38 protein-coding genes and 4 pseudogenes are annotated in these 44732 nt (G+C 59.5%); 32 read left to right on the top strand and 10 right to left on the bottom strand.

Features of this window, described 5'->3' with window-relative positions; all coding sequences use genetic code 11:
* Positions 1–508: 508 nt before the first annotated feature.
* The 3 genes and pseudogenes from NKI32_RS30065 (at position 509) to NKI32_RS30055 (ending at position 5527) form a co-directional block, all read left to right on the top strand.
* Positions 509–4252: an anti-phage protein Upx-like protein gene (locus NKI32_RS30065; RefSeq protein ID WP_353004964.1), complete on the top strand. Its 3744-nt coding sequence runs from the start codon at positions 509–511 to the stop codon at positions 4250–4252.
* A 293-nt stretch (positions 4253–4545) separates the two neighbouring features.
* A pseudogene (locus tag NKI32_RS30060) lies at positions 4546–4989 on the top strand (transposase); the annotation flags it as partial.
* Between the two features lie 70 nt (positions 4990–5059).
* Positions 5060–5527 carry a transposase gene (locus NKI32_RS30055; protein ID WP_353004969.1) on the top strand — a complete coding sequence of 156 codons (468 nt, stop codon included), beginning with the start codon at positions 5060–5062 and terminating at the stop codon, positions 5525–5527.
* Positions 5528–5838: 311 nt separating this feature from the next.
* Here the strand turns inward: NKI32_RS30055 and NKI32_RS30050 are convergent, their stop codons facing one another.
* The 6 genes from NKI32_RS30050 to hemP form a co-directional block, all read right to left on the bottom strand.
* Positions 5839–6336 (bottom strand): hypothetical protein, encoded by a 498-nt coding sequence (locus NKI32_RS30050; RefSeq protein ID WP_352797961.1) that lies wholly within the window; start codon positions 6334–6336, stop codon positions 5839–5841.
* Positions 6337–7110: 774 nt separating this feature from the next.
* Positions 7111–7722, bottom strand: a complete 612-nt coding sequence (locus NKI32_RS30045) for a nitrogen fixation protein NifQ (RefSeq protein WP_353004967.1) — start codon at positions 7720–7722, stop codon at positions 7111–7113.
* A 332-nt stretch (positions 7723–8054) separates the two neighbouring features.
* Positions 8055–8246: a ferredoxin gene (locus tag NKI32_RS30040; protein ID WP_081725572.1), complete on the bottom strand. Its 192-nt coding sequence runs from the start codon at positions 8244–8246 to the stop codon at positions 8055–8057.
* Positions 8247–8286: 40 nt separating this feature from the next.
* The gene (locus NKI32_RS30035) at positions 8287–9504 is read right to left on the bottom strand and encodes a cytochrome P450 (protein ID WP_023727121.1); all 1218 of its coding nucleotides are present in this window, start codon (positions 9502–9504) and stop codon (positions 8287–8289) included.
* Between the two features lie 843 nt (positions 9505–10347).
* Positions 10348–11439 (bottom strand): hemin-degrading factor, encoded by a 1092-nt coding sequence (locus tag NKI32_RS30030; protein WP_023672205.1) that lies wholly within the window; start codon positions 11437–11439, stop codon positions 10348–10350.
* A 30-nt stretch (positions 11440–11469) separates the two neighbouring features.
* Positions 11470–11574 carry a hemin uptake protein HemP gene (gene hemP, locus NKI32_RS30025; protein WP_023685012.1) on the bottom strand — a complete coding sequence of 35 codons (105 nt, stop codon included), beginning with the start codon at positions 11572–11574 and terminating at the stop codon, positions 11470–11472.
* 541 nt (positions 11575–12115) lie between these two features.
* On the opposite strand from hemP, the gene NKI32_RS30020 reads away from it, so the two are divergent.
* From NKI32_RS30020 to NKI32_RS29940, 17 genes are all read left to right on the top strand, one after another.
* A complete protein-coding gene (locus NKI32_RS30020; protein ID WP_023672207.1) occupies positions 12116–12436 on the top strand; it encodes a HesB/IscA family protein in 321 nt (106 codons plus the stop codon).
* Between the two features lie 55 nt (positions 12437–12491).
* Positions 12492–12842, top strand: a complete 351-nt coding sequence (locus NKI32_RS30015) for a hypothetical protein (protein WP_352797965.1) — start codon at positions 12492–12494, stop codon at positions 12840–12842.
* A 36-nt stretch (positions 12843–12878) separates the two neighbouring features.
* Positions 12879–14045 (top strand): cysteine desulfurase NifS, encoded by a 1167-nt coding sequence (nifS, locus tag NKI32_RS30010; protein WP_023685015.1) that lies wholly within the window; start codon positions 12879–12881, stop codon positions 14043–14045.
* Between the two features lie 25 nt (positions 14046–14070).
* Positions 14071–15279 (top strand): homocitrate synthase, encoded by a 1209-nt coding sequence (gene nifV / locus NKI32_RS30005; RefSeq protein WP_353004959.1) that lies wholly within the window; start codon positions 14071–14073, stop codon positions 15277–15279.
* Complete coding sequence (nifW, locus tag NKI32_RS30000) at positions 15276–15656, top strand: nitrogenase stabilizing/protective protein NifW (protein ID WP_023806338.1); 381 nt, start codon at positions 15276–15278, stop codon at positions 15654–15656. The genes nifV and nifW overlap by 4 nt, the downstream gene beginning before the upstream one ends.
* Positions 15657–15841: 185 nt before the next feature.
* A complete protein-coding gene (locus NKI32_RS29995) occupies positions 15842–16693 on the top strand; it encodes an electron transfer flavoprotein subunit beta/FixA family protein (RefSeq protein ID WP_352520149.1) in 852 nt (283 codons plus the stop codon).
* A gap of 17 nt (positions 16694–16710) precedes the next feature.
* Positions 16711–17820, top strand: a complete 1110-nt coding sequence (locus NKI32_RS29990) for an electron transfer flavoprotein subunit alpha/FixB family protein (RefSeq protein WP_023685019.1) — start codon at positions 16711–16713, stop codon at positions 17818–17820.
* Between the two features lie 10 nt (positions 17821–17830).
* Positions 17831–19138, top strand: a complete 1308-nt coding sequence (locus tag NKI32_RS29985) for an FAD-binding protein (RefSeq protein WP_353004955.1) — start codon at positions 17831–17833, stop codon at positions 19136–19138.
* Positions 19139–19149: 11 nt separating this feature from the next.
* Entirely contained in the window at positions 19150–19449 is a 300-nt protein-coding gene (locus NKI32_RS29980; RefSeq protein ID WP_023806340.1) for a ferredoxin family protein, read from the top strand.
* Between the two features lie 51 nt (positions 19450–19500).
* Positions 19501–19815, top strand: a complete 315-nt coding sequence (locus NKI32_RS29975) for a hypothetical protein (RefSeq protein ID WP_353004952.1) — start codon at positions 19501–19503, stop codon at positions 19813–19815.
* Positions 19816–20188: 373 nt separating this feature from the next.
* The gene (gene nifB, locus NKI32_RS29970) at positions 20189–21667 is read left to right on the top strand and encodes a nitrogenase cofactor biosynthesis protein NifB (protein WP_023708818.1); all 1479 of its coding nucleotides are present in this window, start codon (positions 20189–20191) and stop codon (positions 21665–21667) included.
* A gap of 31 nt (positions 21668–21698) precedes the next feature.
* Positions 21699–21893: a 4Fe-4S dicluster domain-containing protein gene (locus NKI32_RS29965; RefSeq protein ID WP_023672218.1), complete on the top strand. Its 195-nt coding sequence runs from the start codon at positions 21699–21701 to the stop codon at positions 21891–21893.
* A 98-nt stretch (positions 21894–21991) separates the two neighbouring features.
* Positions 21992–22312, top strand: a complete 321-nt coding sequence (locus NKI32_RS29960; RefSeq protein WP_023687354.1) for a nitrogen fixation protein NifZ — start codon at positions 21992–21994, stop codon at positions 22310–22312.
* Positions 22309–22521, top strand: coding sequence for a putative nitrogen fixation protein NifT (nifT, locus tag NKI32_RS29955; protein ID WP_023672220.1), 213 nt, complete (start codon positions 22309–22311; stop codon positions 22519–22521). The genes NKI32_RS29960 and nifT overlap by 4 nt, the downstream gene beginning before the upstream one ends.
* A 32-nt stretch (positions 22522–22553) precedes the next feature.
* Positions 22554–23447 carry an SIR2 family NAD-dependent protein deacylase gene (locus NKI32_RS29950; protein ID WP_353004948.1) on the top strand — a complete coding sequence of 298 codons (894 nt, stop codon included), beginning with the start codon at positions 22554–22556 and terminating at the stop codon, positions 23445–23447.
* Between the two features lie 85 nt (positions 23448–23532).
* Positions 23533–25401 carry an ABC transporter ATP-binding protein gene (locus NKI32_RS29945; RefSeq protein ID WP_353004945.1) on the top strand — a complete coding sequence of 623 codons (1869 nt, stop codon included), beginning with the start codon at positions 23533–23535 and terminating at the stop codon, positions 25399–25401.
* Positions 25401–27293, top strand: a complete 1893-nt coding sequence (locus NKI32_RS29940; RefSeq protein ID WP_353004944.1) for an ABC transporter ATP-binding protein — start codon at positions 25401–25403, stop codon at positions 27291–27293. The genes NKI32_RS29945 and NKI32_RS29940 overlap by 1 nt, the downstream gene beginning before the upstream one ends.
* 551 nt (positions 27294–27844) lie before the next feature.
* Here NKI32_RS29940 and NKI32_RS29935 read toward each other — a convergent pair.
* The 3 genes from NKI32_RS29935 to nifA all read right to left on the bottom strand — a co-directional run bounded on the left by NKI32_RS29935 (position 27845) and on the right by nifA (position 32112).
* Positions 27845–28885: an LLM class flavin-dependent oxidoreductase gene (locus NKI32_RS29935; protein WP_353004941.1), complete on the bottom strand. Its 1041-nt coding sequence runs from the start codon at positions 28883–28885 to the stop codon at positions 27845–27847.
* An 88-nt stretch (positions 28886–28973) separates the two neighbouring features.
* Positions 28974–30113 (bottom strand): histidinol-phosphate transaminase, encoded by a 1140-nt coding sequence (gene hisC, locus NKI32_RS29930; protein ID WP_353004938.1) that lies wholly within the window; start codon positions 30111–30113, stop codon positions 28974–28976.
* Positions 30114–30345: 232 nt separating this feature from the next.
* Complete coding sequence (gene nifA, locus NKI32_RS29925) at positions 30346–32112, bottom strand: nif-specific transcriptional activator NifA (RefSeq protein ID WP_353004936.1); 1767 nt, start codon at positions 32110–32112, stop codon at positions 30346–30348.
* A 1159-nt stretch (positions 32113–33271) separates the two neighbouring features.
* On the opposite strand from nifA, the gene NKI32_RS29920 reads away from it, so the two are divergent.
* The 3 genes and pseudogenes from NKI32_RS29920 to NKI32_RS31650 all read left to right on the top strand — a co-directional run.
* Positions 33272–34600 (top strand): dicarboxylate/amino acid:cation symporter, encoded by a 1329-nt coding sequence (locus NKI32_RS29920; RefSeq protein ID WP_023687360.1) that lies wholly within the window; start codon positions 33272–33274, stop codon positions 34598–34600.
* 303 nt (positions 34601–34903) lie between these two features.
* Complete coding sequence (locus NKI32_RS29915) at positions 34904–35935, top strand: LacI family DNA-binding transcriptional regulator (protein WP_353004935.1); 1032 nt, start codon at positions 34904–34906, stop codon at positions 35933–35935.
* Positions 35936–36227: 292 nt separating this feature from the next.
* Positions 36228–36455, top strand: a pseudogene (locus tag NKI32_RS31650) (IS1634 family transposase); the annotation flags it as partial.
* An 80-nt stretch (positions 36456–36535) separates the two neighbouring features.
* On the opposite strand, the gene NKI32_RS29910 reads toward NKI32_RS31650, so the two are convergent.
* A complete protein-coding gene (locus NKI32_RS29910) occupies positions 36536–37561 on the bottom strand; it encodes a LysR family transcriptional regulator (protein WP_353004934.1) in 1026 nt (341 codons plus the stop codon).
* 237 nt (positions 37562–37798) lie between these two features.
* On the opposite strand from NKI32_RS29910, the gene NKI32_RS29905 reads away from it, so the two are divergent.
* From NKI32_RS29905 to NKI32_RS29865, 9 genes and pseudogenes are all read left to right on the top strand, one after another.
* Positions 37799–38392 (top strand): NodA family N-acyltransferase, encoded by a 594-nt coding sequence (locus NKI32_RS29905; RefSeq protein ID WP_023685029.1) that lies wholly within the window; start codon positions 37799–37801, stop codon positions 38390–38392.
* On the top strand, positions 38389–39048 hold the full coding sequence (gene nodB / locus NKI32_RS29900) for a chitooligosaccharide deacetylase NodB (protein ID WP_023672235.1): 660 nt from the start codon (positions 38389–38391) through the stop codon (positions 39046–39048). The genes NKI32_RS29905 and nodB overlap by 4 nt, the downstream gene beginning before the upstream one ends.
* 13 nt (positions 39049–39061) lie before the next feature.
* Entirely contained in the window at positions 39062–40420 is a 1359-nt protein-coding gene (gene nodC, locus NKI32_RS29895; protein ID WP_023687361.1) for a chitooligosaccharide synthase NodC, read from the top strand.
* Positions 40421–40433: 13 nt separating this feature from the next.
* Positions 40434–41063, top strand: a complete 630-nt coding sequence (gene nodS, locus NKI32_RS29890; RefSeq protein WP_023713711.1) for a nodulation methyltransferase NodS — start codon at positions 40434–40436, stop codon at positions 41061–41063.
* A 37-nt stretch (positions 41064–41100) separates the two neighbouring features.
* Positions 41101–41331 (top strand): annotated as a pseudogene (locus NKI32_RS29885) (carbamoyltransferase N-terminal domain-containing protein); the annotation flags it as partial.
* 57 nt (positions 41332–41388) lie between these two features.
* Positions 41389–42300 (top strand): nodulation factor ABC transporter ATP-binding protein NodI, encoded by a 912-nt coding sequence (nodI, locus tag NKI32_RS29880; RefSeq protein WP_023685034.1) that lies wholly within the window; start codon positions 41389–41391, stop codon positions 42298–42300.
* 3 nt (positions 42301–42303) lie between these two features.
* Complete coding sequence (locus tag NKI32_RS29875; RefSeq protein ID WP_023687364.1) at positions 42304–43092, top strand: ABC transporter permease; 789 nt, start codon at positions 42304–42306, stop codon at positions 43090–43092.
* A 64-nt stretch (positions 43093–43156) separates the two neighbouring features.
* Complete coding sequence (locus NKI32_RS29870) at positions 43157–44131, top strand: LysR family transcriptional regulator (protein WP_023703124.1); 975 nt, start codon at positions 43157–43159, stop codon at positions 44129–44131.
* Positions 44132–44529: 398 nt separating this feature from the next.
* A pseudogene (locus tag NKI32_RS29865) lies at positions 44530–44732 on the top strand (type I secretion system permease/ATPase); the annotation flags it as partial.

Raw genomic sequence — 44732 nt, 5'->3', positions numbered from 1 at the left:
ATCAGCGCCCCCGAAAAACCCTGGACTTCGAAACACCCGCCGATAGGCTACACAAGGTGTTGCAGTGACCGGTTGAACCCACCCGCCAAAAGCGGACGTTATAGAGGTCGAACTGCAATCAGTCGGTGTGAGGCGTAGCAGTTGGCCTGGCGAAGCGTCCTCCTGCAAATAGACCCGTCCGGTTGTAGAAGTCGGGCGATAGTTCACTCACCTTCGCTATCAAACCAAGATCGGGACCGTGCCGGGTCTGGATCGCAGAAGCGAGTTTTCGCCGGGCTTCGGCGGTAGTGTAGGCAAGATCCCTCGGAGTCTGGCCCGCACAAGTCACCCTTCCGATCTGGCACCAGAGGGGAGGCGAGACATCTTGATCGGATTCGTGAAAGCCCCCTTGGGATGCGAAGGAATTCAACGATCCTACCGCGGCGTCAAAGCACTGCCCGCAAGGTCTAAAAGGCCTCGTCCATCGCGCAGGGCGATTCAGCCGGCCGAGGTATTGAAGGATTAGAACATGGCCGCCAACGGTTCCACGATCGACGCACTGTCATCCCTGTTCGCCGCTGCGCGAGCGGGCGACATGTTTAGCTTGGACGCACTAGCGAAGCGTCAGGCGAAACTGTGCGCTCGGCTGGCAAAGTTCAGCCAGCGCCATGTCGTTGAAATCCTTGCCGGGCTTCTTACCCAGCCAGCAAACCATGCAGCCACTTTGCGCATCGAGGCGCTCATCCACCTCGCTGTCCTCAACTGCAAAGGCACTGTGAAGCCCACGCTCTTGCAGATTAGGGAATGGGTGAACGAGATTCTCCTTAAGGACGGCATAGGCGCAGGCGAAGACCCGGTCGAGGACGTGTTCAGTTCGGTAGTGCCGTCATCGTCCGGTAGCGCCACGATCCTCGAAGGAGCATGGCAAGATAACGGCTACCATCTGGCGCGGATCATGGGTGCGCTATTGCCATTACGCGAGGAGGCTTGGGCGAACGAGGCGATGCAGTCCGTGATGTCGTTGCTCTATCTGGGCGAGGCAATGGCGCAAAAGGCCGGAGTGACGCGATACACCCTAGCCGACTCCCAGCCAGTTTCGCGGGTTAGAGTTGCTCCGGGGAATGTCCAGGCCGGGGTGAAGGCCGTCAGCTTCAGCTTGCAAGAGATATTCGGGCTGGGTCTCGTCGCCCGCGACCTCGCGCCTTTCGTCGGCGATGCAAATGATTTGGCAAGTCTCGAAAGCGAGTCCCTGACAAACAGCTCGCTCGAACGGTTTCCCCTGCTGAGACATGAAGACGGCTGGTTGGTTATGCTTCCGACGGCGATCGGTGCGGCGGCGCGGCGGCTGATCCTCGACAAGGCAGCTGCCGCCGGCGCGCTTTCCAAACTCCAGGCCGAAATCGGCCGGGCCGAACTGCAGGACGTGCGGGAAATTTTGGCGGAAAACATGCAGTTGTCCAAGCAGGCTATTCTCCCTCTGCCGGCCGAACCGAAGCTGACAGTCGTCAAGGCGGAGTTCGATCTGGGCGGCTTTGCATTGATTGTGCTCGTTGCTGACGAGCTTTCGGAGGCGATGGGGACCGGCCTCCAGGGAATGAACGACAAGGACCTGGATCGCGGCGCCTCGGCCGTCTCGCAGCTCGAAAAGCAGCAGGCGGCCTCGTCCGATTATCGCCGGGGCTTGACGTTGATCGTCCATGGCGGTGTCGGGCGACGCGTCGCCATGGGTTTCGATGAAAGCCCTCCCGAGTGGCACCGTGTCAGTATCGGGCTCGGTGACGCGTTGCGGATGAGTTGGGACGCTGACTTCGACACCAACCGCGTGTGGAAGATAATCTCTCAGCAGGAACAGCTGCACGCACGGGGTTACGACATCCACAGCGTCGGCGACTTCATTAACCGCTACGGTTACCTAGAAGCGCAAGGATTCGATCCCGTGCGGCCGGAGATGTCGAAGGGCGCGTTTGCATTGGTGACGACACACTATGCGGCGGCGGTGCGCCACCGAGTCCGCAGTGCCCTTGACTATCATCTGGTTGTTGATCCGACCGTCAGTCGGTTCGTCGAGGTACAGCGGCGCTCCACGAGCTCGTATTTCAGGGAGATCAGCAACCTGCCGCTATACGTTGCGCCGTTTGACGCCCTCAACGGCGAGTTTCTTGCGGTAGTGGAAACCCCAAGCCGCGCTTGGTGGGTCGAGTTACCCATCGTCGATGGACCATATCGGGCGTTCTCAGCGAGAATCTGGGACGCGGCCCAGCGTTGGCTCGTATGGCTCGCTCTGAGGCTCGAGGAGTTCCTGCCCGGCCTGCCTGAACGGCCCATCCACTTCAAGCTGGAATTTCCCGATATCGATCGGCTGACCGATGCGGCGATGAGCGATGCAACTCCGCCAGAGCGTCCACAGTTCGAACTGGTTGACGGCGTCATTGCCATCCGATCTGGCGTCGCTTCACTGCGTGGCTACATGGACGCGACTAATATCGCAGAGAGGCAGTTGCTCGCCTCCATGGCCCTCGCGGCCTCGGAACTGGCGGGGACGCCTCAGGACGCGGAGTGGGGCGACCGCCTCGCCACGGAGGTGACCGGTTCGTCTCATGCCCGCTTCGCGCATGCAATTCCCGCTAACGACGCAACGGATATCGTCGGATCGTACCTGGACCTGCCGCCACCCCGCTTCGTGTTCGATGAGGACCGTAGCTGGGCTCATCTCGGACTGGCGTTTGACGCCGGAGCGAATGCGGCAGGGATGGTCCTTGCGGGCGATGTCGGATCACGGCTTCAGACAGCGGTGCTGAGAATCTGGGAGCGGATCAAGGACAAGCTTCAGAAACTGGACCGGCGCTCGATCGTCGTCAGGGCGCTGTTGAACCACGAGGCGATCGACAGGGATCGCCGGGAGTGGCAGCAGACCGCCGCCGCCTTACGGGCACTCCATGACGACCAAGCGGATGTACTGGCCGCGAACAACAAGGCCGAACTCAGAAGATCGGCTGCCGGCGTTGCGAGCCGTGCACTGGCCGAGATGGCGATCTGCACCTCACCGACGACGGGCGGCCGGCAGTGCACCGACATCGATCTCGATGACCTGATCGGCGAGGTCGCGGCGATGCTGGACTGTGCCGGGCAATGTGATGCCCATTTCTATGGGCTAGCCACAGGCCCACTCAGCGTTGCACCGAACGGCGACTTCCAGTTCGACAGGGGCTTTGGGGAAAACACCCACGTGCCCTATATGTTTGCCCAGGGCGACCGAGCCTTCCACGACGCCGCTGACTCGTACGCAACGTCGTTCGACGTCCCCGCCCCCGGTGCACCGCTGCCGTCGGCGCCGGTGATCGATCCGGGCCTTAAGATTGCGATGCGGGCCGAGTTCGGGATGGATTTGGAACATCTCGTTGCGACCTCACATGGCCTCGCCGAAATGGCGATCGAAGTAGGACAAGCCTGTTTCAGCATGCGCAAGAGCGAGTTGCTCGACTTCTTCCGCAAGATGGACGGCGCCGTTGATGCAGAGCGAGCATTTGCCGCTCTCACGCTGATACCGCGAGCAGAGTGGGGCGAGCGAAATCCGAAAGGCGCGTCGGCGCGAGACTGGCAGCCTTGGCGAATGAACCGAAAGCTGTCGCTGACGCGGCGTCCGCTCATCCAGATCGACGAGACCGATGACCCAGAAGTGATCGTAGCCTCTGCGCTCATTTCCAAGGTCGTCTTTCGCCTGTTCGGTCTTGTCGACGGTCGGCTGGGCGCCGAGATGTTCGACACCAAGGAGGTGAATCGCTGGCTCGGCAAGATCGTCAACGAGCTAGGCCATGCCTTCAACCATTCCGTCGCAGCGAAGCTGCAGGAAATTGGTCTTGATGCACAACCTGACCAACTGATGACGCTGTTCGGCGGCAAGAAGGAGCTGGGCGATGTGGACGTGCTGGCCTGGGACAAAAAGACCGGGACGGTCTGGGCCATCGAATGCAAAAGGCTGCTTCTCGATCGGACAATCGGTGAGATTGGCGAGCGCCTAGCCGATTACACCACCACGGGCACCCGTCACACGAAACGCACTCCGATCCAGAAGCACCTCGATCGTGTCGACTTCCTCAGAGCCAACCTTTCGGCCGTGGCGTCGATAACCAAAATCCCTGTCGAAGACATCAAGTTGAAAGCCGCGCTCGTGACCGACAAGATCGTACCCATGCAGTTCACCAAGATGATGTCGGCCCTGGTAGATCGAACCTGCACTTTCCGCGATCTCGCCAAGCAGTTCGGTTCGTCGTGAGGCGGCGGCAGCCGAGGCATGCCAACGTCGCTATGGATGGGAAGCGCCCCCTACGCCGCACCACGGGTGTGGGGTCCCTGACCGCTTCGGGCCAAAAGCGGCCTTTAGATTAGCAGACCGCAACGGCCGATGCAGGGGTCGTGTCCCATCAGGTGGTGTAGCTCGGCGGTAGCGAAGCCGCTCACGAGCGCGCCGTTAGTAGCGCTGTAGCGAGCGAGCGGCGTGTGGGTAGTCATCGGCGCTTTCCGGTAGGGTTTGGTTGTTGACGCCAACCCATTTCGGAAGGACCACCGATGACCGACGACATGATGAACCTGCGCACGCTTGTGGAGAAGACCCCGGATGCCGATCTGCTGCGGGAGATGATCGGCTTTGCCGCCGAGCGACTGATGGAAATGGAGGTGGGCGCGGCCACCGGCGCCAGCTATGGCGAGAAGAACCCGCTGCGGCTCGCCCTGCGCAATGGCTACCGCGACCGGGACTGGGAGACGCGGGCCGGCACGGTCGAGCTGCGCATCCCGAAGCTCAGGAAGGGAAGCTACTTCCCAGGTTTCCTCGAACCGCGCCGCATGGCCGAGAAGGCGCTAACGCCGTCATCCAGGAAGCTTATGTGCAAGGCATCTCGACCCGGTCGGTTGGCGACCTGGTCAAGGCCATGGGTATGAGCGGCATCCAAGAGCCAGGTCTCGCGGCTGTGCGAGGAGATTGACGGGAAGGTGAAGGCCTTCCCCGATCGGCCGATCGAGGGCGATTGGCCATACCTGTGGATCGACGCCACTTACCTGAAGGTCCGCCGCGGTTGGGCGGATCGTCTCGGTCGCCGTTATCATCGCCGTCGGCGTCAACGCGGACGGCCGGCGCGAGGTACTGGGCATGGAGATTGGCACCTCGGAGGCCGAGCCGATCTGGACAGAGTTCCTGCGCAAGCTGACACGTCGCGGCCTGCGCGGCGTTAAGCTCGTCGTCTGCGATGCTCACGAAGGCCTCAAGGCGGCCGTCACCAAGGTGCTGTGCGCCACATGGCAGAGGTGCCGCGTCCACTTCATAAGGAACGTGCTGGCCCATGCCGGCAAGAGCGGCCGCAGGGTCGTCTCAGCCTTCATCGCCACCGCTTTCGCCCAGGAAACGCCCGAGACCGCGTCCGTACAATGGCGCGCCGTCGCCGACCAGATCCGGCCGAAGGTGCCGAAGCTGGCGACAATCATGGACGACGCCGAGCCCGACGTGCTGGCCTACATGACCTTCCCCAAGGAACATCGCGCCAAGCTCCACTGAAGCGGCCTCGGGCGGTTGCAAGATCATTACAATGTTCTTTCTGATATCCGCCCGGTAAGGCGCTTTCGCCTAAGCACTAGGCGTTCTCACATTTTTTGTTCAAGAACAAGGCGTTTACACACTTGGCTACAAGCCGAAAGCGCCTTAACTGTGAACGTTTACATATGCGAAAGCGCCTAAACATCCTGCCTGCTGCGGATGGAAAAACGCTGACTGTAAAAGCCCGCCAACCTTTCGGCGGGCGGGCTTCCACTGCCGGAACTGGAGAGTGTCATGTCGACAGCCCCGACAGGTCGGAAAGGGGTCGCTGGTTAGCGGCGCGAGATCAGCAGGCAGAGCCGGCGCAGGTCACGATCATAGGTGTCTTCGTTGCTAAGCACTTCGACGCAGCGCTTCTTCATCCGAGTGACCTGGGCGTTCGACATATCGCCGACAACGCTAGCCAGATTCGGGTTGCTCGAAGCGGTCGGGTTGCTGGGGTTGGCGGCTGGATTGGTTCCAACGCCGACATTTACGTCGGTACCAACCCCGGTGACGACACCGACATTGGCGCTGCCGGTGCCGATGGAAGCAGTCGCTCCGCCAGTGTCGCCGACGGAGGCTGCGGCATTTGCCCCAGAACCGCCTAGGGATACGCTAGCCGTAGCGCCGCTGTTGCCGCCCACATTAGCGCTGGCGCCTCCGCTGTCGACGGATACCCCGCCGACGCCTCCGACATTAATTCCAGCTGCAGTCGCTGGCATGCAAAGAATTGCGAGAACAGATCCGGCAGTCAGACTGCCCATAAGAATTTCAAAAATTCTTGCCATAGTACGCCTCCTTGTTGCCCTGCAAAGGATGGGACATTTTTGGGATCTACGGACCCGATAGTGACGCACTAGAGTTTAAAAACAAGCTAACGGCCCGCGAAAGATTCGTTCTTGGATCATTACTTGGTAATTCTCAGGAGTCAGATATAATAAAATTTTACTTTGGCTCCTGCGTGATTTTTCCATTTGTCAGATAATATCATTCCCTAAGCACTCCAGGTGCGGTGCAACAAGGTTCAGGGATGACCGTCCGGCGATCAGTAAGCGGCTACTACCGCCGATCGGACATACAACGCTATATTAGCACCTTTTGACGAACCCGACCGGCGGGCCGAGCCAGAATCCCGTCAGCGCAAAACCTGCAAAATCGCTTCCGATGCTCGCCATTGACTAGCACGGAGGAAGTTCTGAGCGCCAAACACGGTGACCATCAACCTACGGCCGCTGGTAACTGTCGACGTCGAGCATTTCGCCTGGTTGAAAGCTATGTGGCGCCGAAGCGGAAGAAAACACTGCAGACCCCGTTTCGTCCGGCCTGCTCAAGATCGCGCAACGTGTCCTTCAACTCCTTGCGCTTGTAGCGATTGATGATGCCGGCTTAGGTTGTGGCGGCATCTAACAAACATTCGACTCGCGCCTGCCATGACGACGACCCGCCGAAGCGAGCATCGCGAGCGCACAGTATTCAAATCCCCCAAGGCGTCCGTCGAGATTTGACAACAGACAGATGGCGCGGCGCGAGCTCTGACGCTGTACGACTGACGCAAGCGGCTCTCAATCCTGGGCGTTGTCCTTGATCCGTGTGAGCCGGCTTTCGCCTTCCTCCGGGCCGAAGCAGCTTTCGAAATCATTGCAGTCCCGGCAACTGGGGGAGCTGCACAGCGAAAAGCCTTCGGCCTCGCAGAGCTTTCGGTAAAAGTATTTTTTCCATTTCATGTTTTGGGTGTTGCCGGCCGCCAGCGTCGGAAAATGCGAGGCGAGCAGGCGGCCGAGGTCGCTTCGACTAAAAAGGCCAAGGTCTTGCCAGAGGTGGTCATTGCGCATGGCACGCCGGGCGATGATCTTGGCGAAGCGGGCGCTTGCCTTGTCGTCGGGCCGGGCATGCGCCAGCAGCAGTCCGCGCAGAAGTTCTTCTTCCAGATCCGGCTCAGGCTCGCTCCCCTCTTCCAAGGCAAACGCGTTGATAGGAAAAGCAGGGAAACAGCGGGACAGGACATCGCGCAACTCGGCGCGCGAAAGTCCGGTTGCCTCCGTCGCCGTCGCCTCGCCGGCCTCGATCTCCTCGAGCGCACGTGAAAGCACACAGGCAAGCACATGCTGGTCGAACCTTCTCTCCAGCTGCGGCCATTGGCCGGTGCTGAGCCGGGCATAATGTTGGGCAAATATGGTGCGTTCTCCTGGTTTCGCCCTATCAAATCATGCAGAGACCCGGCCTGCCGCAACATGGGTCGGGCAGTTCTTCGGTACGGCACTCCGGGTCGCCTCGCGTCGAGTAGTTCGGCAATTCTCGTCTGGTCCATCGGCTCTGGCGCAAATTCTGTGATTCGAAGAGGTTCGCGAACCCCGGCCCTGCCGTTTGCGCCTCACGGGGAACACTGGCGCCGGAATTTGCCCCGCAGAGTTGGACGTGAACCGTGCGGGACAGAGGTCGCGTGCTGAGTGCGGCCACATGGTTCAAGCCGCCAGACTCACGGTTGAATGCCGTCTCATCCAGAGCGTCAGCGAGTGAGTTCCAGCGCACGTTCAGGACAGGATCGCGCGCCTCGTGATGCAGGCAGTTCCTCCCCTTCCGCAACTTCAATGTCACCAGGCAGGATGTAACCGTCATTATCGAGTTTAAAGATGTCCGGCGCTTGCGCCGCGCATCGCGCGTGGCCCTGGCATTTGGCCTTTTGGACGATGATGCGCATGGCGCTGCCTCCATTGTCTGTGCCCGGGCTCGGGGCGGGCCTAAGACCAGTCCAGGATCAAATTTTCGATCCCGAACACATGGCCGCCAGAAGTTATCGGCGCCGTACCCTGCTTGATCCTGAAAGCCGGGATGCGCGCCAGCCACTCCTCCAGGCCAATGACAATCTCGCGCCGGGCAAGGTGTGAGCCAAGGCAACGGTGGGGACCATAGCCAAAAGCTGCGTGGCGGTTGTCCTCCCGCTCCAAATCAATCGTGTTGGGGCATTCGAATTCCGCCGGGTCACGATTGGCAATCATCGTGGCGCAGGAAACATAGTCCCCCTTCCGGATCGGCGCGCCTTCGAAGTCGATATCTTTCGTGGCCACGCGGATCAACTGAATGGGCGGATAGGCCCGCAGCAATTCTTCGGTTGCGAGCGGGATGCGGTCCGGTTCGCTCCGCAGCAATTGCTGATCTTTGAGGTTGCGTGCGAGGTACGCCAAGTCAAAGCCTATAGCTGCTGCGACCGTGTCGAGCCCAGCGACGAAGACAAGCACGCCGATGCCGCGGACTTGGGTGTCAGTCAGCCGGCGGCCCTCGACCTGTGCCTGCACTATAAAGGTCATGAAATCGTCAACCGCCTCATCGCGGCGCATGGCTGCAAGTTCGTCGATGAATGCCACGATCGTCCGGGCAGCCACAGGTCGTTCCTTATCGTCGCCGTGGAGCAGATCTTTCCCCCAGCCGACGAATGTATCGAGTCGGTCATCAGGCAACCCCAGAAAGCGAAGAAAGGTGCTCACCGCGAAAGGAAAGGCAAAATCCTTCATCACGTCGCAGCTTGTGCGCGACGCGGCGATCCTTTCGATCAGCTCGACCGCCCGTTCGCGGACAGCCGGTTCCAAAGCCAACACCCGCTTTGGCGAAAGCAGCGGATTAAGCAGTGAGCGAAAGACGCCATGGGCCGGTGGATCGAGCTCAAGCGGGATCGTCGGCCAGTTCTCACCCAGTATGGAGGAGAAGATGCTGCGATGGCTGGAAAAAGTCTCTGCGTCCTGCAGCACCTTCCGCTGGTCCGCGGCACGGGTGATGACCCAGGTACCCCGGCCATCTTGCGTGTTGTAGCGGGAGTAAAAGATCGGAGGCCCGTCATGTACGCAAGCGACAGCTGCGTGTGGATCCCCGTTGGGTGTTGGTGGCATCCCTGGCGATGTAAACAGGCTGAAGTCCCTCACCATTTCGGGCGGGACATGATCTGGAACGGGGTTGGTCGCCATTTTGTTTTCTCTACATTGGCGTTCATGGCTCAATTGAGATTGCACCGCTGTTCATAAAGTCGATTTCCAGCATGGGCACGTCTCTTGTCGGGCGCCTTCTAGATTCTGTCGCCTGATACAGCCCACCTGCACCAGCGCGGATGAGATGGGTTGCGAAGTCGATCAGAGGGGCATCTCCGCCGCGCTCCGGTCATGAAGCAAAGCGGCCGCTTCCCCGTTAGGGTTGAGAGACTGGTCAATCACCTCTGCCCTGCTGATCAAATTGTCGAAGCAAGTCGCGTGCCGGATAGGGTAGCCATGGCGGTGCACCAAGCAATGCCAGCCTGCGCTGGGTCTGCCGCTGATGATCACCTGTCCATCATTCTTATGACAACGTCCGACAACCGACATCCGTGGTCGGTTTTGTCGAGCCCGCGACATCGGGCTGTTCGGCTTGGCTGTTGCTGCACAGCCTGCCGGTCGACGAGCGAGTAGATCGCTCGCACGGCCGGATTGAGCAATGACGCGATCCAGCGCAAGGATCGGGTGCGGTCCGAGAAGACCCGACGGCGCTTGCGCGAGACGATCGGAAATATCAAAAAGGTCAAGCCGCGCTTCGGTTCGGCGCTGATGGCGTATGCGTTTTATCGCTCGCAGGCGCTGCAAGGCTTTTCCGGCAGACGGCGATGCACTCGTGCGCACCGGTGCCGACCGGCGACCAGCTTGACTGTATAGATGCGGTCCATTCCGGCGTGCATCACCTGACCATGCGCATGCGCTACGACGGCATCCTTTCCGCTCATGGACCTAGATTTGCTCGCGAGCCGCTGTCGGAACGTGGTGCTGAGTCCTATCGCGGCCAATTCAATCCGAGGACCTGTCGGCAGTCAACACACCCCTGGAGGTCGGACCGGGAACGCGTGGCAGACTCTCGGCCAGAAACCGCCAGTCGCTGCCCTCGCGTTCGCCTTCCTTGCGCGTGCCGAAGAACTGGATGATCATCTTGCCGTCCGCGCCATAGGCTTCAATGGACGTAACGTGACCATCCCTCGTCGGCTTGCGCACGGCCCAGACCTCGCGGATGCGATGGGTCCTAAGATGCAGATGGAAGGTCTCTTCGAGCACATTGATCCGCGGCCCGATCTGCTTGACCGACCTGATCGGGCCGGAATGGATCTGAATGCAACCACGATTGCCGACAAAGCACATGATCGGCATCTCGTCTTCGGCCGCCTGTTGGAACAGGGCGCCAATGGCATCATTGTCGAGTAGCCAGGCGTCATCCTCGTCGGCCATACGCATCGCCTGGCAGCGGCTGAGCTTCAGTGTCTTCAACATATGGTAGAACTGATGCACGTCGCTTAGCCGGCCCCAGTGCTCGCGTAGGTCGTCGACCGTGGTGGCGTGGTCTGGACTCACTGCGTTATCGCGCGCCCCGCTCGCCTCGAGCGATATGATCGGCTCCTGGTCGGGGGATACAAGCTCTGCCGTCAGATCCTGATAGGCCTGCAGGTTCGAGGCGGGCGTGAGATGAGCTTTGTGCATCGCCTCGCCGGTGGCATCAAAGAATTGCAGGCTGCGGCGGATCTCGGCCCCCTCGCGCTTCTCGACGGCGAAGCCATACGCCCACGCTTTCGGGAAGATGCGCAGGTCGATCTCGTCGCCGAGCAGTATGGCATGCTGGTTGCCGGTGACCACTTTGCCGTAGACGCCAATCTTTTGGTGCACGGCACTTTCGTTGCTGGTGACCGCCATCACCTCGCCGACCGCTTCGAGGCCGGTCAGCAGATCATCGACGCGCGGCTCGATGCGCACCGCGCCGTGACCACAATGCGCCGCGACCAACTCGGCTTCCGAAATGCCCAATCGAGCGGCGAGATCATGCTCCCGGATCTTCGGATTGTCTTTGCACGCCCGCCGGATTTCGTCGGGCGACGGTTTCTCGCGTTGGTCCATGCTTACCCCTGTTTCTACGACGTGTGAGGATCATCTGCCCTGCCCGGGAATCTTCAGCCGATAAGGCGCGCCGAAATGCTCGATCCTGATCTGCTGCTGGCCCATGAACAAGGTGTCGCTGGACAGCGTGCGCACGGCGTCGCACCGATGCGAAAACCGGCGAGCAGCCACATGCCGATGGCATCCCATCGAGCCGGTCGGCGGCTACTGGGCGGTGGTGAGCCAGTATCGAGGTTGTCGCAATCGGCCAAGCGGGCATTCGGATGCCACGAGCGGCGCTGCTTTGCCAACAACGCGTATCTGCCCACGGTCCTGACATGTTACTCCCTTGCTTCGCCCCATCCATCGCGATGGCACCCACGGCATGGTTGTGGATCGGCATGCTCTTGCCGTCTCGCCAAACGGAGCTTCAAAAACCGTGCCAATTGCGCCGAGGCAAGCTCAGAAGAAGTTCTGTCCTTGGTGATGTGAGTTCACCCAAGAACTCAGGCCAACATCCCTCGTGCCGGACCCGACAAACCCGACAGCACGTGTCGATTGGCCGACACCTTATCAGCAATCAAGAGGCACCAGTGCGAGAGATGCCGCGCTGTGTTGAAACGTTTTTTGGCTTTGGCACGGTGCATGCAACGTGATGGGCAAGCAGGTCGCGGACTGAGGAGAGGAGAATGGAGCCATGATTACGCTCACCGACAACGCTGTTGCCGCCTTCAAGACTGCTCTTTGCCGTGCCAGCGAGCCGGCGGAAGGCTTTCGCATTATGGTCGAGGCCGGCGGCTGCGCAGGCTTCAAATACTTAATGGGCCTGGAGAGCGTGTCGCGCGAGGGCGACGCGATCACTGACACAGATGGGGTCAAGCTGTTCGTGGACGCGGGCTCCCAACCCCATGTAGCCGGCATGACCGTCGACTTCCTCACCGGGCTCCAATCTTCCGGTTTTGTCTTCGATAACCCCAATGCGCGCGAAAAGTGCGGCTGCGGCAAGTCCTTCAGTTAAACGCCCCAAGCGCCTGTGCGGCCGACACACTGATTTTGCGGCAGAGGAGACTTATATGGCCGGCACAACAGATGTCCCCGTCCTAAAAAACAAGACAAGGTCAAAGCCGATCTCGGGACCGCCATTCGCTCCCAGTAGGATTCAAAGAACGTCGCCTCCCGAAGCAGCTCGGTTCCTGGTGGCACCCGAGCTGCTTGCGGACAAATCGCGCCGCTACGCCAAATTCGGCTCATCGGTAGCGTTATCGCGTTCGGGCGTCCTTACCTGCGGGCTGACGTACGGCCACTGCGAACATGTCCATATCGACGGAGATCCGGTTTACGTCAAACACTCCGGGCACCTGCGCGCGCTGCCAGTTCAAATGATCATCAACGGCATGCGCCAGAGGCTCAACGAGTCGGTCTAGCGCTCGCGTCATTCTGTTTAACTGAGGATCGCACCTATGAAGCCTGTCTACCTCGACAACAACGCAACCACACGGGTCGATCCTGAGGTCGTGCAAGCGATGTTGCCGTTCTTTAGGGATCAATTCGGCAACCCTTCGTCGGCACACGCTCTTGGCGCCTCAGTCAGTGCGGCGGTGAGAAAGGCGCGGAGGCAGTTGCAAGCGCTGATCGGCGCGGAGTTCGAGGATGAGATCACTTTCACCTCGGGTGGGACAGAAAGCGACAATGCAGCGCTTCTTTCAGCGCTCGAGGCGGCGCCCAACCGAACCGAGATCGTGACGTCCGCGGTCGAGCATCCCGCCGTGCTGACGCTCTGCGCGCATCTTGAGAAGACCCGCCGCCTCAAGGTGCACAGGATCCCGGTGGATTGCCGTGGTCGGCTCGATCTCGACGCCTATATGGCCGCCCTCACCCCACAGGTTGCAATCGTGTCAATAATGTGGGCGAACAACGAGACTGGTGTGATCTTCCCCGTGGCAAGGCTTTCCGAGTTGGCCAAGGAAGTGGGCGCCCTATTCCATACCGATGCTGTGCAGGCGGTCGGCAAGCTTCCGATGGACCTGAAGTCGACCGCAATCGACATGCTGTCGCTCTCCGGCCACAAGCTGCACGGGCCGAAAGGGATCGGTGCGCTTTTCGTAAAACGTGGCGTCGATTTCCATTCGCTGATCAAGGGGGGTCACCAAGAGCACAACCGGCGTGCTGGCACCGAGAATACGCCCGGCATAGCCGGGCTCGGCACGGCGGCCGAACTCGCCTTGAAATTCATGGACGACGAGACCACACGGGTAAAGTCGCTCCGCGATCGCCTGGAGGGCGGGATCCTCCAGCGCATCCCAAGCACCTGTGTCACTGGTGATCCCTTGCAACGGTTGCCCAACACCGCAAACATCTCCTTCGAACATGTCGAAAGTGATGGAATTCCACTTCTCCTCAGCCGCATTGGCATCGCGTGTTCCTCTGGCTCGGCCTGCACCTCCGGCTCTCTGGAACCAAGCCATGTCCTAAGCGCGATGAAAACGCCACACGCGGCAGTCCGCTTCTCCTTGGCGAGGGACAACAGCGAAGAGGACATCGACCGGGTGCTCGAGGTCATGCCGGGAATCGTGGGGAAGCTGCGCAGCTTTTCCGGTTCTGGGCCGGGTAGTCCGGTCTATGCGTGAGCCGCAGAAGAACAGGCTGCCTGTCATGACCGGTCATGTCTCCCTCAACGATACGACCTTGCGCGATGGCGAGCAGGCGCCGGGCGTCGCCTTCACCACGACGGAAAAGCTGGAGATCGCTCAGTCTCTTGCGGCGGCTGGCGTGACAGAGATCGAGATCGGCACACCGGTCATGGGCGTCGACGAGATGGAAACAATTCGCGCCGTGGTAGCGCGGCGTCTTCCGGTTCGGCTCATGGCCTGGTGCCGGATGACGTCGTTGGATCTCGATGCAGCGATCGAGAGCGGCGTCCAAGCGGTCAATTTGTCGCTGCCTGCGTCGGACATCCAACTTGCCGCCAAGCTCGGCCTTGACAAGGCGGGAGCGCTCCAGGTCATCGATCATATGGTCAGGCGCGCCGCCGATGCCGGCTTCTTCGTCGCGGTGGGCTGCGAGGATGCCTCGCGGGCCAATCGGGATCATCTCGCCCGCGTCATCGAGACGGCCGCACGCGCCGGCGCAAGCCGCGTGAGGCTGGCCGACACAGTCGGTGTTCTCGACCCGTTTTCGACCTTCGAACTTGTCGCCCAGCTCGTGGTGCAGTCTCCAATCGACCTTGAATTTCATGCGCACAACGATCTCGGACTTGCTGGCGCCAACACGCTGGCGGCGATCCGCGCAGGCGCGCGCCATGCCTCCGTCACCGTCCTGGGGCTCGGCGAGCGTGCGGGCAATGCCGCGCTGGAGGAGGTGGCCGCCGCAATGGCAGTCTTCGACGGCGCAGACACCGGCATTGAGCTGACCGCATTGCCCGGCCTCGCCGCCCAGGTGGCTTGGGCCGCCCGCCGGCAGACCGCAGCCACTAAGCCGGTCGTCGGCGCCGATGTTTTCACCCACGAATCCGGCATTCACGTCGCAGGGCTGCTGAAGGACTCGCGTACTTATCAGGGGCTCGATCCGACTCTCGTGGGCCGCTGCCGGCGGATCGTCATCGGCAAGCATTCCGGCGCCACTGCGATTGCCCATGTGCTGAGCGAAAGCGGTCGCGATCTAGACCCGGATCTGGCAGCCGCGATGGTGGCCCGCGTCCGACGCGAGGCGGCCAAGACCAAATCGACCGTCACTGCAACTCGACTGGTCGAGCTCTACGATGGAATGTGCAGCGAGGCATCCCTCATCGAGCTGTGCGGGTCCAAGTCAGCCGTGCGCGAGCGCACAGAGGCCACAGTTTTGCGACCAGTAAGAATGCAATGAATTGTTCCGCTGACAGCCGCCCCATGGATGTCACCGACATCCTCGCACGACTGAAGCGCTTGTCGGCTGCAGAGGAATTCTTTTCAGTCCTAGGCGTCGCCTATGACCCGAAGGTACTGAATGTCTCGCGGCTCCATATCCTGAAGCGTGTGGGCCAATACCTCGCCGAAGAAGATTTCTCCGGTCTGCCCGACCAGGTGATTGCCGCGAGGGTGCGCGCAACGCTCGAACGAGCTTACGAGGACTTTGCGATTTCCTCGCCGCTCACGCATCGGATTTTCAAGGTGCTCAAGGACCACGATCCGAACAAACCTGCCGCGCCGGGTCACACCTTTGTTCCGTTCGACTCGGTACTGAAGCGGTTCGGACGGGAATGATTGGCGACAAGGGTGCGACGCGACAATGTCGAGCAGCCGCCAAATCCGGTCATCACCACAGCGCCGTCAGAAGCAACCAGCCGAAGTTGTAGGAAAGGGGGAGCGCAAGAGACTTGGCACGAATAATGCGGACAAAGGAGATAACCGCAATGCCGGACCCGGACACGAGCCTAGAGAAACCGCCAATGCACATCGTAATCTGCATCAAGCAGGTGCCGGACTCGGCACAGATAAGGGTCCATCCGGTCACGAACACGATCATGCGCCAGGGTGTTCCGACCATCATCAACCCTTACGACCTGTTCGCCCTCGAAGAAGCGCTCAGACTGCGCGACGCACATGGCGGCGAAGTCACTGTGCTCACCATGGGTCCGCCCATGGCAGAGGACGCGCTGCGCAAGGCGCTCGGTTACGGCGCCGACCGAGCGGTGCTCTTGACCGACCGCTATTTTGCCGGCTCCGACACGCTGGCAACCTCGTTCGCCCTTTCCCAGGCAATCGCGAAGATTGGCGAGACGTTCGGCACGCCAGACCTCGTCTTCACCGGCAAGCAGACGATCGATGGCGACACCGCCCAGGTCGGGCCCGGCATCGCCAAGCGCCTCGGACTCCTGCAACTGACCTATGTCGCGAAGATCCCTTCTGTCGACCTTGCTGCACGCGAGATCAAGGTCGAGCGCCGTTCCGAAGGCGGCACACAGATGCTGAAGAGCAGGCTCCCTTGCCTCATCACCATGCTGGAAGGCACAAACGAGATCCGCCGGGGCTCGATCCAGGACGCCTTGTGCGCCGCGCGCAGCCAGGTCTTGAAATGGAGCGCGGCCGACGCCGGCATTGAGGATCTCACCAAATGCGGCCTGCGCGGTTCACCGACCGTCGTCAAACGTGTTTTCGCCCCTCCTGCTCGAGCTGAAAAGGCGACACAAATCGACACCGCCGAGAAGGCCTTGCGCGATGTCGCTGACGAACTCATCACCGCAATCTTCACCCGCCAGCCGGCGCTGGAACATGAGCTCGCCTTTAACGGCGGCGCGTGACGGCAAGGAGCAAAACGATGTCGACCGCGAACGGAGAAACCCCTCGCCCTGCCGCCGGCCGCGCCGGCATAAAGAAGGAGTTGCCCGCCCATTTCAAGGACTATCGGCACGTTTGGGTTTTCATCGAGCTCGAACGTGGCGAGGTCCATCCGGTGTCATTCGAACTGCTCGGCGAAGGCCGCAACTTAGCAGACAAGCTTCAGGTCCAGCTTGCAGGCGTCGTGCTTGGACCGCCGGGAGAGGCCGTCGGGAACGCCGTTGCCGAAGCATTCGCGTATGGCGCTGACCTTGTCTACATCGCCGAGGCGCCCCTGCTCGCCGACTATCGGAATGAACCTTTCACCAAGGCGCTGACGGATCTGGTCGATACCCACAAACCCGAAATCCTTCTTCTCGGTGCCACCACACTGGGCAGGGATCTTGCCGGCTCCGTGGCGACGACCTTGCAGACGGGGCTCACGGCCGACTGCACCGAACTCGATGTGGATACCGACAGTTCGCTCGCCGCCACGCGTCCGACTTTCGGCGGTTCCTTGTTGTGCACGATCTATACGCTCAATTTCCGCCCGCAGATGGCGACCGTGCGGCCGAGGGTCATGCCCATGCCGCAGCGGACGGATAAACCGGTCGGGCGTGTCATCCGGCACAAGCTTTCGCTTGCCGAGGACGAGATCGCTACCAAAGTCCTCGGCTTCCTGCCGGACAATCAGTCGGCGAAGGCAAACCTTGCCTATGCCGACGTCGTGGTTGCGGGAGGCCTTGGTCTTGGCGCGGCGGAGAACCTGCAGCTTGTGAAGAACCTCGCACGAGCAATCGGCGCCGAGCACGGCTGTTCGCGTCCGTTGGTCCAGAAGAGCTGGATGCCAGCTGATCGGCAGATCGGCCAAACTGGCAAGACGATCCGGCCGAAGCTTTACATAGCGGCCGGGATTTCCGGCGCCGTCCAGCATCGGGTTGGCGTGGAGGGGGCGGATCTCATCGTGGCCATCAACACCGACCCGAACGCGCCGATTTTCGATTTCGCTCACCTCGGAATCGTCACCGACGCGATCCGCTTCCTGCCCGCACTGACGGAAGCCTTCACCCGGCGGCTGTCGCCCCACAGTCGCGATAAGCTTTCGAGCTAAGGGGATGGACATGATCGAGGAAAACTTCGACGCCATTGTTGTTGGGGCAGGCATGTCCGGAAACGCAGCTGCTTACACCATGGCCAGCCATGGCCTGAAGGTGCTGCAGTTGGAGCGCGGTGAATATCCGGGCTCCAAGAATGTCCAGGGTGCCATCATGTACGCGAACATGCTGGAGAAGATCATCCCGGATTTCCGGGATGATGCGCCTCTCGAGCGGCATTTGGTTGAACAGCGGCTTTGGGTGATGGACGACACATCCCATACAGGGATTCACTATAGGTCGGACGACTTCAATGAGGCGAAGCCCAACCGATACACGATCATCCGTGCCCAGTTCGATAAATGGTTTTCGCGTAAGGTGCGCGCGGCCGGCGCGACCGTTCTGTGCGAGACGACCGTGACGGAACTCATCCGTGATGCCAATGACAGGGTGATCGGCGTCCGCACAGACCGGGCGGGCGGAGCCATCTACGCGGACGTGGTCGTTCTCGCAGAAGGTGTCTGCGGACTGCTTGGCACTCGAGCCGGCCTGCGCGAGATGCCAAAGCCGCAAACCGTGGCCCTCGCCGTCAAGGAAATGCATTTCTTGCCCGAAGAGGTCATTGAGCAGCGGTTCGGCGTAAAGGGCGATGAGGGCTGCGTGATCGAGGCGGTGGGCACGACCTCCCGCAGCATGGCCGGGCTCGGCTTCCTCTATACCAACAAGGAGTCCATCTCACTGGGCATTGGCTGCCTCGTCTCCGATTTTGCCGCGATGGTCGAGAGCCCCTACGTTCTCCTTGATGGCTTGAAGAGCCATCCTTCGATCCGGCCGCTGATCGCCGGCTCGGAAGTGAAAGAATATTCCGCACACCTCATTCCCGAAGGCGGCTACAAGGCTATTCCGCAGCTCTTTGGCGATGGTTGGGTCGTGGTCGGCGATGCCGCGCAACTGAACAACGCCATTCACCGCGAGGGTTCGAACCTCGCCATGACCTCCGGCCGCATTGCGGCTGAGGCAATCGTCGAGGTCAAGAGCCGCAACGGTCCGATGAACAAACGGAATCTCGCCCTTTACAAAGCCATGCTGGACAAGTCCTTCGTGGTCAAGGACCTGAGGAAATACAAAGACATGCCGGCCTTGCTCCACACCAATTCATGCAATTATTTCACGACTTATCCGCGGTTGATGTCGCAAGCTGCGCAGAACTTCATGCGTGTCGACGGCACGCCGAAGATCGAGAAGGAAAAGGCGACCACGGCGGCCTTCATCAAGGCGCGCTCGCGCTGGGGGCTGGTCAGCGACGCGGTCCGCCTTGCATTGGCGTGGCGCTGAGGGGAGACGAAATGACCAGCGCAGCGACGAAGTCACGTGTCGAGGACAAGCTTTACCAGAACCGCTACTTGGTGGATTCCGGCCGCCCGCACATCAAAGTGCGACCGCACCAGAAGCCGAGCGCGAATTTGCTCGCGCTGACCCACGTCTGCCCGGCGAAATGTTATGAGTTGAACGACAAGGGTCAAGTGGAGATCACTGCCGACGGCTGCATGGAGTGCGGCACCTGCCGGATTTTGTGCGGGACGACTGGTGAGATCGAGTGGAACTATCCACGCGGCGGTTTCGGAATCCTCTTTAAATTCGGATGACCGGCGCACGCATGCCCTAAGCAGATACCGCGCTCAGGGACTCTACGATATGTGAAGGTGCTGACCGCGCCAAGCGAGCTGGAGATTACGCTCGCCATACGCTGGGCAATTGTCGTGAACGTCCTGCCCACGTTTCTGCAGACGGGTGATGGAGAAGTCGTCGTCTGGACGCTGAAGGAGAGCCGGAGATTGCCGCCACTGCCGGCAACACCCACGCACCTCAATCAGGCACTCGCCGCCTCATACCACAGGCTGTACCAGATCGAGCGGATTGCGGCTGCCGGCCAGTCGCATCGGCGCCTCCGCAGCAAGGTATCTCCCCTTACGGCCGGCGTCCGAACCATGTCGCTTGTCGCCCGCATCTGACGGAACGCTAGTGGCTGATCGACGCGATTGACAAGGCCGGTTGGGTTTTGCCAGGGCGGCTCGTATCCCTGGCCTCACGCCCTGGATAATCGGCTACGCCCTGCGCCGGCATGGTATCAAGGTTAAGAAATTCGGGACGTCGTGATGACGTCAAGCGTAAGCAGCCCGGAGTGGTCTCGCTCACACTCTGCGCGCCCGAGGCTGCTAGCCTCGCGACCCTATTTGCCTGTCCACTGTCGTAAGCCCGACAGGTGTGTCGGAGCAATCCGAAGGAATGTGACACGGGAAGCCTATTCATGAACCGAAACAGCTCTTTGGGCTGGCATAGCTCTTGCGCTTTGAACTGCGACATCACGCAGCAACGGAGCCGTTCATGTCTGCACCGGCAATTTCGCTTGAGAGCCTCAGCACGACATTCGGTGACCAGTTGCTTGGCACCATGAAACTCGGGGGCTGCGCGTCTTCGTCCTGCGGCTCGTCGACAAAGCCCGACGACACGGATCCGGCTGTCTGGGAGAAGATCAAGGATCACCCCTGCTTTTCAGAAGAGGCGCATCACTATTTCGCGCGTATGCACGTCGCGGTCGCGCCGGGCTGCAACATCCAGTGCAACTACTGCAATCGCAAATATGACTGCGCCAACGAAAGCCGGCCTGGGGTGGCCTCTGAAAAGCTGACGCCCGATCAGGCGCTACGCAAGGTGATCGCGGTCGCCAATGAGGTGCCGCAGCTTTCCGTGCTCGGCATCGCCGGACCGGGCGACGCCTGCTACGACTGGAAGAAGACGAAGGCGACCTTCGCCAGGGTCGCCAGGGAAATCCCAGACATCAAGTTTTGCATATCCACGAATGGGCTGGCGCTGCCCGACCATGTCGATGAGCTTGCTGACATGAATGTCGATCACGTGACGATCACGATCAACATGGTCGACCCTGAGGTCGGTGCAAAGATCTATCCTTGGATCTTTCACGATCATCGCCGCTACGTCGGCATTGAAGCCACCCGGATCCTGCACCAGCGGCAGATGTTGGGCCTGGAGATGCTGACCGCGCGGGGCATCCTCACCAAAATCAACTCGGTGGTGATCCCGGGCGTGAATGATGAGCATCTGATCGAGGTGAATAGATGGATTAAGGAGCGAGGCGCGTTCCTGCACAACCTTATGCCGCTGATTTCGGACCCGGCCCACGGCACGCACTACGGTCTGAGCGGGCAGCGCGGCCCAAACGCAATGGAGATGAAGGCTCTTCAGGATCGTGTCGAAAACGGCGCCCAGTTGATGCGCCACTGCCGGCAGTGCCGGGCAGATGCCGTGGGCCTGCTCGGAGAAGATCGTGGCCAGGAATTCACAGTCGACCGGATTCCCGGCGAGGTCACCTACGATGCCAGCAAACGCAAGGCCTATCGGGAGCTGGTCGCGGAGGAGCGCCGTGATCACGTCGAGGCTAGGAGAGAAGCGATCGGATTGGTCAAGGCAGCGAGCCCCGGCAAGTCCCTTCTCTTCGCGGTGGCGACCAAGGGCGGCGGCCGCGTCAATGAGCATTTCGGCCATGCGAAGGAATTCCAGGTTTATCAAGCCTCGCTGAAAGGGATCAGCTTCGTCGGGCATCGGAAGGTGGACAAGTATTGCCTTGGCGGCTGGGGCGCAGAAGCCGCCCTCGATGGCGTCATCGCAGCGCTTCAAGGCATAGATATCGTGCTGTGCGCCAAGATTGGAAATTGCCCGCAGGATCAGCTCGCGGAGGCTGGAATCAGAGCCACCGACGCCTGTGCCCATGACTATATCGAGACAGCAATCAGCGCGATTTACATCGCCGCATCTGGGACCCCCACACTCGCGGCGACGGCCTGAGCTGTCTCATTCATTCGGACCAGGAGTTAAAATGGCTTTCAAGATCATCGCATCCCAATGCACCCAATGCGGCGCCTGCGAATTCGAATGTCCTTCCGGCGCGATCAAGTTCAAAGGCGAGAGCTACGTGATCGAGTCACAGAAGTGCACCGAATGCGAGGGGGTCTTCGATGCGCAGCAATGTGCCTCGGTATGTCCGGTGCCGAAGACCTGCGTTCCTGCGTAACGGACATTGGACTGCCGACATGGTTGGGGGCTGCCTACGCAGGACGCCTGGAACGCCTTGTTCGCAATCTCAGCCGCAAGAGAAATCAGGGAACGGACATGTCGCTCGGACGCGAAGAGGAGATCGAAATCCGCAGGCCTCCACGATTCATGCCGGGAGAGCGGGTACGTGCCACTCGCCACATAAAGAATGACGGCACCTATCCTGGCAGGGAGATCGGCGAAAATCTCGTGCGGAAGGGGGACGAGGGATATGTGCGCGACATTGGCACCTTCCTCCAGCAGTTCTTCATCTATGCGGTCGAGTGGATCGACCGTGGCACCGTCGTCGGTATGCGAGCGCGTGAACTGATGAGCCTCGACAAGGCCGAGGCGCCCTGCAGTGCTGAAAGCAATACCAATGAAGGGACGGCCAGATGAAAGTCATGATCCGCAGGACCGATGCTGGTTTGTCGGCGTATGTCCCCAAAAAGGACCTCGAAGAGCCGATCATCAAACTCGAGAAGGAAGAGTTGTGGGGCGGAACGGTCACGCTCAGGAACGGGTGGCGGCTCCTCCTACCCGATCTCCCACATGATACGCGTCTGCCGATCACCGTCGAGGCAAGGAAGATTTCCGAAGAGGGCTGATGCTGCCCCTAGGTGCGTCGCGAGGAAACGAGATGAACACGATCCTGACATCGGGCCACCTCGTCATTGTGCGGGACAGTTTTGCTGAAAAGCTGCTTGACCTGGCGAAGGGAGCGCTCGCCGCCGATGAGGTGATCCCCTATCTCGGTCCGGGTCTTCTTGAGTTGAACTGTGTGGAACCGCCTGTGCCGCATACCCCGGAGGTTGTTGCCGCGGCACTCAATGCACGGGCTCCAGCCCCTTCCAGGATCCGCACCAATATGTGGTCGGTTGCGCAGTTCATCGAACAGCGCCGGCATCGCCGGACGCTTCAAGCTTGGATGACCGACATATTCGCAGCGCCGGTGGGGCCGACCCCCTTCCACGCCTGGCTCGCAAGGCTGCCACTCTCCCTCATCATCGACAGCTGGTATGACAGCGCGATGCGCACGGCTCTGGTAGAGACCGGCCGAACGGACGTCGTTGAGATACAAGGCGTCACGCGCGCGAATGAAATCGGCAACATTTGGACGAAAACCTACGATTTGTCCGGGAGGGAGCTCGACCCCCGATTGGGGGCCAAGACGGTTCTCTATTCACCTCACGGGAGTATTACGCCCGCGCAAAACTTTCTCGTCGCAGATTCCGACTACGTCGAAGTCCTGTCCGAAATTGATATCCAGACACCGATCCCAGACGCTGTGAAGGAACAGCGCATCACCCGTGGATTTTTCTTCGTTGGCTGCCGCTTCAACGATCAGATGCTGCGCACCTACGCCAGACAGATCATGAAGCGCTCCCGCGGTCCCTATTGCACCGTAATGGACGCGGAAACCCTGACCAGAAACGAAGCGCGTTTCCTTGCGGCAAGCGGAATCACGGTGATCGACATGCCACTAAGTCAAGCGGCGGCTCGGCTTGTGGGAACGGGCACGGCTGCAGGTTGAGGACGGGATTAACAATGGCGGATACCTTTGATGATGTCTGCTTCGGCTTTCCTCGAAGGCGCAAAATGCAGTCGGGAATACACCCGTGAACAGTGATGCTGCCAGCAGCGCAACGAACGCACTGAATTCGTTGACCCATGTTGAAGCGGCGCGCTGGGGCCGGGATTTGAGTACGCTGTTGCGCATCACGCGTATGAATCTGCGCCATCCGTGGCAGGTTGCCCTCGCTATGGGCTCGACGATCATGGCGGCAATCCTCCAGTTGCTCATTCCCCAGCTTCTCGGCCGGGCTGTCGACCAGACCCAGACAGCTATCGGGGGCGGCGTCGCGGGGGCCGCGGCAGGCCAAGCGCTCTGGGCCCCGGCTCTCCTGCTGCTCGCCGTCAGCGCGCTACGCGGCGTTTTCACGATGGCGCAGAACTATTTTGCCGAAGCCGTCGGGCATCATGTCGCGTACGAATTGCGGCTCGCCTACTACGACAAGATCCAGCGTCTCAGCTTTTCCTTTCACGACCGGGTCCATTCAGGCGATCTGATAACCGCCGGAATGCTCGATCTCGAAGGCGTGCGGATGTATTTTTCCACCGGGCTCATGCGGGTGCTCCTGCTGACGATGCTGATCGGGATTGGCGCTTACATGATGATCTCGACCGATCCCATGCTCGGCTTGGCCGCGCTCAGCTTCGTGCCTTTTGTCGCTTGGCGCTCATCGACCACACAGCTTAGGCTGCGCGCCACCTGGCTCGACCTCTATGAGCGCCTTTCGGTACTAAGCCGCGTGATGAAGGAAAATCTCGCAGGTATCCGCGTGGTCCGCGCTTTTGCGGCTCAATCCTATGAGATGCTGAAGTTCGACGGCGCTTCCAAGAACGCGCTCGACCTCGCCAACGATCTCGTTGACATCTACGTACCCAACACGTCGGCGATGACCTTGTCCTACTTTTTCGCAATGGGATTGGTGCTTGGGATCGGTGGCAACAAGCTCGTCGCTGGCGAGATCAGCGTCGGAACCATGGCGACCTTCCTGACCTTCATGACCATGCTGCAAATGCCAGTCCGCCAGATCGGTCTCATGGTCAATGCGTTTGCCCGCGCTTCTAGCTGCGGTTCGCGGCTTTTCGGTCTCCTCGATCAGGAGATCACAATCAGGGATGCTCTCGAGGCCAGACCGCTTGAGATAAGTGACGGCACTCTGCGCTTCCACAATGTCTCATTTGCATACCCCAACGCCGAAAACCGCGCCATTCTGAAGAACCTCAGCTTTGAGGCGCGGAGAGGCGAGTCGATCGCGATCGTCGGTCCGCCGGGTTCCGGCAAATCGACGATGGCTCATCTGGTCCCCCGCTTTTACGACGTGACCGGTGGCGCCATCACGTTGGACGGCCAGGACATACGCAATGTCACCCTCGAGAGCCTTCGCAAGGCGGTCGCGGTTGTACAGCAGGATGCGTTCCTATTCACCACAACGATCGAGAACAACATCGCTTATGGCGATCCCTGGGCGAAGAGACAGCGAATTGAACGCGCTGGAGAATTCGCCCAGCTCCACGACTACATCCTCGGGCTCCCGGCAGGGTATGAGACGGTCGTGGGCGAACGCGGCGTTTCTCTCTCTGGCGGCCAGCGCCAGCGTCTCACGATTGCTCGCACCATGATGCTGCGCCCCTCCGTCATCATTTTCGACGACTCGATGGCCGCGATCGATGCCGGCACCGAGCTGCGCATTCGCGCGGCGATGCGGCGCTTCGCCAAGGATCGGGTGACGATCATCATCGCGCACCGGCTGAGTGCGCTTAAGCATGCCGATCAAATCCTTTTTGTCGATAACGGCGAAATCGTAGAACGCGGCACGCATGAAGAGCTTCTGGCGAAGCGGGGACGCTACAGGGCCCTTTACGATCTCCAGACGCGCCCGGGTGATAGCATTATTAGCCAGGATGGGGGCGCCCGCTGATGGACCAGGGCCCCGGCGAACTCGAAGCCGAACGTGACGACGGGAGACGCCCTCCGCGCGCGGTCGTCGGCTCGCACCGGATCGAGGAGGAGATGTTCGGCCGGGCTTTCGACAAGAGCATCCTCCGTCGCATCTGGGGCTTCGTCCATCCCTACCGGGCAAAGGTAGTTGTCACGATTGTCGCGATGCTGATCTTCACCGGGACGCAGCTTCTCATCCCCTTGATCATCCGCTACTCGATCGACCTCGGCATGAACCCGGCAAGGCCCGATCGCTCAGCCCAGCTTGCGGCCGTCGGCGCGTTCCTTTCGGCGATTTTGGTCAATTTCGCCGCCGGCTACATGCAGGAAGCCTTGGATGGGAAAATGGCCGAAACTGTCCTGTTCGACATCCGCCGCGCCATGTTTGGCCATCTGCAAAAGGTTTCGCTCTCTTTCATGGACAAGACCGAGGTCGGACGCCTGATGTCGCGCCTGCAAGGCGACGTTAACTCCATACAGGAGTTCCTGGAAACCTCGGTATATTCCCTAGGCGATGTTGCGCTTCTCTTCGGCATCGTTTTCGTAATGCTGTGGCTCGACTTTCGCCTCGGCCTCCTGACGCTATCGGTTCTGCCGATCCTGGTGATCGTCCGCATTGTCTGGCTGCCGCGTGCCCGCGACGCCTTCATGGCTGCACACGAAACCAATTCCGCCGTCAATGGCGCGCTGGCCGAAGCCATTCACGGCGTGCGGACCATACAGTCAATGGACCGCCAGCAGGTGAATTTCAGTCTTTTTGACGATCGGGCCCATGCCAACCTCAGGACCCACCTGATCGCTGCCAGATATGCACTGGTCATGGTGCCCATCGTCGATGGCATCACCGGCCTCGCCTTGGCCGCCGTTATTGTGGTCGGCGGCTCGATGGTCATGAATAGCTGTATAGATGTGGGCGTGTTGGTAGCCTACCTATTTTACATCCAGCGCTTCTTTGACCCGATCCGCTCACTCACCCTGCAATATTCGGTCATGCAACGCGCCATGGCCTCAGGCAAGCGCCTGACCGATGTGCTCGACGTCAAGATCGATGTTAAGGACAAACCCAATGCCGAGGTGCTTTCGCCCGAAATGGACGGCTCGGTCGAGTTTAGGGACGTCACCTTTGGCTACGATCCGAACCGTTCGGTTCTGAAAAATGTCTCGTTCAAGGTCAATCCGGGCGAGACGGTCGCACTAGTCGGACCGAGCGGTTCTGGCAAATCGAGTGCGATGGCCCTGGTCCACCGCTTCTATGATGTTCAGCAGGGTCAGGTGCTGGTTGGCGGACATGATGTACGCGACCTCACCCAGGAATCGCTCGGCCGCCAGGTCGCCATGGTGCTGCAGGAGCCATTCCTGTTCACCGGGACGGTCTTCGAGAACATTCGATACCATAAGAGGGAAGCCACGCGCGACAAGGTGATCGAGGCGGCCAACGCCGTCGGCGCGCATGACTTCGTCATGAGCCTCGCCGACGGGTATGAGACCCAACTTGGCGAACGCGGCGACAACTTATCTCTCGGCCAGCGCCAGCTTATCAGTTTCGCCCGCGCCCTCGTCGCTGACGCCAAGATCCTCGTGCTCGACGAAGCTACCGCCAACATCGACAGCTACACGGAATTGCAGATTCAGAAGGCCCTGATCAAGCTGCTTGAAGGGCGGACTGGCCTCGTCATCGCCCACCGTCTCGCCACGGTCCGGGGGGCCGACCGCATCATCGTGCTTCAGAATGGCCAAGTTGTTGCGACTGGCAACCACGATGAGCTAATAGCCATGGGCGGCCTGTATTCCAAACTCTACTATCTCAACTACGCCTCCTTCGACGACCTTCCCGAACACGATACCACCGTCCAAGCTGGCTCTCAGACCTGACATCTTGGCGGCCGTGTGGTAGTGGCGTTGAGTTTCGGTGTCGGCAGACCACTCAGGCCACCGCATCCGGCCAGCGGCCAGCATTCAAGAACGAGCACTCCTCGCAGTTCGTGAAGACCGCTGCGAACGATTTCCTCCAGCATCGTATCCGACCGCGGTGCACCACCATCATCGGGCGAGCTCGCTCGAGGTGTTGGCTCGGCGTCGCAAAGCCGCTCGCGAGCGCGCCCTCAATAGCGCCGTAGCGAGTGACGGCTTTGCTACCGACGGGCCGCTGATGAAGCTGGATTAATGGGCGCCGCACCGACGCCGCCCCGGGCGAGAAGAACCTCCTGCGGCTGGCTATGGGCAACGACTAGCGCCAGCGCGACGAGCAGACGCGTGCCGGCATCGTGACGCGCTCGGCTACCCTCTCCTTAGGATCGTGCATGTTCACACGATGGCCCAGACGCCAGCCAACGCACAAAGCTGGTATTCTGTGCCGCCTGCTAGTCGTCAGTTTGGCCTCCTCCCGATTGCCCGCCCCACCACGTGCAAGCTCGAGCACATGGTCAGCCAAGTCGAGCCATGATTTCGGACTGGATGGTCGTCGCGGTGTAAAGAGAAGCATCTAGCGGCAGATTTCCAAATGCCATTTGACAAAGCAGGTAGTTGGCACCTGCCTCTTCCAACTGATCTAGCAGAGCTTTTCGCACAGACTCTGCTGATCCTACGACGCACAATTCACTCTCGACTGCCGCATCGAAGGTCAGCGGCAAGTTTGGTGGAGTGGGGATAGCGTTAAGCTCGTAAAGGAATTGGAAGCTCTTGAGCCAGCGTGCGTAAGCAGGTGCCGCGAGCGAATAGGCATGTGTGTCACAACGCCCAATCACGACCATGCGGAGCAATCCGACAAATCGCCCTTGATCCCCCCCGCCTGCGTTGTCCTCTCGATAGGCGCGGAACGCATCAGTAGTTTTGCGAACAGAAGAGGAAGGTCCTACACACGCGATATTTGTTCCATTCGCAGCGGCCCAAGCTGCGGACTCGGGTCGATTGGCAGCGACCCATGTGGGCGGATGTGGACGCTGATGAGGTCTTAGCGTCAAAGGAACGTCATTGAGATCAAAATGGCGGCCTTGATAGCATAGCGTGCCGATCTCCCTCGAATTAACAAGTATTTGCATGAGAATTTCGCTGGCTTCGGCATAACGGCCCGGCACCGCGTCCGCACCAATCCCGAAGTAGCCCAATTCGGTCGGGAGAGCACCGCGCCCTATGCCCAGTTCGAGCCTGCCACCGCTCAACTGGTCCAGCATACAGATCTCTTCGAACGCACGCAGCGGATGATAAAGCGCAAGCAGCATCACCAAGGGTCCGAGACGCAAGCGCCGGGTGCGCTGGGCGACGCTCGATAAGAACAGATTCGGCGATGGACCTCTCCCATGGGGAGTACAGTGGTGTTCTGCGAGATGATAGGCATAGAACCCTAGCTGATCGCACGCCTCTGCTAATATGAGGCGATCTTCGTACTGCCGGCCTATATCGCGGCCATCCTCATCCAAATGATCGAAGATGCCGAAAGCCAGGTTTGAAGGAAAGACGTTTGTCACTCTTTAAGTCCCCGATTTTAAAAGCAGGCTGTTTTCTTGCTGGGGTCACCAAGCAAGTCGGATGAGATGTGTGTGATCGCGATTAGCTTCAGCGTAACGAAGAAGCAGAGCCTGACGCTTCCCTGCCCCTGGAGCTTGGCACCGTTAAGCTTCCAGCAATGTCGCCAGCGGCAGCAAGAAATTCATCCATCTGCTCTTTTGTGCCGATGCTGACGCGGATACAGTGTTCCAAGCCTTTGTCCGGAAAAAACGCGACAAGTATCTTTTGCCTCTCCAATGCGGCTTGCCACCATGAGCCGTCCTGTCCCGCGGGCACACGGGCCAGCAAGAAATTTGTGCGGGAGGGTGTTACGGAAAATCCGAGTTGCGATAGTGCAACTGTCACTCGCTCTCGTTCATCCTTGATGTGCTTGTGGTTGTCTGCGTAGGCGCCGCGATGCGCAAGCACGCTGATACCAACGGCATGCCCGATCACGTTCATGTTGAAGACGTTCTGGATGTTTCGCAGCCTTCCAATAATTTCAGGGTGACCGAAACCGAAACCGACGCGAATGCCGGCGACGGCATAGCTTTTCGAGAATGACCTCAAGATCAGAAGGTTCGAATACCGGTTGATGAGGCGCAGTCCGTGATCGGGTGCAAAGTCTACGTAGGCCTCATCGAGGACAATCAAGCGGTCCGATTGTGCTACGAGGCGTTCGATATCGCTTATCGGGAGGAATGTTCCGGTCGGATTGTTTGGATTGGCCAACATAATAAACTTGGCGTCTTTTGCCGGACCAGAAAGCAATTGCTCCATTGGCAGGGAATGAGCTTGACATCCGATTTCGAGGAACTCAGCGCCCTGGAGCATGGCAAGTTTGCGGTTGAACGAAAACCCTGGCGACATCATCGCAACCTTGTCGCCGGGTGCGAGGAAAGCTCTGTAGATCAGTCCGAGCAGTTCAGACGACCCGTTGCCAGCGATGACCTGATCCCTGGAAACGCCATAGGTGCTGGACGCTGCTTCCCTCAATCTTAAGTTATCGTCATCCGGATATAGATACTGGCGCTTGAGGGCCGCCACTGCACTTTGCATTATGATTGGCGGCAACGGAAACGGGTTCTCATTCGTATTCAGCTTGATAAGATTTGCGTCCGGCGCTGGTCCGTTGGACGGCAGAGCATCCAACTGTCGTGTCACTTGCGAAAGAGCCGAAAGCACAGTTTGCAGTTTTGCGTCGGACATATTTGACTCCGTTTCAGTACAGGGGGCATGCGTATGAGCTCGCAACGAGAGCAACATGGCGGACGGGATTGACGATGGCAGGGTTGCCTTTCACACAATGGTCGCAGCGCCGGCTGAGATGGGAATTCAGCCAGGCTGTCCTCGGTCGAATCGAGTTGACGCGCACGCGGATCTGCATCGCTGCGCGGCGCCAAGGCGCTAAGCGGCTCAGCTCATGCCCAGGGTCATGCTTTCAAAGACGCTTGATCTCGACGCCGTATTTCCTCAGCACGTAGCCAATCTGGCGCGGGGTCAGCCCAAGCAAGCGCGCTGCCTTTGCCTGCACCCAGCCACATCTTTCCATGGCAGCAATGACGCGCTCTATGTCGGGCGTCCTCGCGCCAATTGGGTGGGTTGCGCCGGCAAGCGGGCCTGTAGTCGCGGCCGAACTGGCGGCCTCGTCCGGGGGCGTGGCCAAATTCGCTGACTCCGGCAGGATCGGCGGTGGTTGCAGCGCGGCCTTGCCCGATCTGCACTTCCACAGCGCCTCGGCAAAGCATTGGCCTTGGGAGCAGGCAAAGTCGTTTCTCCCGATTGACAGTCCCTCGGCCAGGATCGCTGTCCGGTGCACGCAATTTTCAAGCTCGCGAATGTTGCCGGGAAACTCACATTTCATCAGCACTTCAATCGCACGCGGATCGAAGGTGAGCGTACAGCCGTTCTCGTTGTTGAACTTCTTGAGAAACTCAGCTGCGAGGAGCGGAATATCGCTGCGCCTTTGGCGCAATGCTGGTACCAGCAAGGGAACCACGTTGATGCGGTAGTATAGGTCGGCGCGGAACTCATTCCTTGCAACCGCCTCTTCCAGGTTCCTGTTCGTGGCGGCAATCACGCGAACATCGACCTTGATGGTCTGATTGCTGCCGACGCGCTCAAACTCCTGCTCCTGCAGCACGCGCAGTAGCTTTGCCTGGAACGAGGCCGAGATCTCGCCAATCTCATCCAGAAACAACGTCCCCTTGTCAGCGAGCTCAAAGCGCCCCTTGCGGGAATTGAATGCGCTTGTGAAGGCACCCTTCTCATGACCGAACAATTCGGATTCCAGGACTGTCTCTGGGAGCGCTGCACAATTGAGTTTAACGAAGGGCCGCTTGGCGCGCGGCGACAACTCGTGAATTGCCTTGGCAGCCAGCTCCTTCCCGGTACCGGACTCACCTCGCAACAGAACTGTGGTTTTTGCCTTCGCTACGACCGCGATCTTCTCCAGCAGGGCGCTTATCGCCGGACTGTCACCAATCATCCCCTCGACGTGAACCTTTTTGCGCCGGGGTGCAGGGTGCTTAACATCAGAAAATTTCGTTTGCAGCCGATGTTCCAGCTCCGGCGTTCGCTCGCGGTCGGCCGCGGAGAAGCGATGCAACTTGACTGTCTGTCCCACCATGTTGGCAATCATGGTAAGCAGCCGGACATCATCGTCGAGCCGATAGCATGACCTGCTTTCCAAAACCCGGTCCAAAGTCAGCGCGCCTATGGCGTTCCCATCAACACGAATGGGAACGCCGATGAACGACACGGTGTCGGAGGCCCCAAGCACCTCGATATCAGCGGCAGTGAAGGTCGGATGCATCGCTATGTCCTCGGCGAGGAGCGGCGTGTCGGTCGTCACAATCTGGTCGATGGCGTTGCGCGGCAGGCGCGACCGGGAGGGCTCATTGCCGTTCGTGCCGCAGCCGCTGGCCACTGTGATGTCCAGTCCGCCCTCGGCATCGCAGAGAGCGATGATGCCGTGCCGCATCTGCACAAACGAGTGCAGGAGGTCGACTACCTTGGCCAACTTGAGTTCGAGCCGGGCGGCATCGGCGAGTACTTTCGATATTTCGAAGATGCCGGTTAGCGCGCGCTCGTGCAATGCCACATTCGCAGGATTCGTGTCGGGCTTTGGACAACCTTTTATCGCATTCGGCAGCGATATGCCGCAGTCGCGGGCATTCTGTTCTGACTTGCTAATGTTGTGGTGCATGTGATCCTCGATCTCGCGCCATCAAATCTAGGCTGGCGGCATGTGCGCCCGCGACGTCGCGGGCACGCGCGAATATGCTCCGACGTGAACTCGTGCCGCCGCCGCGTGGTCGAGTGCAAAGCGGGTCTAGCCCTGACGCATCGCTTGGCTACTCCCTCCACGAGGCTTGGCCATGTTATTGGCTTGCCCCGGGCAAACACACGTTGTTTTCAAAAGACTGGAGCGAGGCGGCATAGTCAATCGAGCTTTCTTTCATCTGTGAAAGGAAACCTCGCGGCCTATGATAGGATTCATCAGTTCTATCTTTGCGTTGAAGCAGAAATACCTGGGCCGGCCATGCGTTGCCCGAGCGGCTGACCGCGCGGAGTGTAAATGCGAGGCCGTGCCATTCACCAGCGCCCGCGAAGGAGGGTCGGGAGCGATAATAACCGCCAACGGCACTGGTCGGTTGCGGCAACCGCCATCTTTCTCGAGTTGATCAGGCGGCGGCGATGTCGGGTGTGAAGGCGCGAAGCTGGCGTTGAGTACGACTTCCTAGGCGGTGCTCGCAACTTCTGAATCGCATCGTCGTGGTCAGCACCATCACCGGCCTGGGGCCGAAATCGGCACACTCAATGAGCGTATCGAAAAGTCTGAACAGATTACGATGCGACCGCTTGAAAACGGCTGCCCCTGCTGCGGGCGTTGATTTGCAAAATGGGTCGTCCAAAAGGCCGTCCGAATTTATTCTGTGATTGCAGTGGCTGCATGGTCGTAGGCTGTCTAGAAACGAGCGCTTCCGAACAGGGGTAAGTTAGCCTGTCATCTGGACGGCCTTGAACAGGCGACCTATTGGTACGCGCTGGCGCCAACGATGGGGCCCGGTCCAAAGCCGGCTAACGAGGAACCCACCACGCTCTGTGCAGCAAAACCGCTAGCCAGAGGGATCGACCGGCAGCACTCTGCCACAGACCATCAAGGGCGTTGGGACCGCGGCCTTGCCCGCTGGTCTGACACCGCATTCCTCCATCATTGGCGAGCCCACATCAGTTCAGGTGATGCGGATTCATCTGGCATGGGTATTGCGGCGGCGTTGGTGCAGCGTTCGACCGGAGCGCCGCGATAGGGAGAAGCCCGGGAGAAGTCACGCCACCTCGATCCGGTCAGGGAGAGAGAAACAGTGTCAGCTGCACAAGTCCGCGGCGCGAGTCCCGCGCCCCGCAAACCCTTCTACACCAAGCTCTACGCCCAGGTGCTTGCCGCCATCGCGCTCGGCGTCGCAATTGGCTATTTTTATCCGGAGACCGGCGAGAGCCTGAAGCCGCTGGGTGATGCCTTCATCAAGCTGGTCAAGATGATCATCGCGCCTGTCATCTTCCTGACAATTGCGACCGGCATTGCCGGCATGAACGATCTTCATAAGGTCGGCCGGGTCGCCGGCAAGGCAATGGTTTATTTCCTCACCTTCTCAACGCTCGCGCTGATCGTCGGCCTCATCGTCGCCAATGTCGTCCAGCCTGGCGACGGCCTGAACATCGATCCGGCCTCGCTCGATGTCCAGGCCGTGAATACCTATGCCGCAAAAGCCAAAGCGCAGTCGGTCACCGGCTTCCTGATGAACATTATCCCGCCAACGATCGTCGGTGCCTTCGCGGAAGGCGACATCCTGCAGGTGCTGTTCTTCTCGGTTCTGTTCGGCATGGCGCTTGCGATGGCCGGAGAGGCGGGCAAGCCTGTCGTTTCCTTCCTCCAGGCGCTCATTGTGCCTGTCTTCAAGCTCGTCGGAATTCTGATGAAGGCCGCGCCGATCGGCGCTTTTGGCGCGATGGCCTTCACCATCGGCAGATATGGCATCGGTTCGGTAGTCAACCTCGCGATGCTGGTCGCGACGTTCTATTTCACCGCCTTCCTCTTCGTGTTCGGGGTTCTCGGCGCAGTCTGCCGTTACAACGGCTTTTCGATTTGTTCTCTCATTCGTTACATCAAGGAAGAGCTGCTGCTTGTCCTCGCAACGTCCTCCTCGGAGGCGGCGCTCCCGTCGCTGATGGAGAAAATGGAGAAGGCGGGCGCCAGGCGTTCGGTTGTGGGTCTCGTCATCCCGGCCGGATATTCGTTCAATCTGGACGGCACGAATATCTACATGACGCTAGCGGCTCTCTTCATCGCACAGGCGACGAACACGGATCTGTCCATCGGCGATCAGGTGCTGCTGCTGCTCGTAGCAATGCTTTCCTCCAAGGGCGCTGCAGGTGTGACAGGTGCGGGCTTCATCACCCTGGCGGCTACGCTCGCGGTAGTTCCGAGTGTTCCCGTTGCTGGGATGGCACTGATACTCGGCATCGACCGATTCATGTCCGAATGCCGGGCGCTGACGAATTGCGTCGGCAACGCAGTGGCATCCCTCGTCGTCGCACGCTGGGAAGGAGAGTTGGACCGAGCACAGATGAAAGCTGCCTTCAGCGGTCATCAGCTTACCGAGGCATCAAACCGGCTACCCTCCTGCAAGTAAGGTGGGCGGCCCACGACCTGTCAAGTCGCTTAGCTGGCCACATAACTGAACGACCGACCCGCAGCCTCTAAACGGCTCCTCACGGACCATGTATCAGAAGCGCTAAATGTGTGAGTGCAAATCTTCACCGCCCTTTAAGCGAATGAGCCTTTCAGTATACCCGGCCGGTTTACGTCTGCAATGATGTTCGTCCAACACGCTGTGCCCATTCGTATGGGACGTCTTCGTTTTGCCACCCGAAACCGAAACGCGTTAGGCGGACAGAGAGCCGGCCCGCGTCAAAAACCAATCAGAATAGGACCTATGACCAAGCGCCCCACAATTGCCGATCTCGCCCGCGAAGCCCGAGTCAGCGTAGCAACGATCGATCGGGTTCTGAACGCCCGCCATCCGGTGCGCGAGGAGACCGCGCGGCGGGTCCACGAGGCCGCCCAGGCGATCGGCTATCATGCTGCCGGGCTAATCAAGCAGCGGTTGCGGCGAGACCTACCGCACTACCGTCTGGGCTTCATCTTGAGAAAACCGGCCCAGCATTTCTACCAAGATTTTGCGCGCGAGGTCGAAGCATCGGTCAATTTGGCCCAGTCCTTCCACGGGATTCCGCTCGTCGAATTCGCCCCGTCACATATGCCGAGCGACCTGATCGCGCCGCTCAAGGAGTTGGGCGCACGCTGCCATGCAATCGCGATGGTGGCACCGGACCACCCGAAAATCACAGCAGCGGTTGAGGACCTCAAGGCCAAGGGCATTCCGGTTTTCTCGCTGCTTTCCGACTTCGCCGCCGGCGTGCGACAGGGGTATATCGGCCTTAACAACCGCAAGGTGGGGCGCACGGCCGCTTGGATGGTGTCCAAGGTCGCAAAACGGCCCGGCAAAGTGGCGGTGTTTGTCGGCAGCCATCGTTTCCAGGGGCACGAGCTCCGTGACGTCGGCTTTCGCTCCTATTGCCGTGAGAACGCGCCCACGTTCGAGGTGCTGGATCCGGTCATGAACCTCGAGAAGCGGCAGATCACCTACGAGGCAACGCTTGATCTCATGCAGCGGGAGCCCGAGCTCGTCGGCTTCTATGTCGCCGGCGGCGGCATGGAGGGCGCGATCTCCGCGCTCCGAGAAGAGGGCAAAAGTCGGGATCTCGTCGCGATCGTGAATGAAATCACACCTGAGTCTCGGGCAGCGCTCGCAGATAACATCGTCACGATGGCGGTCGCCACGCCAATGCGCCGGCTTTGCCAGGAGCTGATAACGCTGATGACACGGGCTATCGAGACCGGCACCGCTGAAACACCCGGACAGACATTTCTGCCGTTCGACATCCATCTGCCGGAAAATATATGAAGGCGGAAGCGCGAGGTAGATTGCCTAGATCCGCAGCGTCAACCTCCACCGGCTTCACTTGCCAACATGCCCCACGTTCTCGTGCAGGGGGTGTGGTCAAATGATCCCGCGCGGCAAGAGCCGAGCGAGGCCAGCACAGTCCATTTGGGGTCGACCTCGTCGACCGCCATCTCCTCGCCTGGCTGCACGTGAAAAGCCGCGGCACAGCCGGCAAGGTAGGAATTTAACCGGGCTAACCATCTTCTGGGACTTCGCACGCAAATCGAGGCGGCAGTCAATTCAGTAGCAGCCCGGGCGTGTGTTCTGCTCATTCCGGCCCCTCGCACTTAGCAAGGAACTGCGCCGCTCTGCCGGGCCAAAGGCCCGACGCCCGAAGGGCAACCGCTCCTACGCGATCGCGTCCGCCTCAAGAAGCCGCCATCGAAAAGAATGCTCGCGTCGTCACCACCTACGGCCAAAGCGGGCAATCAAGGCAGCTGGCATCACTCTGCCACACATCCTTGACGAGCAACTCGCCTGAGATCAGCCCCAGAACGTAGGTAACACGCGCCGCGCCGGCGCTTGTCGAACATGCTGATCAGCCTGTCTTACAGGCGGTGATTAGGTGGGGCTCAACATCTTCCGGGACTTCGCACGCGATTTCGAGGTGGCAGTCGGTACCAAGAAACGAAAGGTCGGATCGGCGTGCCCGAGACGCTCAATGATTTCAGGCAAAGGCGCCAGGCGAGATGCCTCCTGCAACATCATTTCCCGCATCCACATGCTTGCCGGATCACTATTGTGAAGCTCAGGCCATTGGACGGCTTCCGTGAATGCAGGAGGAGGAAGTGGCGGCGGAAGTTGGACAATCCGCAGGGGTGTTGTTTTTGCGAAATGCTGCGCCAGCCGTAAGGGCATAGTCCCGATGCGGCTGGTGCCTGACAGGACGGGCGGGATCAGGCTAAAGCCCTGTACGACAACTTCGATACGTCTCTCGAAACCGTGCTCGAGCAAATACCATTCCTCCATGGTGGGCTGCCGGGTGTGCCTGAATTTGAGCACAACATGCCCCATGCACAAGTATCGCTCGAATGTAAGTGGCTCCGACAGCTGCTTGTTCGTGCCGCAGCCTACGCCTACGAGCTTATCTTCGAACAGGGCTGCGCGAGGATATTTCGACATGAACACTTCCGGCATAATCAGAAAATCAACGTCGCCGCGCCGGAGAAGCTCCTCGGGGTCGTCGCAAATAGGCAGACATTCAAAGCGAACGGCGGGAGCTTCCCGCGCAGCGCGCTCTACTATCTTCCTAAAAAATACGAGCGTGATGTAATCGGAAAGCATGATTCGGAAGAGACGATCCGATTGGGCCGGGTTGAAGGCGTCGGGGGAAATAATCGATAGCTGGATGTGCAGCAATGCGTCCCGGACTGCTGGGGCGAGCCCGTCGGCGCGCGGCGTCAAAATGAGCTCGCGGCCGTTCATCGTAAATAGCTCATCGTTGAAATAGGCGCGTAGCCGAGCAACGGCGGCGCTCATGGCCGGCTGGCTCAGGTTGATACTGCGAGCCGCGGCAGTGACTTTACGCTCCCTCATCAGAGCGTCCAGCACAACGAGGAGATTTAGATCCAGCCCTTTAAAACGCATGTCATGTTCTATCCAACGTGTGGATGCGTATCATTCAAACAATCAATTTTACGAATTTACGAGCCATGCATTAGAGGAACGGAAAGTGAGCGACGTCAAGCTCAAATCGACGACACGGGCCGGAACTCGAGAGAGCGTCTGGCTCACCTTCGCCAACGACAACGGCTGAGTGCAGCCACCAACGCCGCTTTGGTCGAGTAATGCGGCCGCAAAAACCAATATGAAGAGAGGTCCTGAATGCGCCATCAGGTGCAGTGGAAGTTGTGCTGGGAAAACGAGTTGCAGCTCTCCGATCACGTTAAGCTCGCCGAGTTCTTTCGTGATACGTACGGGCCGACTGGGGCGTCCAACGCAGAACCGTTCGAAGGTAGTCGAAGCTGGGCCGGAGCCAGGCCTGAACTCCGCGTAATCGCCTATGATTCAAGCGGTGTAGCGGCTCACATGGGCATACTGCGCCGTTTCATCAAGGTCGACGCGGTCGACCTGTTGGTGGCTGAACTGGGCCTGTACGGGGTACGTCCGGACCTTGAGGGTCTGGGAATCGCCCATTCAATCCATGTCATGCTTCCAATACTGCAGGAGCTTGGCGTTCCATTCGCTTTCGGAACGGTCAGGGACGCGATGCGGAATCATGTTGAGAGGTTCGGACGGCGATACAGCCCTATGGCCGTTTTGTCGGGAATTCGCGTGCGCTCCACCCGACCAGAGGCCCGCCTCGACCTGCCGCCCACACGCATCGATGACGCACTCACAATTGTTCTGCCAGTTGGACGGCCGATCAGCGAATGGCCCACGGGCACGATGATAGATCGGAACGGACCAGAGCTATGAGCCGGTCCGATTGCTTGTACGAAGTGCGCCGTGAGTGCTCTGACGGCACCGGCCGTCGAAGCGTTTATCTGACGTTTGACGACGGTCCCAATCCACTTTTCACACCGGAGATTCTCGACGTGCTGGCAGAGCAGCGGGTGCCGGCGACTTTCTTCGTCATCGGCGCCTACGCCTTAGAGCACCCATATCTAATCCAACGGATGATCGCAGAAGGGCACGAGGTGGGCAACCACACGATGTCTCATCCGGATCTGTACCAATGCGGTTTCGGCGAAGTGCAACGTGAGGTCTTTGAAGCGAACGACGCCATCATGAGAGCGTGCCCGCAGGCCTCGGTCCGCTTTGTTCGCGCGCCCTACGGCGCCTGGAGCGAAGAAGTCTGCACAGCATCACAGATCGCCGGGCTGGCGGCCCTTCATTGGTCCGTCGACCCTCGAGATTGGTCTCGCCCTGGAGTCGAGGCGATTATCGATAAAGTGCTCGCCTCCGTCCGGCCGGGCGCAATTGTACTCTTGCACGACGGATGCCCTCCCGGCGAGTTGAGCCAGGGCGCTCACGCCGGCATGCGCGACCAGACGGTCACGGCGCTGTCCCGGCTGATTCCAGCACTGCGTGAGCGCGGATTTGTAATCCGCTCACTTCCTCAACATCACTGAACAACGAGATCCCATGACTCTTCTTGGTACAACCAGCACTGTGGCCATTTCGCTTTATGCACTGCTCTCGACTGCCTATAAGAGCATGCAAGGGCTTTATGCTATGCCGACAAAGGATTCGTCGGCGTTGGAGGTTCTCGCCGGCTCCGACAAACTGCCCAGCGTCGATGTCATCGTCCCCTGCTTCAACGAGGATCCGCGCACGCTTTCAGAGTGCCTGGCTTCCATTGCAGACCAAGAATACGCCGGAAGACTTCGGGTCTATTTGGTTGATGACGGTTCTGGAAATCGCGAAGCCTTAGGAACTGTCCACGAAGACTACGCGCGCGACCCCAGGTTCGACATCATTTTGCTTCCCGAGAATGTTGGAAAGCGCAAGGCGCAGATCGCCGCGATACGACGCTCATCAGGGGATCTGGTGCTTAACGTTGATTCAGACACGGTACTCGCGCCCGACGTCATTTCCAAGCTTGTACCGAAGATGCGAGATTCAGCGGTCGGCGCAGTCATGGGTCAGTTGACGGCCAGTAACCGAACCGAGAGCTGGCTGACCAGGCTAATAGACATGGAGTACTGGCTGGCTTGCAACGAGGAGCGCGCGGCACAGGCTCGCTTCGGTGCCGTTATGTGCTGTTGCGGCCCATGTGCCATGTACCGCCGGTCTGCGCTCCTTTTGTTACTGGACCAGTACGAGTCGCAATTTTTTCGGGGCAAGCCAAGCGACTTCGGTGAGGATCGCCATCTCACTATCCTGATGCTGAAAGCAGGCTTTCGAACCGAATACGTTCCGAGCGCCATCGCGGCCACAGTCGTTCCGAACAGACTCGGACCGTATCTGCGCCAACAACTCCGTTGGGCACGAAGCACATTCCGGGACACACTGCTTGGGCTGCGCTTGCTGCCTAGCCTAAATAGCTATCTCACGTTGGACGTGGTCGGACAGAATCTCGGCGCGCTACTCCTCGCCCTATCGGTATTAACGGGCCTCGCGCATTTCGCACTGACAGGCACTGTGCCTTGGTGGACAGGACTGATGATTGTGTCCATGACCATGCTCCGATGCAGCGTGGTAGCATTTCGTGCTCGACAATTTCGATTTCTTGGCTTTTCGCTGCACACGTTCATCAACGTCTTTCTCTTGCTTCCGTTGAAGGCCTACGCGCTGTGTACCTTGAGCAATAGCGATTGGCTGTCGCGAAGCTCTGCTGTCGCTACATCGAACACTGGGGGAAAACAGGCCCCCACCCAAGCTCCGATCACTGGTTCCAGCAGGGCAGAACTCTCGCCCCATTCGGCTCCGCTTCGCAGGCTCAGTCTTGCGCGGGATTCTTCGGAATTAGTCCTGTCGGACAACATTTGCGGCGACGATTGATCGCAAATACCTAATGGACGAGAGGTGCACGAGTTTGACCCAGAACGTGAATCATCAGTTGCTTGATCGGGAATTGGCCGCCGACGATCCGTGGCGCCTCGACGGCAATCCATTCGAGCGGAAGCGCCACACGCAAATGCTCCAGCTGGCGCTTGCCCAAGGCTCCATTACAAATGCCCTCGAAGTCGGGTGCGCTGCCGGCGCATTCACGGAAAAACTAGCCCCCTACTGCCAAGGGCTCACCGTCATCGATGTCGTGGCGCAAGCGATTGCTCGAGCACGTCAACGGATAAAGGAGCCGTCGCGCATCAACTGGATAGTCTGCGATGTTCAACAGTTTTCGACCGACGAGTTGTTTGACGTGATCGTTGTGGCGGAGGTCCTCTACTACCTCGGAGACATAGCCGAGATGCGCGCGGCCGTCAAAAACCTGGTGCGGGTGCTTGCGCCAGGCGGGCATCTGATCTTCGGATCGGCAAGGGATGCTAATTGCCGTCGCTGGGGTCACGCCGCTGGTGCTGAGCCGGTCATCGCCATGCTGAACGAAACGTTGATCGAAGTAGAGCGGCTTGAGTGTCGGGGCGAGTCGGTCAACGAAGACTGCTTGCTCGTCCGTTTCCGGAACCCGATTTCCGCTTCCTGATGAATCTCGAATCTATCGCCGTTAACGTGGAGACACTATGCGCATCTGTGGTACCAAGCTGACCCATGATGGGGCGATCGCCCTGGTCCAGGATGGACGGCTCATCTTCTGCGATGACCAGGAAAAGCGGCACAACGATCCGCGATACCAATCCATCGATAATCTCGACGCAATTGTCGCCGCTTTAGCGGAGCAGCGGCTAGATCCTTGTGATGTCGATCAGTTCGTTATCGACGGCGGGGATGACGAAGACGAGTCACAGTTTCAGTTCGGCAGGGAACCAAGCAACCGCCAGTTTTGTCGTCCCTCTCGGTAAAATGAACCCATGTCCATGATAGCGATCGACCTTACTGACGTAAGCAAAACTTATGACAAGCTCGTTGTCGACAGGCTGTCGTTCCGCGTTGCGGCGGGTGAATGCTTCGGGCTCTTGGGACCGAACGGCGCGGGCAAAAGCACGATTGCGCGTATGGTCCTCGGCATGACATCGCCTGATGCGGGCAAGATTACTGTGCTCGGCGCTCCAGTGCCGGCGCGCGCGCGTTTGGCACGTATGCGCATCGGCGTGGTCCCGCAGTTCGACAATCTTGATGCCGCGTTCACTGTACGCGAGAACCTGTTGGTGTTCGGGCGCTACTTCCGGATGAGCAGACGCCAGATCGATGCGGTCATACCATCGCTGCTTGAGTTCGCCCGCCTCGAGAACAAAGCGGATGCGCGCGTCGCCGAACTGTCCGGCGGCATGAAGCGGCGCCTGACGCTCGCGCGTGCGCTCATCAATGACCCGCACTTGCTGGTGATGGACGAGCCGACCACCGGCCTCGATCCGCAGGCCCGCCACCTGATCTGGGATCGGCTGCGATCGCTGCTGGCGCGGGGCAAGACTATTCTTTTGACTACCCATTTCATGGAAGAGGCCGAGCGGCTGTGCGATCGGCTGTGCGTTATGGAGGAGGGGCGCAAGATCGCCGAAGGTCGCCCGTCCGAACTCATTGACGAGCAGATCGGCTGTGACGTGGTGGAGGTCTACGGCGGCAATCCGCATGAACTAGGTGCGCTGATCCGGCCGTACGCACAGCGCATCGAGGTGAGCGGTGAGACGCTTTTTTGCTATGCACCCGATCCGGAGCAGGTGCTGGCGCAGCTACGCGGGCGCACGGGTCTACGCCTTCTGCAGCGTCCCCCCAATCTCGAGGATGTGTTTTTGCGGTTAACCGGGCGCGAGATGGAGGACTGAACAATGGGCGAACGTTATGCGGCGGGCATGCCCGCCAATGCGTGGAATTGGGTCGCGGTTTGGCGCCGCAACTATCTTGGATGGAAGAAAATCGGGCTTGCATCGGTTCTCGGCAACCTCGCTGATCCGATGATCTATCTGTTCGGTCTCGGCTTTGGCATCGGAACAATGATAGGTCCTGTTGAGGGCACTTCGTACATTGCGTTTCTCGCGGCTGGCATGGTTGCCACAAGCGTGATGGCATCGGCGACCGCTGAAACGGTCTACGGGAGTTTCGGCCGCATGGGCGACCAGCGCACTTGGGAAGGAATGCTATGCACTCAGCTGACGCTCGGCGATATCTTACTCGGCGAATTGGCGTGGGCAGCCACGAAGGCCCTCATGGCGGGCACAGCAATCACTATTGTTGCTACCACGCTCGGCTACGCATCGTGGCCATCCATCCTCTGCTTGCTGCCAGTCATCGCTCTCAATGGCCTCGCCTTCGCGAGTCTAGCGATGGTCGTCACGGCGCTTGCGCCCAGTTATGAATATTTCATATTTTATAATACGCTTGTTATTACACCCATGCTGTTCCTTTGCGGCGCGATGTTTCCGGTCAACCAATTGCCCGGCGCTTTTCAGTATGCTGCCTCCTTATTACCGCTCGCACATGCAATCGACCTCATTCGTCCAGCGATGCTTGGCCGTCCGATTGACAAAATGGGCCTGCATATCGGCGCGCTTTGCATATACACAGTTTTGCCCTTCTTCTTTTCGATTGCTCTTTTTCGTCGAAGGCTGATGCGTTGACGCTACTCACCATTCGAATTGAATGTTTGGTCGCAACCCATTCACACGCCGCCTAGATCAAGACATGCGTTTTAAGGGACTCGATCTGAATCTCCTCGTTGTGTTGGACGCTCTGGTCAGGGAACGTAAAGTCACCGCGGCGGCCCGCAGTATTAACCTGAGCCAGCCGGCAATGAGCGCCGCCGTTGCTCGGTTACGCGCCTATTTCAGCGATGAGCTATTTACGATGAGCGGCCGCGAGCTCATTTTGACACCTCGCGCTGAGGGGCTCGCCCCAGCAGTCAGGGAGGCATTGCTGCACATCCAGCTATCGATTATTTCCTGGGACGCCTTCAACCCAGCCCAATCGGATCGTCGCTTCCGGATTATCCTTTCCGATTACATCACGCTCGTATTTTTTAAGAAGATCGTAGAACGTGCTGCGCGGGAAGCTCCCGCCGTCCGCTTTGAATGTCTCCCTATTTCCGACGACCCCGAGGAGCTTCTCCGGCGCGGCGACGTTGATTTTCTAATTATGCCGGAAGTATTCATGTCGAAACATCCTCGCGCAGCCCTGTTCGAAGATATGCTCGTGTGCGTAGGCTGCGGCACGAACAAGCAGCTGTCAGAGCCACTTACATTGGAGCGATACTTATCGATGGGGCAGGTTGTGTTCAAATTCGGGGACACCCGGCAGCTCTCCATGGAGGAATGGTATTTGCTCGAGCACGGTTTCGAGAGACGCATCGAAGTTGTCGTACACGGCTTTAGCCTGATCCCGCCCGTTGTATCAGGCACCAGCCGCATCGGGACCATGCCCTTACGGCTGGCGCAGCATTTCGCAAAAACAACACCCCTGCGGATTGTCAAACTTCCGCCGCCACTTCCTCCCGCATTCACGGAGGCCGTTCAATGGCCTGCGCTCCACAATAGTGATCCGGCAAGCCTGTGGATGCGGGAAATGATGTTGCAGGAGGGATCTCGTATGATTCCTCTGCCTAAGAGCACCGGACGTCTCAGTTGTCCCCAAATTGAGAAAATGCCCCCCCCTCGACTATGAGAGGAGGCATGGATGGCGATGCCCCGCCGCCTGCGACCCCGCAACTGCTCAGCAGAAGGGCGAAGCGAACGAGAGTGAATCCATTTCGTAAATGTGTGCCTATCCAAGCAATCGATTTCTGCAATTGTCCGATGACGAATATGAACGCGCCTGAAGGTGTGGAGGCGGAAGCCTGTTCGGGCCCTTGCGGCCGACCACGATGAATCCCTTCCAAACCTTCAGCCGGACGGTGTTGTTGACGCGCTCCATTAAATGCCGGGATCAAACATATTCGGCGGGAGCACTGATCCTGAACCAGCGAGCGGATGCAGTCGGTTGCCGGTCGGGGAGCAATATAGGGAGCTGGGTCGCCAGCCTCCGGAGACTTACGTGACAACCATTCCTTAAAGGATTCAGCTTTGAGACCCTTCCCTTTGACTTCCGCGATTTGGGGCATTGTGTTGATCAGCGGCGTGGTCAACGTGCTTGCGCTCATCTCGCCGCTGTTCATGCTTCAGGTCTATGACCGCGTTCTGTCAAGTGGCAGCGTATCCACGCTAGTGGGGCTCGTCGTGCTTGCTGCGGGGCTTTATGCGTTCCAATGCCTGCTCGACATTTTGCG

Source organism: Mesorhizobium sp. M0761 (assembly GCF_040320205.1).
In the GTDB taxonomy this organism is placed as follows: Bacteria; Pseudomonadota; Alphaproteobacteria; order Rhizobiales; family Rhizobiaceae; genus Mesorhizobium.
This window is presented reverse-complemented; position numbering and strand designations above follow the sequence as displayed.

Coding starts and splice junctions, on each gene's coding strand:
- NKI32_RS30065 (WP_353004964.1), top strand. CDS start 509: ATGGCCGCCAACGGTTCCACGATCGACGCACTGTCATCCCTGTTCGCC.
- NKI32_RS30050 (WP_352797961.1), bottom strand. CDS start 6,336: ATGGCAAGAATTTTTGAAATTCTTATGGGCAGTCTGACTGCCGGATCT.
- NKI32_RS30040 (WP_081725572.1), bottom strand. CDS start 8,246: ATGCGCATCATCGTCCAAAAGGCCAAATGCCAGGGCCACGCGCGATGC.
- NKI32_RS30035 (WP_023727121.1), bottom strand. CDS start 9,504: ATGGCGACCAACCCCGTTCCAGATCATGTCCCGCCCGAAATGGTGAGG.
- NKI32_RS30030 (WP_023672205.1), bottom strand. CDS start 11,439: ATGGACCAACGCGAGAAACCGTCGCCCGACGAAATCCGGCGGGCGTGC.
- NKI32_RS30020 (WP_023672207.1), top strand. CDS start 12,116: ATGATTACGCTCACCGACAACGCTGTTGCCGCCTTCAAGACTGCTCTT.
- NKI32_RS30015 (WP_352797965.1), top strand. CDS start 12,492: ATGGCCGGCACAACAGATGTCCCCGTCCTAAAAAACAAGACAAGGTCA.
- nifS (WP_023685015.1), top strand. CDS start 12,879: ATGAAGCCTGTCTACCTCGACAACAACGCAACCACACGGGTCGATCCT.
- nifV (WP_353004959.1), top strand. CDS start 14,071: ATGACCGGTCATGTCTCCCTCAACGATACGACCTTGCGCGATGGCGAG.
- nifW (WP_023806338.1), top strand. CDS start 15,276: ATGAATTGTTCCGCTGACAGCCGCCCCATGGATGTCACCGACATCCTC.
- NKI32_RS29995 (WP_352520149.1), top strand. CDS start 15,842: ATGCACATCGTAATCTGCATCAAGCAGGTGCCGGACTCGGCACAGATA.
- NKI32_RS29990 (WP_023685019.1), top strand. CDS start 16,711: ATGTCGACCGCGAACGGAGAAACCCCTCGCCCTGCCGCCGGCCGCGCC.
- NKI32_RS29985 (WP_353004955.1), top strand. CDS start 17,831: ATGATCGAGGAAAACTTCGACGCCATTGTTGTTGGGGCAGGCATGTCC.
- NKI32_RS29980 (WP_023806340.1), top strand. CDS start 19,150: ATGACCAGCGCAGCGACGAAGTCACGTGTCGAGGACAAGCTTTACCAG.
- nifB (WP_023708818.1), top strand. CDS start 20,189: ATGTCTGCACCGGCAATTTCGCTTGAGAGCCTCAGCACGACATTCGGT.
- NKI32_RS29965 (WP_023672218.1), top strand. CDS start 21,699: ATGGCTTTCAAGATCATCGCATCCCAATGCACCCAATGCGGCGCCTGC.
- NKI32_RS29960 (WP_023687354.1), top strand. CDS start 21,992: ATGTCGCTCGGACGCGAAGAGGAGATCGAAATCCGCAGGCCTCCACGA.
- nifT (WP_023672220.1), top strand. CDS start 22,309: ATGAAAGTCATGATCCGCAGGACCGATGCTGGTTTGTCGGCGTATGTC.
- NKI32_RS29950 (WP_353004948.1), top strand. CDS start 22,554: ATGAACACGATCCTGACATCGGGCCACCTCGTCATTGTGCGGGACAGT.
- NKI32_RS29940 (WP_353004944.1), top strand. CDS start 25,401: ATGGACCAGGGCCCCGGCGAACTCGAAGCCGAACGTGACGACGGGAGA.
- hisC (WP_353004938.1), bottom strand. CDS start 30,113: ATGTCCGACGCAAAACTGCAAACTGTGCTTTCGGCTCTTTCGCAAGTG.
- nifA (WP_353004936.1), bottom strand. CDS start 32,112: ATGCACCACAACATTAGCAAGTCAGAACAGAATGCCCGCGACTGCGGC.
- NKI32_RS29915 (WP_353004935.1), top strand. CDS start 34,904: ATGACCAAGCGCCCCACAATTGCCGATCTCGCCCGCGAAGCCCGAGTC.
- NKI32_RS29910 (WP_353004934.1), bottom strand. CDS start 37,561: ATGCGTTTTAAAGGGCTGGATCTAAATCTCCTCGTTGTGCTGGACGCT.
- NKI32_RS29905 (WP_023685029.1), top strand. CDS start 37,799: ATGCGCCATCAGGTGCAGTGGAAGTTGTGCTGGGAAAACGAGTTGCAG.
- nodB (WP_023672235.1), top strand. CDS start 38,389: ATGAGCCGGTCCGATTGCTTGTACGAAGTGCGCCGTGAGTGCTCTGAC.
- nodC (WP_023687361.1), top strand. CDS start 39,062: ATGACTCTTCTTGGTACAACCAGCACTGTGGCCATTTCGCTTTATGCA.
- nodS (WP_023713711.1), top strand. CDS start 40,434: ATGGACGAGAGGTGCACGAGTTTGACCCAGAACGTGAATCATCAGTTG.
- nodI (WP_023685034.1), top strand. CDS start 41,389: ATGTCCATGATAGCGATCGACCTTACTGACGTAAGCAAAACTTATGAC.
- NKI32_RS29875 (WP_023687364.1), top strand. CDS start 42,304: ATGGGCGAACGTTATGCGGCGGGCATGCCCGCCAATGCGTGGAATTGG.
- NKI32_RS29870 (WP_023703124.1), top strand. CDS start 43,157: ATGCGTTTTAAGGGACTCGATCTGAATCTCCTCGTTGTGTTGGACGCT.